The organism is Paraburkholderia sp. 32 (assembly GCF_050435345.1).
Classification (GTDB): Bacteria; Pseudomonadota; Gammaproteobacteria; order Burkholderiales; family Burkholderiaceae; genus Paraburkholderia; species Paraburkholderia tuberum.
The window spans coordinates 3890541-3947694 of record NZ_JBNDKD010000003.1; the positions used below are offsets into that span (position 1 = coordinate 3890541).

Genomic DNA, 57154 nt, shown 5'->3' on the forward strand with positions numbered 1-57154 from the left:
TAGATTCGATAGGAGACCTACCCGTACACGCCATAACCAAGGCGCACTTGATCGCCTACAAAGACACGGCGCTGTCGAGCGGTTCGACCATAAAGGCCGTCAACTATTCATTGGGGCAGATAGCAGTGCTACTGAAGTTTGCCGAAGGGCAAGATTGGATCACGTCTAACCCGGCTACCGGATTACGTATGCAAGAACGCAGGCACGCCGCGCCGGTGCGTCTCCCGTTCAGCGAGCTAGCCCTTAATGCGATCTTCAGTAGTCCGGTCTATACGCACGGGGAACGACCACGCGCCGGGGCAGGCGAGGCGGCGTACTGGCTTCCCTTGCTCGGTCTGTTCACGGGTGCGCGCATAGAGGAACTAGCCCAGCTAGTGCCGGGAGACATTAGACAGGAGACCTACCGCGAGCAAGACAGCACAGAGCGCACGGTATGGGTTATGCGGATCACTGCGGACTCTCCGGGCCAGACGCTTAAGACGGCGGCGTCTAGGCGGCGTATCCCGCTGCACCCGGCATTGCTTGACCGTGGCTTGATCGCCTATGTCGAATCACGTAACCGGGAGACATGGCTATTCCCTGTCCGCATTTCTCCGAAGGGGTCACACAGTGCGAACTTTAGTCAATGGTTCCACCGATACCTACGCGAGGTTTGCGGAGTCACGGACGACCGTATGGTTTTTCACTCGTTCCGGCACCTCTGGAAAGATACGGCCCGTGAGTGCGGGATACCGAAGGACATACGCGACCAATGGCAAGGCCACGTAGAACCCGGTGCGGGTGGTCTATACGGCGGTGAGTTCGCCCCGCTGCGTTCACTCGTAGAAGCTATGGCGCGGCTCGTCGTGCATTGCAAGCTACCGGGCTAACGGCTTAAGCGGCGCACGCACTACCGGGCTAGCGCCTTGCCGGTGAATGGGCATACTTCTACCGCTGCGGACTTGCTGACGGATGCGCCGCTGCGCGTCTGTCCTTTGGTAACTACCTTCTCTGAGACCGGTTCGCATGCCTTGCGCAATGCCAGAAAAGCCGCGTCTACCTTAGACAGCGTGCGCCGTGCTGCGGTCTCGCCTACCTGTGCGCTGAGTTCCGTTCGCAGGTCGTCAAGCTCGATACCCATGCGCCGCAGGGGCTTTGTTAGATCGACACGCGGCTCGTCGGACTTGGTAACTACCTTCTCTGCTGTGGACTCGGTAACTACCTTCTCGTAAGCCCTAGCTGCCCAGCTTGGTAGACCGCCTGTGATAACGGATACGCTGCGCCGGTATGCTGCTTTGCCGTTCTTGTTCAACCGGGAAAAGTAGTTACTTTCCTGTTCGTTGTCCTCCAAGACGTGCTTCATGTGGTTCAATCCTCCTATGAATAGGGCAAAAATAGTAAAACGGGGTGACAAAACGGGGTATCTGGCGGGTAGCTACCAACATTTTATAGAGATAAACCATATCTCATGTAAAGGATTATTCCGGGGCACCCATGCACCGACGTTCAAGCTCGTTTCGATCCATACCGATCAACGCGAGGAAGTCGGACATGACCAGCATGGACCTACCGGTACGACCGTGGTGTGCGATGCCTGCTGCGCAATCGACCTCGCATTCAAGCCCCATAGCGTTAAACCAATGAAACGTCTTACCGCTGATACGTACGAACCGCTTGCCTAACGTAATTCCGGGTATCTGCATAACTGTGAACTCCTGTGCTTTGCCCTTCCCGAGCAAGTGCGTACGCATCTGGTTAAATGAAATGTCCTTAGCCGTAATCGGCGGTACGGTTACGCCCCGGCTGTTCAGTACCGCGATAAGTTTAGCGATAGTGTGCGGGTACTTGCTCGGCTTGTTCTTAGCCGTACGTGCTTTTACGAACCACGTATAAGCCACTGCGTAACTAGGTCCATAGGTGCGTTCAAGCAGCACTAGAAAGTCGTCTATGTTCATTTCTAGGTACTCGTAGCGTAGCTGTCTGTTGACCGGATTGACGAGTAGACTCGCGTACTTCTCGCACCAGTCGAACGGGTAGCGCTTGCCAGCAGGTAACACGATATGTACGTCTCCGTCAGCGTCTACCTTGGTAGCAGCGCGACTCTTGGCCTGTGTTCTGCTGTAGTCAACTACGCGCTTGCTGGGCTTGTCAGCGTTACCGTGGTCTACCTCGTCGGGTATGTTGAGTTCGATCATAAGTTCTCCTTACTTCGCGGTGATAAGGACCACACTCTATAGAGTAGTTACCATGTTGGAAAGTAGTTACCTAGTGCCGTGGCTCTAACATTCGATACAGGGCGCTGAGCGGCGCAATAGATCAAACCTAATGGCTAGGTCAGGCGATAGCACCATACCGGGGGGTGGGTCAAAAACTAGAACTCGATCGGCTGGAATCCGACAGTTCCCAACAGATTTAACCGATTGTCCAAATATTTCCCAAAAACGCAGCGGGAACGGCCCGGTTTTTGACATTCCGCAGAAATGCGCCCATAAGTGCAAGCGCCCCGAACGTTAGCCCCTATGCTTAAGGTTCGCTTGTACCGCGCACATAACGGTACGTAAACGGGCTACATACTCGGTGCGCTTAGTACCGTCCGGGTTATCGTATTCGTAAGTATCGACCACGTACTGAGCGTTCTTAAGCTCTTGCACGGACTTGCAGAACATAGAACGCATAACGCGCTTACCGTGGTTCGCGAAGCTGACAGGGTCGCTGAATACGTGTCCGCACCCGTTGCACTTGTAGAACGGTCCGTAAGGCTTGCGCTTAAGGTTGGTTAGCGCTCGGTCCTCGTCTTGCTCCTGTCGTTCAAGCGCTTCGACTTCCTGCAATCGGGTCTTAGCTGCAACCCGGTTTGACTCCCGTTTCTTAGAATCCATCGTTCGTACTCCTATTTGAAATGTTTACAAACGAGGCGCACGGACCATGTAAATTTGGCGTTGTGCGCGCACGCGTAGAACCATAAGGGTTTGCGTCCCGGCCCTATTAAGGCGTTACCGCCCACCTAGGCCCAACTCCATAGGAGTCCTCTAGAAACCCCTCTAACGGGCGCCTAACGGGCTGCCAGGGGTCCGCCTAGGCATGGTACCGGGAAGGGGCTGCGAGCCGCTTAAACCCCCTCTCCTGAGGGACTACGCCACCCTAGCGGGGATTCCCTCGTCCTCGTCCACCTCGTCATCCGTCTGATACGGTCGAAACGTCCACATTGCGCAATCGGTCGCGGTGCAATACCTAACCTCGATTCGTTGGAAGTTGGAACATTGCAGGCATCGCGCCTTCATAGCGGCGGCCCGACTCTTATCGCTGCTGCTAATGCTTGCGCGTTCCGGGCCTGCCGCTGTAGCTCTGCAATCTTGGCCCACATAGCGAGACCAGCGCCCTTACCGCGACCGTATAGAACAAGCCCGTCTCCGGTTCATACCGCAACACTTCCCGCAGTCGGTCTGCCGTCAGTTTCTCCTTAGTCAATTCGCACTCCTGCAGAAAGAGGTAAGACTTGAAGGGAGACACGGCAAAGCCGTATCCCGCCTATTCGCCCTACCTTGGTTAAGCGGGCAGTTCTACCCGCTGCGCCCTCTGTATGAGGCTATCAAGCGGGTTGAGTATCACTGCTAGGCGCGTTAGGGAAACGCTGATTAATGAACTGTCGGATCGGCTTGCAGATCAAGACGCGTCAAATTTTCTGGATAACGAATCGAATCGACGCTCATTTCGGTGAATTTGGCTCGCAAACGAGCCCCTCTTCTCTCATTTTTCATACGCATGACGGATTGCTCCCATGAACCGATCGCAACAGATTTCGCGCAGTCACCAGATTCGCCAGAGCGAACAAGCTGAACAGTTGCGCCGTGTTCTTGGCCAAGCCCTTGTATCGGGTTTTGCGATGGTGAAACAGGTTCTTGACGATATGGAACGGATGCTCAACGCGCGAACGGATCTGCGCCTTGGTTCGTTCGACCGCGACCACCAGGTCCTTCAGCGGCCCTTCCTGCATCGCTTTGATCTTTCCGCGCTTGGCCGCGACGTGCCACTTCACCGTCTTGCCCGTAATTTTCTCGCGCTTGTCTACGCCAATGTAGCCCGCGTCGGCGAACGCCTCTTCTTCATGCCCGTGCAGCAGAGCATGCGCCTGCGACACATCCGACACGTTCGCCGCCGTGCCAACCACACTGTGGATCAGACCCGAATCGGCATCCACGCCAACGTGGGCTTTCATCCCAAAGTGCCATTCGTTGCCCTTCTTCGTTTGATGCATCTCCGGGTCACGGCTCTTCCCGGCGTTCTTGGTCGACGGTGGCGCTTCGATGATCGTCGCATCAACCAGCGTGCCTTCCTTCATCATCAGTCCACGCTCACACAGCGAGATACCGATCTCGTCGAACAGCTTCCGTGTCAGTTCGTGCTCGATCAACAGGCGCCGGAATTTCAGCAGCGTGGTCGCATCCGGAACGTTCTCGACTGCCAGATCGATGCCGGCGAAGGCGCGCAGCGCAATGCTGTCATACAGCGCGTCTTCCAGCCCTTCGTCCGACAGCCCGTACCACTGTTGCAGGAAATAGATCCGCAGCATTCGCTCCAAGCCAATCGGCGGACGGCCTCGCGTGCCCTTCGGGTAATGCGGTTCGATTGCAGACAGCAAACGCTGCCACGGCACAATCTGCCCCATCTCCGCCAGGAAGCGTTGGCGCCTCGTCACGCGCTTCTTGCCTGCAATTTCCGCTTCCGCGAAGCCGATCTGCCTCTTCATCCTCGTGAGTCCGTTCTGTGAGCTGCCTTCTATAACGTCCTCGGCTACGTGAGCGATGACCGCCGAGCTCCATTAATCAGCGTTTCCCTAGTTACAACGCGTGTAGATTTGATTGCCGATTTGCTGCGACGAACAACGTTGCGTGGTCGATTGACCAGAGCTATTGCTGTACGTTTGATTGGTGTACACCGTGTTACCGATCGTTTGCGAATTCGAGCGCATGGTCTCACCATTCGAGTAATTCGAATAGTTGCCGTAGGTCTGATTACCAAGCGTTTGTTGCGAGCCCGACCATTGCGCGTTAGCGTGCGCCGCGAACAGTGCGGTAGTGGTCAAAACGAGTGCTGCGATAAGATTGCGTTTCATGGTTGATCCTTTGGAGCCTAAAGAGTGTTAAGGGTTACTGCATACAGCCGGTGTAAAACGCCGTCGTGATTTGCTTAGGCGTGGCTTTGGTCACATAGACCATGTGCGTAAGATCGTTAAGCGTATTCAGGTTTTGCACAGTGTCCGCCGCTTTAACGTTTGCTGCCAATTGGTCGCGCTCGCTAACACCTAGGTCGCGCCCTTCACCGACCACTTGCACGAATTCAGCAATCGCACCACACGACGCAGCTTGCGACGCCTCAGCATGCGCTGCTTGCGTGGCGAATACCATTACGGTGGCTGCGATGGTTGCGATGTAGAAGCGGCTCATTGTGGGGACTCCTTAAAGGTTAGCGTTTCGCGAGCGTGCCGGCGAGCGGCACCACGGACTAGGGCTATGTTCGCTGCTGCGGTAGCGACGAAGACCACGATAAAGGCTGTGAGCATTTCAGTTCCAAATGTTAGTTGCTAGCGTGCAGCGCGTTCATACACTCTGCAAACGCTTTGCCCTTGACTACCTGTGCGGTAACACTGTCGGCGCCGTTATCGGTGGCTTGGCTTTGCTTCTCGTTCGCCACGTCCGTACACTGCGTCACGTCAGGGTCAGCCGGTGCGGCGGGCGTTGCTACGGGCGTTGCCTGCGCTGCTACGGGCGTCGCCTGCGTCTGTTGCGCCTCTTGGGCGTGTCGCTGCTGCGAGTCGAGAAGGACAGCCACGCCGACAATCGCAGTAATCCCGAAGACCGCAACTAGCGCGACCACAAGCAATTGCTTCCAGAAAACTTGGAACAATACGAGGCACACGATAAACAGGATGAAACCAACGAACACAGCAATCATTCTCAGGACTCCTTAAGGTGCGGGCAGCGCCATAGGTTAGGCGGTTTGGGTCAAGCGGCCTGCACGCAGACGACCACGATACTCGGTCATAGCGAAACCAACGCGGTCGAATAGTTCGTCGTTCTTGGCTTGGTCTGCTTCGGCGTGCCACGCAGCACGGCCTTGCTCGATTACTGCGATCAACTCTGCATTCGTCATGTGTTCGACTTGCTTGTAGGTCATTTCAGTTACTCCGGGTTGGTTCGCTGCGGTGCAGCGCATAAGTGATACTATAGCGAAACTAGTTTGGCTACGGAAAGGGTTTACGCTAGTGCCACGCCTCTAAACATCGCACGCCGCCAAGAACCGGTCTTTGTTGAACGCGCTGTTAAATTGCCTGCAAGCCCGTGCTGCTGCTTCTGCTGCTGCCGCACGTAGCCAAACCACTGCGATTGCGGTAATCATTTCAGTTCCAAAGGTTTTCGATGTAGTCGTAGGCTTGACACGCGTATGCATCGTCCATTCGTTACCACTTCCAACGCGTTATAGACAGTCCGGGCTTGCTCGATAAACACGGTTGCATCTTCGCCTTGTAGAAAAATGTCCTCTTGCTCGCCACGGTGGTCGGTAATGCAGACGGTCTCGTATGCTTCGGTTACGCTCGCTGCGTTGTCTACGTACGCAGTCCTAAGTTTCACTACGTCTAGTAATGTCATCATGTCCGGGACTCCTTAAAGGTTAGCGTAAAGGGCTTCGCGTTCGTCAGCGGTCAGCAGCGAGCGAAGCAAGCGGTCTAGATGCTGGCAACCGGCACGGCCCGCCATAGCAGGCGTAGTCCAATCGGCGCGGTTAGGGTTATCCGAGCCCGCCATGTTGAACACGCGGTACAGGAACACGCGGTACAGGTCTGCGATATTTGCAAGGGCTTGGGCTTTGGTCATTTCATCTACTCTGGTCTGTTCGCTGCGGTGCAGCGCATGAGTAGAGCTGTATTGCATAAAGTTTGGCTACGCAAGCGGGGAACTAGAGCAAACGTTCTAGTCCCTCGATCCTCTCCCTCTGTGCGTCACTTCCCGTTAGCCTCCTTAGCAATAGCCTTGCCAAGCTGCGCTAGCAAATGGCGGTGCGTTGCGATGTAATCCTTAAGCGCAGCGCGCACGACTTCGCTCGTATTGGTCCCGGTCGCAAGCTGTAGCATCTTTAATACTTCCAAGTCGTCTGCATCGACACGAACGTTAAGCGGGCGGGTATCCGTTCCTAGATATTTTCCTTGTGGCATTTGTAAGTATCCTGTATGTAAAGAGTAAAGCTGATTGATTGGCTACATGTTATCACGTAACCGCTGAGTAGTGCAATTTCTGATACACAAACCCGGCCCACCTGATACACTACCGAAACGGTGCGGCCCTTGCTGGGCTTGGGTTTGCGGGATTTGAGAGGGAATATGTTACTGCGCGAAGATTGCAAGGATGATCCGACACCGTCTCGCGCGGCTTGCGAAACCGCGCCTTGTATTCAGGCCGCGATCCGATGTTCGTAGAACGGCCGGTCCCGATCATCGAGAATCGCGTACAACGCTGCCAGATCGCGCGGATCGGGATTCAACCACGCGTCGATATGCTCAGGCTTGATCGGAATGATGCAGCGATCATGGCCGGCAGCGGCCACCTCGGGTGGCGGATCATCGGTGATGGCCGCGAAGGACAATAGATCGGGCTCGCCTTTGCCGCTCCAGCGGGACCATAAGCATGCGACCAGCATGTCGTGAGGCGGATTGGGCCGGAACTCGAGCCGGACATTTTCATCTTTCTCGCCGGGCGCCGGTTCGCGGCCTTCCATTCGCGCGCGCGAGACGTTCTCATAGAAAGAACTGGCCAGCACGAGTCCATGCGAATAGCCGAATAGCGCTTTCCAGAAACTTTCGAGACTGTCCCGACGAGCGTTGTACGTGCCGGGATAGCGGGTGTCGTACGATGCGGGCTTGCCGGCCAGGCGGCACTGATAGCGCATCGGTTTGACGACGCGCTGGCCATTCTCCGTCACCATCACCGGCGCGTAGTAGCCGGGAAAGATGCGCGAGTCGCCTGCTTTGGGAGCGGTTCGGCCCAGGTCGTCGAGTCGCTCGAGCGTGCGGTCGATCTTGTCTTTCGCGATCCGTTTGCTCTCGGTCGCCGCCTTGGTGGCTTTGGTCTGCAAATAGCGCTCGGCATCGGCGAAGCGGGTGCGCTGTTTGAACAGTTCCTGTTCGAGCTTCACGGTCTGCTGCGATCTGAAGCGCTCGATCAGCGCCCAGACTTCCCGTTGCGCGTCGGACTGCGGTTCCGAGAAGGCGTCTTCCATCGCTTTGGGAATCCTGGCCTGACCGTCCTCTGTGCGTTCGAAGAAAAGACGCGCGAATTCCTCGATGCTCATCTGCGCGCCGAACATGCGGACGTAGCGCCGGTAGTCCGCCAGAATCTGAGCCGAATAGCACATGGATGCCTCCGTTTGCTGTTCCGATGATACGCATTTGCGCGCTCGCGTCAGCAGAAGTCTCTGCTCGTCGTTTGCAACTCGCCCAACAGATGAGACATGTCGACGAGCCGCTGCGCGACGAGGTGCCGTACTTCTCCCTGACACTGCCACGTGCCGTATACGGCGAGCAGCGCGGCGCCCAACGCTTCTTTGCGCTGTTTTTCGAGCAGACTCGGCCAGATGATCACATTGACGTTGCCCGTCTCGTCTTCGAGCGTGACGAACACGACGCCCTTGGCCGTGCCGGGACGCTGACGCACCGTCACCAGTCCGCAGCCGCGCGCGAGGCGGCCGTCGCGATAGGTCCGCAGCGTCGAGGCCGGCATCAGCCGGTTCGCGAGCAACTGCGGCCGGAGCAGTTCCAGCGGATGGCGGTTGAGCGTCAGGCCGAGCGAACGGTAGTCGGCGACGATGTCGTTCGCTTCGCCCGGTGTGCCCAGTTCGGGCGTTTCGTCCTGAGTCGCCGCGGCCGCGAGCATATCCTTGTCCGGCACCGCGACGACCGATTGCCACAGCGCTTCGCGGCGGTTTCCCGCGAGCGCTGCCAACGCATTCGCATCCGCGAGCGCATGCAGGTCTTTGCGGTCGAGCTGCGCGCGGCGCGCGAGATCGTTGACGCTCGCGAACGGGCGAACCGCGCGCGCGTTCTCGATCCGTTCGGCGGCGCCGTCCTTCATGCCGCGCAGCAGCGAAAGACCGAGACGCACGGCGGGGCGCGTCGCCCCCGCACGCTGTTCGAGCGAGGAGTCCCAACCGCTGATCGTCACATCGACCGGCAACACCGTGACGCCGTGCCGCTGCGCATCCTGAACCAGTTGCGACGGCGAATAGAAGCCCATCGGCTGGCTGTTCAGCATCGCGGCGAGAAAGGCTTCGGGTTCGTGACGCTTGAGCCAGCTGCTCGCATAGACCAGCAGCGCGAAACTGGCCGCGTGACTTTCGGGGAAGCCATATTCGCCGAAGCCCTTGATCTGCTCGAAGATCGCCTCGGCGAAGGTCTGGTCGTAGCCGCGCTCCTGCATGCCGAGCACGATGCGGTCATAGTATTTTTCGAGTCCGCCCTTGCGTTTCCACGCGGCCATCGCGCGTCGCAGCTGGTCGGCTTCGCCGGCGGTGAAGCCGGCCGCGAGAATCGCCACCTGCATCACCTGCTCCTGGAAGATCGGCACGCCGAGTGTGCGGCCCAGCGCGGTCTTCAACGCGTCGCTCGGATAGGTCACGGGCTCGAAGCCCTGACGGCGCTGCAGATAGGGATGCACGGCGCCGCCCTGAATCGGACCGGGCCGCACGATCGCGACTTCGATGACGAGGTCGTAGAACTTGCGCGGCCGCATGCGCGGCAGCATGCTCATCTGCGCGCGCGATTCGATCTGGAACACGCCGACCGTATCGGCGGCCGAAATCATCGCGTAGGTCGCCTCATCCTCGGCGGGGATGTCCTGCATTTCGAAACGTTCTCCGCGCTGTTCCGAAACGAGGTCGAGCGTGCGCCGGATCGCCGACAGCATGCCGAGCGCGAGCACGTCGACCTTCAGCAAGCCCAATGATTCGAGGTCGTCCTTGTCCCACTCGATCACCGAGCGGTCGGCCATCGCCGCGTTTTCCACCGGCACGAGCCGGGTGAGCTTGCCGCGGCTGATCACGAAGCCGCCCGAATGCTGCGACAGGTGGCGCGGAAAATTCAGCAGTTGCGAGGCGAGCTTCGCCCAGGCCTGAATCAGGGGCTGGTTCGGATCGAGGCCGGATTCCGCGAAACGCGCGAGCAGATCCCGACTGGTATCGAACCAGTGATGCGACTTCGCGACCGCGTCGACGATCTGCGGATCGACGCCGAGCGCCTTGCCCGTTTCCCGCAGCGCACCACGCGGACGATAGGTCGACACCGCCGCCGCGATCGCCGCCCGGTCGCGGCCGTACTTGCGATAGATGTACTGGATCACTTCTTCGCGCCGCTGATGCTCGAAGTCGACGTCGATATCGGGCGGCTCGCCGCGCTCCTTGCTGATGAAGCGCTCGAACAGCATGTTGCCGCGCGCGGGGTCCACTTCGGTCACGCCGAGGCAGTAGCAGACCGCCGAGTTCGCGGCCGACCCGCGCCCCTGACACAGAATGTGCTGGCTGCGCGCGAAGCGGACGATGTCGTAGACGGTCAGGAAATACGGCTCGTACTGCAGGTCCGCGATCAGTTCGAGTTCGTGCTCGATCTGCTGCTGCACGTGATGCGCAATCCCCGCGGGAAAACGCCGCTGCGCGCCGACATAGGTTTCCTGACGAAGATACGAGGCCGGCGTATGGCCGGCCGGCACCAGCTCGTCGGGATACTCGTAGCGCAGCTCGTCGAGCGAAAACGTGCAGCGGCTCATGATGTCGACCGTCGCGGCCAGCGCGTCTTGCGGGTACAGGTTGGCGAGCCGCAACCTCGAGCGCAGATGCTGCTCCGCGTTCGGCGCCAGATCATAGCCGCACTGATGGACCGGTTTGCCGACCCGGATCGCGGTCATCGTGTCTTGCAGCGGCTTGCGCGAGCGCACGTGCATCACGACTTCGCCGAGCGCGACGACGGGCACGTCGCGGCTGCGCGCGACGAATTCGACCGCGCCGCGATGCAGGTCGTCCATCGCGCGTTGATGGAGCACGAGGCCGACCCATGCGCGGCCCGTGAACGTTTCGTCGAGCCATTCGACCTGCGCATCGAGCGCGTCCTCGCTGGCCGGGAAATCCGGCACGAGAATCGCGAGGCAGTCGGGCATGCCGAGCAGGTGGCGATACTCTTTCTCCGGCCGCGACAGATCCTGCGGCGTGAGCCGGTATTCGCCCTTGGGCGCGCGCATGCGCGCCAGCGTGATCAGCTCGGACAGATTGCCGTAGCCGTTGCGGTTGCGGGCGAGCAGGATCAGCCCGAACGCCGGCGAACCATCGGCGTTGACGAGCCGGAAATACGAACCGACGATGAACGGCAGCTTCGCTTCTTTCGCCGCGACATGCGCGCGCACGACTCCCGCGAGCGAGCATTCGTCGGTGATCGCGAGCGCGGAGTAGCCGAGTTGCGCGGCACGCTCGGCCAGTTCCTCAGCGTGCGACGCGCCCCGCAGAAACGTGAAGTTGGAAAAGCAGAACAGCTCGGCATACGCCGGCAGCATCGTGAAGGTGGTGTCCATGGCCGCTCATCCGCGCCTATCAGCCGAACAGGCCATGCAGGAACCAGCGTTGCTCTTCTTCCGCGTCGCGGCTGCTCACGCGCTCGCGGTAGATCCAGTAGCAGCTCTGGTCGTCCGCCTGCGCGACGAAGTAGTCGCGCGTGACGAGCTCGCCGTCGAACCAGCCGCTCTCGATGCGCTCGCCCGGCGACACCATGCGCAACGGCGAGCCATAAAACGGGCGGTGCTGGCGCATCAGCAGACGCACGGGCGTGTCGAGCATCCACGTCGGGCGGGGCAGATTCTGCGGCAGCGGGCCGGGCTTGACCGGCTGCGACACCGGCAGCCAGCGGTTCGCGATCTCCGGACGATGATCGGCGCTCGGCGCGGGTTTCAGCACGTTCTCTTCGCCGAGCCGCGCGACCAGCAGTTCGAGCAGCCGCGCGTGATCCTCCTGCGAGCCGCCCGGTTCGGGAAACAGCGTGTCGGACGCGGGCGCGGCCGACTCGACGTTCGACGCGTCGAGCCGCAACGCGATCACGGGCGCGGCGAGCTCGATACGATGCAGCCGCTCCTTCAGCAGCCGCATCAGATGTTCTTCGCGCCAGGTCGGCTCGCCGAGTGCGACGTCGATCGTGGTCGGCTCGATCGCAGCGCGTCCGCGCTCGTGTTCGAGCGACAGGCGAATGCCGGTGAGCGCGAGCTGTTTTGCGCACAGCCATCCGCACAGTTGCACGATCAGGCGCTGCGCGCCGAACACCGCGCCATCCGCGTGTTCGAGCCGGTCCGGCATCTCGATGCGCGCCGAGAACGTGGGCGGCAGTTCGAGCCAGTCGAACAGTTCGGGCGCGGTCCCGAACGCGCGGTCGAGCGAGTCGAGCAGATGTTCGCCGCAGCGGCGCTGCAAGCCGGCGCGGGGCAGGCGGCGCAGATCGGCGATGCGCTCGCAACCGAGGCCCGTGAACCAGTCGGCGAACGGGCGGACTTCGGGCACGGCGAGCATCGGCAGGGCGGACAGGCGCTGGTCGAGCGACGCGAGCTTCAGCACGCGCCGGTTGCCGAACTTCGCGAGCAGCCACGCGCCCTGGCCGGTCGGCGCGGCACTGATGCGCGCGGTGAAGCCGAGCGCGTCGAGGATGGTTTTCGTATCGCGGCACAGCGCGAGCAGGCCGCCGAAGAGCCGCAAACTCGCGCCGATCTCGACGACGACCGTCGCCTCATCGAGCAGCGCGACTTCGGGCGAGAAGCGCATCAGCGCGATACCCACCTCGCGATGGGCTGCCGTTTCACGGCCGCTATCGCGCTCATACATTTCGGTCTGCGGCGACAGCGTCAACACGCCGCCGCGCTTCATGCCCGGACGCACGCCTGCCGAGCGCGCGGCGGGGTCGGCCATGACCACCTTGTCTTTCTCCAGCACCGCGCAGCCATGCACGGGCTCAGGCGACCACTTCGGTCTGAAGACCTCGAGCGGCAACTTTGGCAGATGAACGGCGAGAAAGACGCGCATGTCGGGAAAGCAGAACGGGAGTGGGTTGAAGGGGAATCGACAGGGGCTCTGCGCGAGCGGGCCCTCGTCGTTTCACGATGTCGATGGTGAGACCTTCGGCCGATGGCCTGAGCGCGAGCCGCAGCAGCGCGGGGGATGCCTCCTGCGCGGTGGCGAGCGGCCGCACCATGATGAAAAGCGTCTCCGACGACTGCGCGGCCAGATGCAGACGGCGCAGCGAGGACGCCTGCGCGTACTGCGCCCAGAAGATCAGCGCGCCGCAACTGCCGGCGCGCAGGATCTGCTCGGCGGACCACAGCGCGTCGGCGGTTTTCGGCGCATTGATCCGCAGCACCTGCTGCAGCGACAGGCCGATGTAGTTGAGCCCGAGGCCGTCCGGCGTATGCGGCGGTTGCACGAAGACGAGCGGACGCTCGCCGACGGCGCTGAGCGCCGGCTGCAACAGCCGCAGTTCGCCGACGCCGGCCTGCTGCACGAGCAGATCGACCAGCGCGCCGAGCGGCCAGCCACCGCCGGGCAACTCCACCGACAGGGCCGGATAACCGGTATCGACGCTGCGGCCGCGGCCAGCGCCAAGCTGGGACGCCCGCCACAAGGACGGGTGAATGGCTTCCGGTGCTGGCAGGGCGGCTGTCATTTGCGAAAATACCTGTATGGATATACAGTATCCTACATGGTTTTATGAGATAGCGAACAGGCACTTTTTGGGGGGCGGGTTCATGGACATGCGAGTGCGCAAGCCAGCCGGGCATCCGATGCCGGAGATCGCGGCGTTCGTGGCCGAACTGAAAGCGGTGTTCGGCGAGCAGGACATCGATGAAGCGATTCGCCGCGGCAAGGCGGGCGAGCCGACCTTTCATGCGCGGGAAAACGGACGCTCGGCGGGGACGGCGGCGCCGGTTGCGGCGAACGTCTGGCGCGTGGATCGCGCGGTGCGCGACCGCCATTACTGCGAGGGATGCGACGGCTCGTGCATTGGCAGCGCGAAGTCGTGCCGTCCATAATGGCAGCGGCCCTCAACCCCGGAGAACCCCATGTTGCGCACGTACCTCGGAAGTTGCCATTGCCAATTCGTGAAGTTCGAGGCTCGCATCGATTTCGACGAGGGCACGTCGAAGTGCAATTGCAGCTACTGCAGCAGGCTGCGATTCTGGCACGTGCAGGTTCGCCGGGAAGATTTTCGTCTTCTTTCGGATGAAGCCGCGCTGAGCGAATATCAGGGGCACAATGCGGTCGCGCATCACCCGTTCTGCAAACGCTGCGGGGTCCACGTATTCGATCGCATCGATATGCCAAACGGCACGGGGTATCCGTATATCAACGTGAACATCATGTGCCTCGATGAACTCGATCTCGATGCGGCATTGAATGCGCCAGTCACCTATCGCGATGGGCTGCACGACGACTGGGGCAATCCGCCCGCGCAAACACGGCATCTTTGATTGCACCGCTCAGGGCGCTCTTCGCGGATGGTGGGGAATGTCAGGCTGGTGGGCATCCAGTTGATGGCGTTCGGACGTGAACTGGGCGAACTCGGGCTTGAACCGCGCAGGATCATCGAGCGTGCCGGCATAGAGGGTCACGATGTCCGGCGCATGATGCGGCGTAGCGAATAGCAGGCTGCCGCAATGAGCGCAGAAGTTGCGCGTCGTGGGCATTCCGCTGCCGCCGATCTTCGTATAAGGCCTGACGTCGCCTTTGAACGAAAAGCCGGCGGCTCTCACTACGACAACCGGCAACCCCGCGGAACCTGACGCGCGCTGACAATCGCGGCAATGGCAGATCAGTTGCGCGAGTGAATCACCGCGAGCTTCGTATTGCACCGCGCCGCACAGGCAGCGCCCCAACCAGGGTGTCGACATCGATCTTCTCCGGTTCAAATGATCTCGCGGTTTGTTCGGGAGCCTAAGAATAGGTGCGGCGGACCGTAGCTTAGCAGAGCTCGAACGTCGTTCAGCTATCGCATCGAATCAGCGAGCGAAGGGTCCAGGGGCGACGTGTCTTCGCCTGCCGTCGTGGGTGCGCCGCTTCGCGGCGCACCCACGGACCAGCGCTCAAACTCGTTGCGCATAGACGTTGCACCAGCCGTCGGCGGCAACCGATTTGCCCGGGAACATCGGGCACGGTCCTGAAGCCTCGCCCGCTGCGCCAGTGTAGAAACGACAGTTCGCGCAGGTCTGGCCCGCGTGGTACTTGGGGAACTTCGCTGCGTCGACGCTGCTCGCTTTCGCACGATAGCCGAGCGAACTGGCCGTGGCGTCGTTTTCATCGACGGCGGGCGGCGCGGCTAACGCGAGCTCGGCGCTGGCGAGCGCGGCACACAGGCCCGCGGCCTGGAGAATGAAGTGTCTGCGGTTGTGAGAGACCATGATGATGCCCTGAGAAAAGAAATGGGTCCTCCATGCCGCATTCGCTTGAAGCGGCGTGGCGTCGTAATGCGGTGCGAAGCAACGTGTTAGTGGCGCGGTCCGGCGTTCAGCGGTGTGGTCGAGGATTGCGCGGCTTGCGCGGTAAGCTTCGCGTTACCGGCGTCGTAGCCATTCGTATAGAGCAGGAAGGCCATCAGATCGGCGTACTCCTCGTCGCTCATCTTGCCGGGATGATCCGCGGGCATGTTGGTCGACATGTACTGGTAAATGCCGCCGATCGTCAGATGCGAGTTCGCCGCTGGCGCGAAGGCCGGTCCGATCAACGACGGCGCGGTGTTGCCTTCGAGCTTCTCGCCGTGGCATTTCGCACACGAATCGGCATACAGATGTTCACCGTGGGTGACCTGATCGTGATCGAACGACGGTGTCTCGGTCGTCGCCGCAACCTTGATGAAGCCGCCGGCGGCGGGCATGCCGCCCACGCGCCATAGGTCCGCACGCGGCGACGCCTGGGTCGGGCCGTCGAGATAGCGCGCGAGATTCGCGTGAGTGCTGGCCGCGGTCGCCGAACCGCTCGCGAGGGTGGTTGGCAGCGCCCAGTTGCGCGTGAGCGCTGCGAGCCGGCCATCGCTGCGCAGACGCGTGAGCGCGTCATCGATGCGCTTTTGCAGCGGCTGCGTGTCGGGCCCCGACGCGAACACCAGATTCCAGTCGGCATAAGGCGACTCGGCGACGGCAACGTCGAAGTGCTGCTGCGGGTGCGCATGCCGATACGCCACCACGGCGGGGTACCAGACGATCGCGCGCTGGGCGCGCCCTTTCGCGAGGGCGTCGACGGTCAGCTCGGAAGTGGTTTCCAGATCGAAGCGCGCGTTCTTCTGCTGGACCGCGATCAGTTGCGACGGGCTCGACCAGGTGGCGGCAATGGTGATCTTGCCGTCCGGCGCCGCGACGGAGGTGTTGGCCGCATGGCCGCCGCGCAGCGTGACGCTGACGTAACCGGAGTGCAGATAGCTGTCGGAAAAGAGCAGGTGCGAGTCGGAGCCGTCGGCCACGCTCGAACGCGGAAAGCCCGCGATCACGTCGCAGTTGCGCTGCAGCGATGTCGAGAGCTCGCGAGCGGAGATGCCGTCGTCGCCGCCGTCGTCGTCGATGCCGCGCGGCGCGAATGTCGCGGTAATGCCCGCCGCGCTCAACACCGCGCGTGCAACGGACTTGTCCAGCTCGGCCGAAGGGCTGCCGGGCATCGTGCACACACGGACGCTGGAAGACGTCCGCGCGGCCGCCTGGACGGCAACATGTGCGGCGCCGGCGACGAGCGCGCTGGCGAGAGCAAGGTGAGTGAATCGAATGTTCATGATGGTGCGTTCCTGTGATGGCGGGAACACCGCGCCCGCATGGGCTGCGCGCGGGCGCGGAAAGATGCGGCTGCGAAGGCCGGATGGGCGGAACGATGCGGGTGCGGTGGCTGCGCCTAGCTGCGATCGAGCGCGAACACGTACAGCGTGCCGCCGCGCGGAACGTCCTTCGCGACGTCGGCCATCGGGCCGCCCCAGATCGGATTCGCACCGCCGTAGCCCGCGAGCACGGCCACGTATTCCTTGCCGTCGACTTCGAACACGGAAGGTTGCGCGACGATGCCGCTCGCGAGTTGCGGGCTCTCCCACAGCACCTTGCCCGTCGTCACGTCGAACGCGTACAGATGGCCGTCGAGCGAGCCGCTGAAGGCGAGGCCGCTGGCCGTGGTGGCGACGCCACCGTTCCAGGGCATCCTGGTCCAGTGACCCCACAGCTTCTTGCCCGTATTGACATCGATGGCCTGAAGCTCGCCATAACCCTGGCTGCCCGGTTCAGGCTGGATCTCGAAGCCTTCGCCGAGGTAGGGCAGACCCTCCATGTAGCTGACCGACTTGCCGGACAGGCTCATGCACGCATGCAGCGAGGGCACCACCGCGATGTGCCGCTCGGGATCGTAGGAAGTCGACCACCAGTTCTTGCCGCCGAGAAAGCTCGGACAGGTGTTGATCGTCGTGCCGGCCTTGGGAAACCGGCTGGCGTCCTGAACTGGTTTGCCGTCGGCGGTATAGCCCGTCACCGACAGCGCCTTGACGAACGGCTCCGCGTAGATCAGCTTGCCGGTCTTGCGGTCGATCGCGTGGAAGAAGCCGTTGCGGTCGGCATGGATGATGGCGTCATACTGCTTGCCCTTGTAGCTGATGTTGGCAAGAACCGGCGTGTTGACGCCGTCGTAGTCCCACGTGTCGTTACTCGTGTACTGATAGTGCCACTTCAGGTCGCCGTTCTTCGGATCGAGCGCGAGCAGGGAATCGGAGTACAGATTGTCGCCGGGACGCAGCGCGGCGAGCCACGGTCCCGGATTGCCGACGCCCCAGTACAGCGTCCGCGTGGCGGCGTCGTAGGTGCCGGTCAGCCACGCCGCGCCGCCGCCATGTTCCTGCATGCCGTCGGGCCACGTATCGCCGCCCTTGTCGCCGGCATTCGGGATCGTATAGCGCTTCCAGATGATCGAGCCGTCGTCGGGATCGAGTGCGGCGATATAGCCGCGAATCCCATACTCGCCGCCTGATGTACCGACCACGATCGCGCCGTCGAGCGCGAGCGGCGCGAGCGAGAACGCGTAGCCGAGACCCGGTTCGAACATCTGCTTCTTCCATACGACATTGCCGCTCTGCGCGTCGATCGCGGCTACCTCGCCGCTCAGCATGGCCACGTAGACGTTCTTGCCATACAGCGCGACGCCGCGATTCACTACGTCGCAGCATGCGGTCCTGAACGATTCCGCACCGAGCTTCGGCTCGTATTTCCAGAGCTTCGTGCCGCTCTTGACATCGAATGCATAGACGTTGTCTTTCGGCGTGCTGACGAAAAGGTAGCCGCCGTTGACGATCGGGGTTGCTTCGAAGCCTTGCTTGAGTTCCGCGGGGAACTGATAGCTCCAGGCCTCCTTGAGCCCGGCGACATTCGATGCATCGATCTGCTTCAGTGGCGAATGTGACTGGCCGCTATAGCTGCGGTAGTAGGTGAGCCAGCCTGGGTCGCTCTGTGCTTGAGCGAGGCGCTCGTAGGTCACGGCGGGGTAGTCCGGGGCGGCGTGCACCGGAGCCACGTTCAGTGCCATCGCGATCGCGATGCTCGCTCCAAGGACAGCCAGCCGGCCTGCGGCGGGCGAACGGTTCTTCATGGTCGTCTCCTGAGTGTTTGTCGATGCAGTGCCGGCAGAGGCGTCGCCCCTTTGTTCCGTGTCGATCCGGTTGCGGTGCCGTTACTGCAAGTCACATGCCATTTTTGTGGGCGAGTCCGAAAGGGCGGCACGCCTGAAACGTGCGGCGGCACATATCGCGCGCAGGGCGCTCCATGTGTTGCGTCCCGGTACAACGCCGGGCGATGGAGTGTTGAGAAACAGGACAGTTGCAGCGCTGGCGCGCATCGCTCGGGTCGAGGGCGACGCCAGGATCGCGGGCGAAGCTGTCGCTGAAATGGATGGCCTGGAGCTTGCTTAAGAGGACGGAGAAAAGTCTGGCAAGGTACCAGGCTTTCCAGGAGGGAGACAATGCGCGATGACGTTCACCGGGCCGTGGCTCAGACTGCCATACGGTCCAACGACTTTCCCGTGCCGGCAATTCAGAAAGCGCACGAACGCTCCGAAACGTTTGGTCTGTGCGCGTTGGCGCGGCCGGAATACGAGGTTCTTTCGAACGCGGGTCTCGTGCTCAAACGCGAGCAGAACCGGGTGTTGTGCGCGCATGCGATGCCGGTGATGGAGTCGCTGCACGAGCAGATCGCCGACACGCAAAGCATGATCGTGCTGACCAATGCCGAAGGGCTGATCCTGCATTCGATCGGCGACGACGACTTCCTCGCGCGCGCGGAGAAAGTCGCGCTGCGGCCCGGCGCGAACTGGGCCGAGGACCGCCAGGGCACCAATGCGATCGGTACGGCGCTGGCCGAGCGCTGCGCGATGGTCGTGCACGGCGACCAGCACTACCTGGCGGCAAACCGCTTCCTGACCTGCTCGAGCGTGCCGATTCTCGATCCGTATGGCGACGCGATCGGGGTGCTCGACGTGACGGGCGACTATCGCAGCTACCATCAGCACACGATGGCGCTCGCCAAAATGTCGGTGCAGATGATCGAGAATCATCTCTTTACGACCACCTTTCACGAAACGCTGCAAGTGTCCTTCCATAGTCGTCCGGAGTTTCTGGGCACGCTGATGGAAGGCATCGTGGCGTTCACGAGCGACGGACGCTTTCTGTCGGCCAACCGGAGTGCCCAGTTCCAACTCGGCATGTCGCTCGCCGGGCTGCGCGCGCATACGCTGTCGTCGCTGTTCCAGACCACGAGCGCGCAACTGATCGATCGCGCGCGCGTGAACCTCGACCCGCACCTGATGCTCAACCTGAGCAGCGGCGCGGTCGTCTGCGCGCGCGTGCAGTTCAGGCGGGCGTCGCTGGCCGAGGGCAGCCGCCCGGTCGCCGTGCACGACGGCGCCCGCGCGGTGGCGCGCGAGGAGCCGCCGCAGGCGACCGCAGGACTCTCGCGTCTGAGCTATCTCGACACCGGTGACCCGCAGGTCGCCGCGGTCATCGCGAAGGTCAGGAGGGTGATCGGCAAGGACATTCCGATCCTGATCAATGGGGAGACCGGCACGGGCAAGGAACTGCTCGCGCAGGCTATCCACAACGATTCGCCGCGCTGCGCCGGGCCGTCCGTGGCGGTCAACTGTGCTTCGATTCCCGAGACGCTGATCGAATCCGAGCTGTTCGGCTACGAGGAGGGCGCATTCACCGGGGCGCGGCGCAAAGGCGCGATCGGCAAGCTGCTGCAGGCAAACGGCGGCACGCTGTTTCTCGACGAGATCGGCGACATGCCGTACTCGCTGCAAGTGCGGCTGCTGCGCGTGCTGCAGGAACGCGTCGTCAACCCGCTCGGCTCGACGAGGAGCATTGCGGTGGACGTCGCGATCATCTGCGCGACGCACCGGGACTTGCGCGAGATGATCGCGCAAAACCGCTTCCGCGAGGATCTCTACTACCGGCTCAATGGCCTCGTGGTGCGTCTGCCGCGGCTGCGCGACCGTGCCGACCTCGCGGTCGTGATCCAGAAGATGTTGCTGCGCGAATCGAACGCCAGCGCGAGCGGACGGCCGCTTCACGTCGCACCCGATGTCATGGCGATGTTCGAGCGCTGTCCATGGCCGGGCAACTTCAGGCAGCTTGGCAACCTGCTGCGCACCGCGGCGGCCATGGTCGACGCGGACGGCGAGATCCGGCGCGAGCATTTGCCCGATGACTTCTTCGATGATCTGCGCTGCGGCGTTTCGTCGAGCGGCGCGGCGGATACGCCGGGCTCGGGCAATGCGTTCGCTTCGGAGTGCGCGCGCCTGCAGGACGTGACCGTGTCGGTGATTGCCGCCGCGCTCGCGCGGCATGGCGGCAACGTTTCGGCGGCCGCGCGCGAGCTCGGCGTGTCGCGCAACACGATCTATCGCAAGATGCCCGCGGTCGAGCCGGATCGTGAGGTGGACGACTTCTGAGCCCCGCCGCGCCGCTTTCATCAGCACTTCTGTTTCGCCCACGTGCTGTCACACCGTTGTTGCATCCCGCGACAGTGGTGCTCCAAAAATCAACACTGCCCATCTCCCGAACGCGTCGTATGGCGACGCGTTTGTCCCGCTTACGTCAGCGAATTGACGATGTCGGTGCCCATACCCAGGCGAAGGCTTGTGCGCGAGCCAATCGAGCCTCGCGTGGCGATATCGGCATGTCCTTTGCTTTGAAGGGAACGGCCGCGCATCGAGTGCGGTTCTTCCGTCCCATCGCAAACAAGGAGACATGCCATGCAATGGATCACTCCGTCGTACGCCGAGGTGCGTTTCGGCTTTGAAGTCACGATGTATATCGCCAATCGCTGAGCGGGCTGCGGCATGCCGCCCGCAGTGCCGTAGTGGCGCCGCGGGCGGCGCTCGCCACGCCGGGCACGCCCGAGGCGCAGCAGCGCGCGCTCGATATCCTGCGGTTCAAACTCGATATTCTCTGGTCGATCCTCGATGCGGTCGAAAAGGCCTGGCCCCTATGAACACGCGTGACGCGGATAGCGGCGTGCCGCTGCGCCCCCGCCTGCGGAGCGTCTTCCGCCTGCAGTGGGAAGTGGCGCAGGACGCCTACGTGCTGCTCTATCCCGAAGGGATGGTAAAGCTCAACGCTAGCGCCGGCGCGATCCTCGCGCGTTGCGACGGAGAACACGAGCTCGACGACATCATCGGCGAACTCGAACGGCTTTTCGGCACGTCCGAACTTGCACCCGACGTCTATCGCTTTCTCGATCACGCGCGGCTGCGCGGCTGGCTAGCCTGAGATGGCCCACGACCATCCCGGTCCTTCCGTGCGTGTGTGGCGGCTCCTCGTGCCACGCCAGCGTCTCGAATAGCGGCTCGACTGCTTCCTCGTACGCGCTTCGGGCACGGTACCGGGCCCCTCAGCGAAGGTCCATCCGTGCTCGAGCATCAGCCAGTGGATCACCGACATACTGACCATCTCGTTCAAGCCCTCGAGCGCCCGCACGATCAACGCACGATGTGCCCAGGGGCAAGCCAGGCTGACGTATGGCAATTTCCACAACACATTGGCGCCGGTGAGGACACCGGCGACCATGGATCATGAAGTAAGCGGAGGAAGGCGCGTCGAATGCCGACGCGACCGTCAAAGACGGCGCGCGTGCTTCGCCGATCTGACGCTCATTGCCCGCGGATGATGTTTGCGAGCCGACTGCCGCGCGTCGGCAAACATTTTGCGAACGTTGCACAATACGGCTTGGGGAAACCAGCCGGAATTGGCCAGTCGTTGGCCGCCACGCCCGGCCGCCATCAAGCCGCCATTAAGCCGCCATTAGCCAGTCAATCATGCCAACAGCAGAGGTTGAGAGTCTGCCCAGTCAACTGCCGGGAATGCTGCCGCGATTATGGGCGTTCTCGCTGCGCCTGTGCGGCAACCAGCACGACGCCGAGGATCTCGTCCAGCGGGCCTGTGTCCGCGGACTCGAACGCGCCCATCAATTGCAGCCAGGCACTTCTCCTCTGAGCTGGATGTTTTCGATCGTTCATTCCACCTGGATCAACGAGCTGAGAGCGCGCAACGTGCGCAACCGCTCGAGCATGGAATGGGACGACGATTTTCTGCAGACCGTTGCTGATCCCGATGCGCGCACGCCGGAAGAGAACCTGCTGAATGGCGAGATCATCGCGGCCGTCAACCGTCTGCCCGAGGCACAACGGATCGTCATGCTGCTCGTGGCCGTCGAGGGCCTGAGTTACGCCGAGGCCGCCGAGGCGCTCGGCGTGCCGATCGGCACGATCATGAGTCGCCTGTCCCGCGCGCGGCAGACCATTGGGGCGCAATTCGGCAATCGTGAAGCCACGGCGGCGCGCTCATCCAGCAGCGAGCGAGAAGTGTGATGACGATCGACGACACCACCCTGTTAGCGTACGTCGACGGAGAATTGCCGCCGGACGAACGCGCACATGTCGAGAGCGCGATCGGCAAGTCGGACGACGTGGCATCGCGCCTGTCGATACTGCGGGCCTCGCAATTGCCGTACGCGGAAGCGTTCAGCCAGCAGGCTTTGCCGCCGGTGCCAGAGACATTGCGCCGCAACGTCGACGAACTGATTCGACAGCATCTGGCAGGTGCGTCGGCACAAGGCGAGGTCAATGCCGCCGACGCAATCGATACCGCGACCAGCGGTGAGTCATCGATCCCGTCCGGTGGCAATGTGCATCGGCTGAAGCCGCGCGCATCATTGCCGTGGCTGGCGGTGGCGTTCGTCGCGGGCGTGTTCTCCTGCGGCATCGCGTTCCGTCTGTTGCCGCAACTGACCGGTGGCGGCGCCATCACGACGGCATCGAATGATCCGGGCGTGTCGCCGTGGATCGCTGCGGCGGCCGGCTATCAGCAGCTTTACACACGCGACACCGTCGCCTCGTTGCAACCCGACATGCGCGCGACCGCCATCACCGCCGCCAATATTCGTCAATACGACAATCTGGCGTTGCAGATTCCCGACCTGCGCAGTCAAGGGCTCTCGTTCAAGCGCGTGCAGCGCCTGAGATTTCGTGGCAAACCACTCGTGCAGATCGTCTACCTGCCGGAGCATGGCGGCCCCGTCGCGTTATGCGTGCTGAAAGAAGCGAAGGCCGACGCGGCGCCCGCGCGCGATCGCGTCGACGGCATGGACGTGGTGGCGTGGCGGCGCGGCCAACTCGGTTATGCGCTGATCGGCGAGCACGGCGGCGTCGATCTCGAAGCACTCGGCAAACGCCTTTACGGCGGCGAGGTGTCGACCACCATCGGCCGCACGGACGCGCATGACGATGCCCGGTCGGGCTGATCACCAGCGAGGCCATGGCTTGCTGCTGCGCTGGCTCGCGGTTTTCGCGGCGCCTATGTTACTGCTGGCGCTGTTCGTCTGGTGCGCCGGATGGTTCCCGCCGCGCCTGACTTCGCAGCGGATCGTCGATGCATTCGAAGCGACGACGACGCCGCACCCGGGCTTCCGGCGCAACCACGCGAAGGGCATCTGCATCACCGGACACTTCGACAGCAACGGCAACGGCGCGTCGGTATCGCGCGCAAGCGTGTTCGAACGCGGCAGCTACGCCGTCGTCGGGCGACTGTCGAGGCCCGGCGGCAATCCGCAACAAGACGACGGCGAAGCCCTGGTGCGCAGCTTCGCGTTGCTGATCGCGCTGCCGCACGGCGAGCAATGGCGTCTCGCGATGAATTCGACGCCGATTTTCGCGGTGCGCACGCCGCAGGCGCTATTCGAACAGCTTCAGGCGGAAGCGCTGGATCCGCACACCGGTCAGGCGAACCCCGCAAAAATGCAGGCGTTTCTCGACGGCCATCCTGAGGCCCGCGCGTTTCTCGAATGGGTCCGCTTGCACCCGCCATCGTCCCGCTTCGACAACGCGGCCTATTTCGGTATCAGTTCGTTCCAGACTACGGATGCGCAGGGCGTGCAGCGTTTCGTGCGTTGGCAGGTGGTGCCGGACAGTCCTTGGCGTCCTGTCGAAGCACGCGCGCAAAGCGATCCAGATTTTCTGTCGCACGCTCTGATGACGCAACTCGCGAAGGGGCCATTGCGCTGGCATCTGGTGCTGAACGTCGCGATGCCCGGCGATCCGATCGACGACTCGACGCGGCAATGGATCGACTCACCGCAACGCGAGCGGGTCGACGTGGGCACGATCGTCATCGATCGCGGGCAGGCGCAGATCGACGGTCCCTGTCGCGACATCACGTTCGATCCGACCATCCTGCCCGATGGCATCGCGCCATCCGCCGATCCGTTGCTGGCCGCGCGGTCGTCGACGTATAGCGTATCGTTCAATCGCCGAACTCGGGAGGAGGCCGTTGCCGGATCGAATGGTCATTGAATGTCGTCTCTACCGCGAGGTTTCGGGAGCGACGCCCGAGAAAACGGTTGGCAATAGCAAGTCCTGGCCGGTGATCCACGCTTCATCCGCGCGCTGCGTACGACCTGCGAACAACGCGCAACTACGGTTATCATGGGAATTTGATGACGAACGGGCGGTGCCCGACCCGCGCGTTGCAGGCGAATGCTGATCGTGCTCAACTTCCTTTAAGCCTATCGTCCTATGAGACCCGACGACAGTAAATTGATCGCGTATGTCGATGGCGAACTTGACCCGTCCGAGGCGGCATCGATCGAAAAGGAACTCGCCCTTTCGCCTGAGTTGCAGGAGAGCGTCGATTTGCTGCGCGCGTCGCAGCTCCCTTATCGCGAGGCGTTTTCAACGCAGAAGCTACCGTCTTTACCGGGCGAATTGCAGCGCCGTATCGAAGCAATGGCGAGCGCCGCACGGCGCGACGAATCGAATCACGCATCCCATCAGCCGATACCCGCAAGAAAGCCGCAGGCGCGGCTGTGGCTTGCCGCGGCATTTGTCGCCGGCGCGTTTTGCGCGGGCCTCGCGATGCGGCTCGGACCTGCATGGCTGGGCGTGCCCGGCAGTGGCGGCGCGATTGTCGCGTCGAACGACGCGACGTCGTGGATCCATGCAGCGGTGGGCTATCAACGGCTCTATACACGCGATACCGTTGCCGACATCACGCCCGACCTCGGCGCGTCGGCGAAGACCGTCACGGCGATCCGGTACGTCGACGGCATTGCATTGCGTGTGCCGGATTTGCGGGAGGCGGGGCTGTCGTTCAAGGCAGTCGCGCGCCTGCGCTTCAACGACAAGCCGCTGGTCCAGATCGTCTATCTGCCCGACCACGGCGCGCCGGTTGCGCTGTGTGTGATGAAGGACGCGCGACCGGACCAGGCGATCGCGCAACAGCAGTTGAACGGCATGACCGTCGTATCGTGGCGGCAGAACGATCTTGCCTATGCGCTGATCGGCAAACCGGACTCAACCGATCTCCAGTCGATCGCACAGCGGATCTCGAACAGGAGCGTGGACGCGTTGTTCGCGCTTAACGATGCGCCCGATGCGAAGCCGAGGGATGCGAGTACATGAGCGCGGCGCGATCTGATCGCAGTGCGGGCCATTCCGCGTGACGGCGTCCGGAGTCAAGTTCTGCCGGTTTTTTGCGTGACGGGGTATGACAGGAGAGTCGTAGTGAAACGAAACGATGACCTCGCTGGTCGTTGTTTCGTTCTATTCAGTAAACGGCGACCCGTGAGCCGCGATTCGTAATCGAGGTCATAGCCACAAACGATTGGTCGCAACAGTGGTTTTTGGATAAAGATGCCCTGCGCACGCGTTCGGTCAAAATCGAAATGGAGCGGCGCTGCCTCTGGCAATTCTGCAAGCATCCGCGTTTAAGCCGTTGACGAACTCCATGCAACGGTCCCAGATAAAGAGGTGGCGTCAGATCCGCCAAACCTCTGCTCGGCGAAGAGACCAATCAACCGGTCCAGAGAAATTCTGTCTGGCCTTGTTCCTGATGTGATCGATGTTAGGGCCTGGTTCGACGTGACCCTCAAGCGGCACGTCGAGCCGTCGTTCAAGGGCTCTACTCGAAATTGGCCACTCAACCATGTCCACCACTGTCGTTGAGAGTTTGCCGGACCTTTTACCCGGAATGCTGCCCAGATTGTGGGCTTTCTCGTTGCGCCTGTCCGGCAATCAGCACGACGCCGAAGACCTGCTGCAACGTTCGTGCGTACGCGGACTCGAACGGGCGCATCAACTGCAGCCCGGCACGGCGCCGCTCAGCTGGATGTTCTCGATCATCCATTCCACGTGGCTCAACGAATTGCGGGCACGCAGCGTACGAGGCCGGGCGAGTGTCGAGTGGAATGACGCATTGCTAGCCGTCTCCGATCCTGCCGCGCGTTCTCCCGAAGATGTGCTGCTGAGCCGTGAGATCATCGCCGCCGTCGGGCGCTTGCCCGAGGCTCAGCGCGTGGTGATGCTGCTCGTCGCGTTCGAAGGATTGAGTTACGCCGAAGCCGCGCAGGTGCTCGATGTTCCGATCGGCACGATCATGAGCCGCCTGTCGCGCGCGCGGCAAAGCATTGGCGCGCGCTTCGACAGCGGCGCGGGACCGGCCGCACGTTCGGCTCCGCCTCGGGTCGAAGTCGGGCGATGACGATCGACGACGCCGACCTGCTTGCTTATGTCGATCGTACGTTGGCTCACGCGCGCGTGGCCGACATAGAGCGAGCGATGCACGAGTCCGTCGATATTGCGAATCGCGTGATATGGCTGATGGCATCGAAGTTTCCATACACTGAGATCGTCGGCCGGCAAAGCTTGCCCGCATTGCCCGTAGCGCTGCGGTTACGGATCGATCGCCTGATCGCGGCCGCCTGACGATCGATCGGCGGCGCGAGCCGGGAGATTCAGGGTGGCGGGTCGTCGAAGGCACGCAAAAAAGCCTCGCGATCCACCGACGCCGGCAGCGCGTCGGCCAGTCGCGCACGGAAGGTCGCTGCGTCCGCGCCACGCGCGGCCCGCTCGGCGATCACGTGTGCGAACGGTCCGACGTGCGATGCGAGCCGCCGCGCAGCGGCCTCGACGTGCTCGGCATCGAGCGGCATGCACGCCGCGGATGTCGATTCGATGGGCAGCGTGCTGCGCTTCGAGTCATCGCCCGAAGCGACCACGTGCTGCTTGAGCAGCGTATCGAACTCACGACGAGCCGAGTCGTTGGACAAATGGCGCGCAAGCTGAGCCGCCAGTGTTTGCGAGTCGGTCGCATGCGATGCGGCGCGCCGCACGAGCAGCGAGGCAATGGGGCCGACGTGGCTGGCGAGCCGTTGCTCCAGCTGGGCCAGAAACTCGGGTGGCCAGTCTGGTCTGGCAGCCTCCGCCGGTGCCGCAAGCGTCTGACGGAACGGCTGCGCGCGCACGACGGTATGGTCGGGATCGAGCCGCGCCATGAATGAGTCGTGCAGCGTAAACAAGGCGTTGCGCCAGCTTTGCGCGGACGCATAGCGGTCGTCTGGCCGTTTGGCGAGCGCCTTCAGCACCATGCCATCGAGTTCGGCGGGCAGGCTTGTGACATGCGTCGATGGGGGCGGCGGCGTCTCGTTCATCACCTGATGCATCACGGCGGCTGGCGCGCCGCTAAACGGGCATTGCCCGCTCAGCATCTCGTACAGAACGACGCCGGCGGAAAACAGGTCGCTGCGTGCGTCGATCTCCGCGCCTGCATACTGCTCCGGCGACATGTAGCTTGGCGTGCCGATCATCATGCCGGCCTGCGTCAGGCGTCCTGTATCGAGCTGTGCGATGCCGAAGTCGGTCACCTTGCATTCGCCGCGCGGCGCGATCAGCAGGTTGGCGGGTTTGATGTCGCGATGGATCACGCCGAGTTCGTGCGCATAAGCGAGTGCGTCGAGCAGTTGCGCGAACCACGTGAGCGCATCGAGCAACGGCATCATGCTGCCATCGCGGGCGTGCTGCGCGAGCCGTTGCGCGAGGTTCTCGCCGCGTACGTATTCAAGCGCGATGAACGCGACGCCTTGCGCCTCGCCATAGTCGAACACGCCGACGATGTGCGGATGCACGAGACGGCCGGCAGCGCGCGCTTCGTTGAGAAAGCGTGCGGTCAGCTCCGCACCGGATGGCTCCGCCGTGCCTTGTCCGTCGTTCAGTGACGGGGTGCGAATCGTTTTCAGTGCTACCTCGCGCTGGATATGCGGATCGGTCGCGAGATAGACCGTGCCCATCGCGCCGCGACCGAGCACCCGTTCGATCCGATAGCGGCCGATCTGTCGCGCAGTCGCGCTGGTTTGGGAAGTCATGGAGTCGTCCACGATGTGTGCGGCACGCTTACTCGTGGCGCTCTTCGATCATTTCGAACGCTGCGACGAGGCTCGTGCGCATCCGTCCGAACGACACGGCGAGCGACGCTATTTCATCGCTGCCGCCGGCCGGCAGTTCGACGTCGCCGAGTTTGCCAAGACTCACTTCGTCCGCGGCGCGCGACAACATCTGCAAACGCCGCGTGACGAGGAAGTGCACCATCGCGTTCAGCACGACGAGCACCACCGCGAATACAGCGGTCAGTGAGACCATCAGGCTGCGCCATACCGCACGGCCGCGCGCGATCGACTCCGACATCGGCACCGACACGAACTCTGCGCCGATCACGTCGTTCATGGTCCAGCCGAAACCATTGGCCGGCCCGTACTTGTCGATCATCGTGCGCGGCGCCGCGGACGGCGTGCTGTGACATTGCATGCACGCGGCGTCGGTAATGCGGCTCGGATGGGCGAGAAACAGCAACTGCTCGCCGCCCGGCGTATGACGCTGTCCGGTGGCCTGTTTCAATTCCGGATGGTCGTGCAGATGGGCGATCACTTCGCTTTCCCAGTCGCTTGGCCGGTCGCGCGGATTGGTCGGATTGAGCATCGCCGACTTGTACGAGAAGTTCGGAAACGCGCTCTGCAACGAGTTCAGCATTTCGATCGCCGAGTACGCCGGCACCGACTCGGGCACGAACGAATATTTGATCTGCGTCGCGAGCAGCGGCGTGATGTGTTGCGCCGTGTAGTTCTGCATCGCGCTGGCGGCGTTCAGAAGCACGTCCGCATCGTGACGGGTTTCGTCGAGCGCCTGCTGTTGCAACACACGATCCGCGACGAATCCGATGGCGGTCAGTCCGATCGCGAAGATCGCGATGAACACGAGATTGAACTTGATGGCGAGTGACAGCTTCATGGGCGAACCGGAGCGGATGGGTAAGCGGAACGGTAAGCGGAACCGTAGACGGAACCGGTCTGGATTGCGGGGCTCCGTATCACGGCACGCGCTGGCGGCGGAAAGACCAGCGCACGCCAGTCCGGCAAATCGCGAATGCGCTGCACGACTGCGCGGCGAAACGCGGGATCGGTCAGGCGCGCCCGAAAGCGCGAAGTGAAGCGCGTCGATGGATCCCTGCGCGCCGCGAGTTCGCTGTCGAGCCAGTCCGATACGTCGTCGTAAGCGACCGGTCGGATGCTGCCCGGCGGCTCGTTGCGTGGATGGGCCGGCATCGGCAGCACACGCAACGCGTCGCGGAATGTAACGGGCATCGCGGCGACGAAAGCGGGATCAGGGCCTGCTGTCACGGCAATCGTGTCGCTCGCGGCGGGATGCGTGGCGAAGCGAGGCGCATCGAGCTTGAGCGGCGCAACATTGGCGTGCGAAGCGCCGATGCCGAGAATGCTGGCCGCGCCGCTCTCACAGAACACTGCGTCGGTGTCCTGGACGTTGGCGTTCCGCTCATTGCCACTCCGATAATTCGTTGCCGTTGCCGCGATCACCAGCACGGCATTGTCCGCGGGCGTGAATCGCGTGCGGGCGGTTTCGATCACAGGGGCGGCGCAATTCGCCGTGTTTGCGTCGCACGCGTGCAGCACCTTCAGCCAGCCGCCGAGCAACGCGATATGCGCGTCGCGCATCAGCATCACGCGAGTGCCATGACCCAGCGCGACGCTATTGCCCGCGTCGTCCTGGATCTGCACGCCTGCGCTCGTCGGCGTTTCGACCATATCGTCAGCCGCAAAGCGCTGCCCGACATCTGCCTGATAACGCCCCGTCTCATGAATGACGGTGGCGGCCGCATCGGCCTGCACGAGCGTCCACGCCGCATTGGCATAGGGTGCGAGCAGCAGCAAGGCGAACGGTACAGACCGCTTGAAAAGTCCGAAGATCATCCAGATGAGTTGGGTTGAGCGTTTCATTTGACGAAGCGCAGTGAATGCGGCGCGTTATATCGCGCGAGTATCAATAAAACAGCCGGCTCGCGCGTTTATTCCAGGGTTTCGATGATCACAAACTCGCCTCCGTGTGTCCCAGATAGTGACCTGGTCTCCGCGTGACGCACGCACGAAAAGATCCAGTCCACGACACAACGGAATATCCGCCCGGCTGGGCTGTTCTGATTTGCGCAGACGGCGGCGAGTGTGATCTGGAACATGAACGCAACAGCTTCGACAGACGTGGAATAGATCGCGATGCTGCGCTGTTCTGGGTGCATGGACGACGCGTCTGCAACGCTGCAAGTCGAGTGCAGGCTCGTGAGACGCATCGCCGGATTCACGAAACCCTACGGATACCAGAGGAAATCAGCGCATGGCAACGAGACAGAGCAGTCAGAAATTCATCGCGCGCAATCGCGCGCCACGCGTACAGATCGAGTACGACGTGGAGCTGTACGGCGCGCAGAAAAAAGTGCAGATCCCGTTCGTGATGGGTGTGATGTCGGATCTGTCAGGCGCCAATGCCGGCGATCTTCCGCCGCTCGAAGCGCGCAAGGCGGTGGAAGTGGACGTCGATAACTTCGACAGCCGCATGCAGTCGATGAGGCCGCGGGTGAACTTCAGCGTGCCCAACACGCTGACGGGCGAAGGCAATCTGGCGGTCGATATCACCTTCGAAGGCATGGACGATTTTTCGCCCGCCGAAGTGGCGCGCAAGGTCGACTCGCTCGCGAAGCTGCTCGAGGCGCGCACGCAGCTCGCCAACCTCGGCACTTATCTCGATGGCAAGTCGGGCGCGGAGAAGCTGATCGCGCAGGCGATCAAGGATCCCGCCTTGCTGCAATCGCTGGGCGCGGCGCCGAAAGCCGCCGACACCGAACCCGCACAGGAGTGAGCGCGATCATGGAAAGCCAGAATCAGATCGAGCAAGGCGTCGAGGACTCATTGAGCGGCACCGATGATTTCGCCGCGCTGCTCAACAGGGAGTTCAAGCCGAAGAACGAGCGCGCGAAGCAGGAAGTCGAATCGGCCGTGCGTACGCTCGCTGTGCAGGTGCTGCAGGATTCGCACATCGTTTCGGATGACGTGACGCAAACCATCAACGCGTATGTCGCCGAGATCGACCGCAAGCTCAGCGAGCAGTTGAACCAGATCATGCACCACGCGGACTTTCAGAAGCTGGAAGGCGCGTGGCGAGGGCTGCACCATCTCGTTACCAACACCGAAACGGATCCGATGCTGAAGATCCGGGTGCTGAACATATCGAAGAAGGAACTCGCAAAAAATCTCAAGCGCTTCAAGGGCGTTGCGTGGGACCAGAGCCCTGTGTTCAAGCGCATCTATGAAGAAGAATATGGTCAGCTGGGCGGCGAACCGTATGGCTGCCTCATCGGCGATTACTACTTCGATCACGGTCCGCAGGACGTCGAACTGCTACGCGGCATTTCGCAGGTCGCCGCCGCCGCGCATGCGCCGTTCATCTCGGCGGCGGATTCGACGTTGCTTGGCATGGAAGGCTGGAACGAGCTGGCCAATCCGCGCGATCTGTCGATGATCTTCACGACGCCGGACTACGCGGGCTGGCGTTCGCTTCGCGAAATGGACGACGCGCGCTATCTCGCGCTGACGATGCCGCGCACGCTTGCACGCCTGCCGTACGGCGCGAAGACCGACCCAGTCGACGGGTTCGACTTCGAAGAAGACACCGAAGGCGCGGATTCATCGAAGTACACATGGCAGAACGCTGCGTATGCGATGGCGGTGAACATCAACCGTTCGTTCAAGTACTACGGATGGTGCACGCGGATTCGCGGCGTCGAGTCGGGAGGAGCGGTCGACAGTCTGCCGGTGCATACCTTCCCGAGCGACGACGGTGGCGTCGACATGAAGTGCCCGACCGAGATCGCGATCACCGATCGGCGCTCGGCCGAACTCGACAAGATGGGGTTGATGCCGCTCGTGCATCGCAAGAATTCGGACATCGCGGCATTCATCGGCGCGCAATCGGTCGCGAAGCCGGAAGAGTACGACGATCCGGCCGCCACGGCGAATTCGAATCTGTCGGCACGTTTGCCATACATGTTCGCGTGCTGCCGTTTCGCGCACTACCTCAAATGCATCGTGCGCGACAAGATCGGCTCATTCAGCACGCGCGAGCAGATGGAGAGCTGGCTGTCGAACTGGGTCATGAATTATGTCGATGGCGATCCGGTGAATTCCAGCGAGGAAACCAAGGCCCGCAAGCCGCTCGCTGCCGCGCAAGTCGTCGTCGAGGACGTCGAAGGCAATCCCGGCTACTACACGTCGAAGTTCTTCCTGAAGCCGCACTACCAGCTCGAAGGACTCACCGTATCGCTGCGGCTCGTATCGCGACTGCCTTCCGCGCAGGCGGCTTGAGGCTTTCTGCTGCATCTCACCTTGCAGGTAATCGTCCGGAGCGGCAGCGTTCCGGTCCTGATCGTTCGTCGCTACGGCGAGCGCACTCTTTGGCTCACAAATAGAGGTCACTATGGCATTCGACATGCACCTGAAATTCGGCTCCGGAGCGGTCACGATCCAGGGCGCTTCCAATCACTCGAAGCACAAGAACCAGGTTCCGATCATCGCGTGGTCGTGGGGCGCCAGCAATACCGGCAATCTGCACACGGGTGCGGGCTATGCATCGGGCGGCAAGGCCAACATTCAGGACATCACCGTCACGAAGTACATCGACAGTTGCTCGAACGCGTTGCTAAACGCTTGCTGCACGGGCGCGCGCGTCGACAACGCCTATCTGTACGTCACCAACGCAACGGGTCAGCAGACCGACTTCCTGACCATCGAGCTGAGCGAAGGGGTGCTGGTCACGTCGGTATCCACGGGCGGCAGCGGTGGCGACGAACGACTCACCGAGAACATCACGTTGCATTTCGGGAAGTTCAAGTACTCGTTCCAGCCGCAGGACGATGAAGGCAAGGCAAACGGCGGCACCAAGGATTTCACATTCGATATCCAGCAGGTCACCAAGCAGTAAGCAGGCGGCGATACCGGTCTTTTCGCCCGCTTTCTTTCATTGAATGGAGCACATCCAGTGACACTTTCTTCAGTCGATGTCAAACCTGAAAAGCTGCTCGCGGACGGTCACTTGAACGACGCGTTGCAAGCGTTGGCCGCGAACGTGAAAAACTCGCCGGCGGACGCGACGCTGCGCGTGTTTCTGTTTCAGTTGCTTGCGTTGCGGGGTGACTGGGAGCGTGCCGGAACCCAGTTGACCGTGGCGGGCGAACTGGAGCGACAAAACGCGTTGATGGTCGCAGCCTACCGCGCGGCACTGGTCGGCGAACGCGAACGCGAAGCCGTGCTGGCCGCCCTGCGTAACCCGGCAACGGTCGGCGAGCGGTCGGAATGGGAGCGCTTGCTGTTGCAGTCGCTGCAACAACTGTGCGGCGGACGGATCGCCGAAGCGCTCGCATTGCGCGCGCGAGCCTTCGACGAAGCGGAAACGGTGCGCGGCAGCATCGACGGCGTGCCGTTCAAATGGATCGCCGACGCAGACCCGCGTTTCGGGCCGTGCCTCGAAGTGATCCTGAAGGATAGCTATGCGTGGGTGCCGTTCTCGCGCGTCGCTGCGCTGTCTTTCGATGCGCCCACTGATCTGCGCGACAAGATCTGGGCGCCGGTGCGAATCACCTGGAAGAGCGGTGATGAGGCGATCGGCTTCGTGCCTTGCCGCTATTGCGGCAGCGAGCGAGGTGAAGACGTCGCGCTCGCGCTGGCAAAGCGTACGGCGTGGACCGATCTGGGCGACGGCTGTTTCATCGGCGTTGGTCAGCGCATGCTGATCACCGACGTCGACGAATATCCTTTGCTCGACGTGCGCTCGATCACGTTCGAAACAGCTTGAGGGGGCGCACGTCATGGCAGAACTGATGCCCCAGGAGCGTCTGCAGCCGTCGCTGCTCGATCGTCTCACCGATTTCGATCCTGCGCAGCGCGAGGAGAGCCGGGAGCAGCGCGTCATTACGGCCGCGCGTTTGCGCGAATACGTGACACGCGATATCGCGTGGCTGCTCAACTGCACGCGGCACTGGAGCAGCGACGAGCTGACCGGATTCGCGCAGGTGGGTAATTCCGTACTGAATTTCGGTATCCCCGATCTTGCGGGTGCGGCGTTGTCGGGTATCGATGCCGAGCTGTTGCAGGACCGGATCCGTTCGGCGCTGCTCGACTTCGAACCACGTCTGATCGCCAGCACTGTTCAGGTGAGCGTCGAGGTCGACGAAGCGCGCATGGGCAGCCGTTCGCTGCGTTTCCTGATCGAAGCCGACATGTGGGCGAACCCGATGCCGCTTTCTCTCTATCTTCGCACCGACGTCGATCTCGAGACCGGCGAGTTTCACGTGTCGCAACGCTTCGGCTGATCGTCATGGACCCACGACACTTGCGCTACTACAACCGTGAGCTGCAACACGTCCGCGAGATGGGAGCGGAGTTTGCGAGCGAGTATCCGAAGATTGCCGGCCGTCTCGGGATGGAAGGTCTCGATTGCGCCGACCCGTACGTCGAACGGTTGCTCGAAGGCTTCGCGTTTCTGGCGGCGCGCGTGCAAATGAAGCTTGATGCGCAGTATCCGGTGTTCACGCAGCATCTTCTGGAGATGATCTACCCGCATTACCTGACGCCGATTCCATCGATGGCGGTCGTGCAGTTGTATCCGGATCAAGCCGAAGACCTTCCTGCCACCGGACACCCGGTCGCGCGGCACACGGTGTTGCGCAGTCTCACCGGCTTCGGCGAGCGCACGGCGTGCGAATACCGCACCGCGCACGACGTGACGCTGTGGCCGCTCGCGATCACCGAGGCGAGATACCTGGACACACCCGCGGCGCTTGCCGCCGCTGACCTCGTGCCGCCGCCGTCGAAAGCCGGGCAGGTCCGCGCGGGTTTGCGCCTGAAGTTCGCAACCCTTTCCGGCGTGGCGGCGAACACGCTCGCGCTCGACAGCCTGCCGGTTTATCTCGCCGGCGCCGACGATCTGCCGCGATGGCTCTACGAGCAGCTGATGGCCAACCGCATCGGCTATACGGTGCGCGCAACCGCGCCGGATGGGCAAATCATCGAGACACAGCATGACGCGTCGGCGCTGCGCGCCAAAGGCTTCGACGAAGAGGACGCGATACTGCCCTACGGTGGCCGTTCGTTCAGCGGTTACCGGCTGTTGCAGGAGTATTTCGCGTGTCCGGAGCGTTTCCTGTTTGCCGAGTTCACGGAGCTGCGCCCGCTGCTCGCCCGTTCGCGGGGCAACGAGTTCGAGATCGTGGTGTGGCTCGAGCGCAGCGTGACGCGCCTGCACAACGCGATCGATGCAGGCAACTTCCGCCTGTTCTGCGCGCCGGCAATCAATCTGTTCGAGCGCCGCGCGGACCGTATTCATCTGCAGCAGGGCGACACCGAGTATCACGTGCTCGGCGACCACACCCGGCCGATGGATTTCGAAGTGCACAGCGTGCTGGAAGTGCAGGGCTACGGCGATCGCCAGGAGCCGGAGCAAAGCTTCCTGCCGTTCTACGACAGCACCGCTCGCACATGGCACGGCGGGCAGGCGGCCTTCTACACGCTGCGCCGCGAGCCGCGGCTGATCTCGAGCCGCCAGAAGCAACGCGGCGCACGCTCGAGCTACGTCGGCAGCGAAACGTTTATCGCGCTCGTGGATGCCAACGACGCGCCCTATGCGACCACGCTGCGCCAGTTAGGACTGCGGCTGCTGTGCACGAATCGCGATTTGCCGCTGCATATGCCGGTGGGCAAGTCGTACACCGATTTCACGCTCGATACCGACGCGCCCGTGGCGTCGATCCGCTGTGTGGCTGGACCGACCCGGCCACGCGCGCCGACCGCGACCGGCGAATCCGCGTGGCGGCTCATCAGCCACCTGCAGTTGAACTATCTGTCACTGCTCGACGAGGAAGGCGAAACGGGCGCGGCGGCGCTGCGCGAAATGCTCGGCCTGTATCACGACGAGTTCGACGCCGCGACGCGACGGCAGATCGAAGGCATCAAGCATGTCGCGGCGAAGCCCATCACGCGTCGCGTGCCGGTGCCCGGGCCGATCACGTATGGCCGCGGGCTCGAGATCACGCTGAGCTGCGACGATGCCGCTTTTGAAGGCAGCGGCGCATTTCTGCTCGCGTCGGTATTGCAACATTTCTTTGCGCGCTATGTCTCGCTGAATTCGTTCGCCGAGACGGTGTTGCGCACGCTCGAACGAAACGAGGTGGCCCGATGGCCCGCGAATCCCGGCAAGCGCCCGATCCTGTAGTGCTCGAAGCCGCGTTGCGCGCGAGCCCGGAAGATTTCGAGTTCTTCGAGGCCATGCGCCGTCTCGAATGCGGGTATCCGGAACGGCCGCGGTTCGGTCATTCGACCAGGCCGGCCGAAGATCCTGTGCGTCTCGCCCATGCCGCGGCACTGGAATTTCCGTCGCGCAGCATCGCGCGCTTCGAGGCGGGAAAGGCCGGCCGGCCGGCGCGGCTGGTTGGGCTGTTTCTCGGTCTGTTCGGACCGAACGGGCCGCTGCCGTTGCACCTCACCGAATACGCCGTCGATCGGGAGCGGAACGCGAAAGACCCGACGTTCGTCGCGTTTGCCGACGTGTTTCATCACCGGATGCTGAGCCTCTTCTATCGCGCGTGGGCCGATGCGCAGCCCACCGTGCAGCTGGACCGTCCGGAACAGGATCGGTTTCGCACCTATGTCGGCGCGCTGATCGGCATCGCCACGCCGCACCTCGACGGACGCGACGCGCTGCCCGATCAGTACAAGCGCTTTTTCGCCGGGCGTCTGGTGCCGCAAGCGCGCAATGCCGAAGGACTCAGGCGTTTTCTCGAGCACTTCTTCGGTGTGCCGGTGCGCGTGCTCGAGTTCGTCGCCGGGTGGATGCAATTGCCTCGGGACGCGCGTTTGCATATCGGCAAGAGCATGGCCTCGATGGGCCGCGACGCTTTGCTCGGCACGCATGTGCGCGGCGCGCAGCAGCGCTTCCGGCTGCGCGTCGGGCCGCTGACCCGCAAGGAGTTCAACCGTTTTTTGCCGGGCGGCGACACGCTCCCGCAACTGGTGGCGGCGGTCAAGTTGTATGTGGGCGAAGAGAAGGGCTGGGACGTGCAGCTCGTGCTGAAGAAAGAACAAGTGCCGCTGACGCATCTGGGTCAGGCGGCCCGCATGGGCTTCAACACGTGGATGGGCCGCTATCCGCAGCACAACGATGCCGACCAGGTCGTGTTGAGCCCGGCCGAGTGAAGTCCGGCGTACGCATGTCCGGGCATCTTTCAACTGAACTGGCGACTGCTTCGCGGCCGCCTCTGGTCATACAGGATTGGAATCATGGCTGAAATAAGTCGTGGCGCCTTGTTCGGCAAGCTCAACGCGCTGGCCTATCGGGGTATCGAAAGCGCTACCGTGTTCTGCAGGCTACGCGGCAACCCGTACGTCGAACTGGCGCACTGGATTCATCAGATCCTGCAGCTGCAGGATTCGGATCTGCATCGCATCGTCAGGCATTTCGGCCTGGATCCGTCGCACCTTGCACGCGACGTCACGGTCGCACTCGAACGTTTGCCGCGCGGCAGTACGAGCATCTCCGATCTGTCGGCCGAGGTGGAAGAAGCGGTCGAGCGCGGCTGGGTATTCGCTACGCTGCTGTTCGGCGAAGCCCAGGTGCGCACCGGCTATCTGATCGTCGGCCTGTTGCGTACGCGACACTTGCGCCACGCATTGCTCGATGTCTCGGGGGAATTCGACAAGCTACGCGCCGAGACGTTGGCCGACGACTTCGCCGGCATCGTCGAAGGCTCGCCGGAAGACGGCCAGCTTGCCACCGACGGGTTTCGTGCCGGCGCGGTTGCGTCCGGCGCGGTTGCGCCGGGCGAGAGCAGCGGTGCGATGGCGCCCGCGCAGATGGGCAGGCAACAGGCGTTGCAGCAGTTCACGGTCGATCTGACCGCGCAGGCGCGCGACGGCAAGATCGACCCGGTGGTCGGCCGCGACGCCGAGATTCGCCAATTGGTCGACGTACTGATGCGCCGGCGCCAGAACAACCCCATGCTGGTCGGCGAAGCGGGTGTCGGCAAGACGGCTGTGGTGGAGGGGTTCGCACTGCGCATTGCGCGTGCCGACGTGCCGCCGCCATTGCGCAACGTGCAGGTACGTGCGCTCGATATCGGCCTGTTGCAGGCCGGCGCGAGCATGAAGGGCGAGTTCGAAAACCGCCTGCGTCAGGTGATCGACGAAGTGCAGTCTTCGCGCAAGCCGATCGTCCTGTTCATCGACGAAGCGCATACGCTGGTGGGCGCGGGCGGTACGGCGGGCACCGGCGACGCGGCGAACCTGCTCAAGCCCGCGCTCGCGCGCGGCAATCTGCGCACGATCGGTGCGACCACCTGGGCCGAATACCGCAAGCACATCGAGAAGGATCCGGCGCTGACGCGACGTTTCCAGCCCGTGCAGGTGGACGAACCGAGCGAAGAGAAGGCCATCCTGATGATGCGCGGTACCGCGAGCGTGATGGAGCAGCATCATCGTGTGCAGATTCTCGACGAAGCGCTCGAAGCAGCCGTCAAGTTGTCGCATCGCTATATTCCCGCGCGTCAGTTGCCGGACAAGGCCGTGAGCCTGCTCGATACCGCGTGCGCGCGTGTCGCGATCAGCCAGCACGCGGTGCCGGCGAAAATCGACGACACACTCAAGCGGATCGAGGCGCTGGAAACCGAGCAGACGATCATCGCGCGCGAGAAAAGCGTCGGCATGGAGGTGGACGATCGCGAGTCGCTGGCTGCAGCGACGCTCGAAGCGGAACGGCTGCGTTTGCAGCAGTTCGAAGCCGCGTGGGACAACGAGAAATCGCTGGTCCAGCAGATTCTGGCGTTGCGCGCGCGGCTAGGAGGCGAGGCCGCGCCGGGCGAGAGCGCCGGCAGTGCGCGGGAACCGACTGCGCACGGCGACGCGAAGTCCGACGCATCGACCAACTCGTTCGCGCCGCCGGCGCTCGACGATGACACGAGGGCAGAGGTGCTTGCCGAGTTGAAACAACTGCAGGCGCAGCTCGCCGAGCGGCAGGGCGAAAACCCGCTGATCCTGGCGAATGTCGACTACCAGGCGGTCGCGTCGGTCGTCGCTGACTGGACCGGCATTCCGGTCGGGCGCATGGTCCGTAGCGAACTGCGGACCGTGATGAATCTCGCCGACCTGATGTGCGAGCGCGTCGTCGGTCAGGACCACGCGATGGAGATGATCGCCAGGCGCATCCAGACATCGCGCGCCGGTCTCGACAACCCCAACCGTCCGATCGGCGTGTTCATGCTCGCCGGCACGTCGGGCGTCGGCAAGACCGAGACCGCGCTGGCGCTCGCCGAGGCGCTGTACGGTGGCGAGCACAACCTGATCACGATCAACATGAGCGAGTTTCAGGAAGCGCACACGGTTTCGACGCTGAAGGGCGCGCCGCCAGGCTATGTCGGTTATGGCGAAGGCGGAGTGCTGACCGAGGCCGTGCGGCGTAAGCCGTATTCGGTGGTGCTGCTCGACGAAGTGGAGAAAGCGCATCCCGATGTCCACGAGATCTTCTTTCAGGTGTTCGACAAGGGCGTGATGGATGACGGTGAAGGCCGCTCGATCAATTTCAGGAACACCTTGATCCTGCTGACCACGAACGTCGGCACGGATCTGATCGCCGGCCTGTGCCAGGACCCGGAGCTGATGCCGGATGCGCAGGGCCTCGCCAAAGCGCTGCGCGAACCGTTGCTCGAGGTGTTTCCCCCCGCGCTGCTAGGCCGGCTCGTGCCGATTCCTTACTTCCCGCTCAGTGGCGCGATGCTCGCGAAGATCGTCAGACTGCAACTGGATCGCATCAAGCGGCGTATCGAGGATCGCTATCGCGTGCCGCTCGACTATGACGACGCCGTGGCGCAACTGGTCGTGAGTCGCTGCACGGAGAGCGAATCGGGTGGCCGGATGATCGATGCGATTCTGACCAACACGATGTTGCCTGCGATCAGCCGCGAGTTTCTCGCACGCATGATCGACGGCGTCGCGATCGAGCGGGTTGGCGTGAGCGTCGAGGACGGCGATTTTGCGTATCGCTTCGACGAGTGTGCGCCGCTCATCGCCGCTATTCCCGGCATTCCTGATTAGTGTGACCGGGGCGCCACATGCTGAGGCGGTCGAAAGAAATTGACCTTTACGAGGAGTTCAAAACGTGAAAGCTATTCCAAAGATAATTCATATTATCTGGATTGGCGGCGATATCCCGCAACGAAACCGCGATTGCATCATAACGTTTCCAAGGTTGAACCCCGATTGGGAGGTGAATCTCTGGATTGACGCCAATCAGTTACTGACAGGCGAACGTCGCCGCCAGATCAGCGTACAACACAATGCCAGCACTACTCCGAACCAATGGGATGAGGTAGCTCAACGTTTGGGTCAGGACGGGGGCGATTCGGCAACGATGAGATATCTGAATCAGTATCTGAACATGCGCGGCGAGGATTTGCGTGGAATGCGGGGCCGCCAGGTCAACTCGATCATAAACTTCTGCGAGCAGAACAGGCTCAAGCTGCGCGAGGTGCAGCATGATTTGAAGATGGGTAAGAACTCGACGATTTACCGACGCGAATTGGTCAATCGCGGAGCCAACTTCGGTTCGGCCAGCGATATTCTGCGAATCGAGATTCTTCTTCAGCATGGCGGTCTCTATGTCGATACCGACGTCAGCTGCGTCAGTCCCTTGGGGGAAATCATCTGCCACCAGTCTTACCCGCGATTCTCCGCCGTGCATCCCGCCTGGTATTACGGAATAAGCGAGAGCGACTGGGTGAATCCAAACTGGTGGGAACAGTACGTCAGAGGCGACCAGACGCCATCGATCAGCAACTCGATCATTGCGAGTCACGCTGGCAGCGGTGGCTTGAAGTCCTACAAATCGCTCATACACAGCAACTTCAGATCGATCAAGACCAGCAATGATCTGCGAACAGAATATATGAATGACGTCCGGACGAGCACGATCAGAATGACGGGACCAACGGCAGCAGCGCAGAGTTCAGGCTTCAAAAAGGTCCGGGACAAAATGTTCGAGGAGCAAGTCCGCTCTCAGACCTCGGGTCAGAAACTGCAGAACAATCTATTCATGCGAGATAACTGGTACTTCCCCATGCACAAGGTCAGGGACGGTTACTTTCACGATTGGCTTGGCGTATGAGTTCTTCGAACGAATCCGGGATCACGTCAATATCGGGTTGATCCATAACACGCAGGACGACCTATATCAAATTCATTTGCGCCATGGCGAAGGAATAGATCGCGTGGGCCGGGTGTTCTGTTTGCCAAAGGGCGTACTAATCGCGCCGGGAGATGGAGCGGTGCCAGCAGGCAAAAACCGTCAACCTGGAGGCGTCCGGTTCGCAACAGCGGCGCCGATACCGGTTCGATCACCGCGCTGCGGCTTTCCGTCCAGTACGACTTACCCGCAACGTAAAGAAGGTTCGCAGATCACGTCATGGCCCACGCAATCACACTCACTTCCAGTCTCGGCAGCAGTCTCCTGTTCGCAAACATGACCGCGACCGAGTCGCTCGGTCGGCTGTTTTCATATCGGCTCGAAGCGATCAGCAAGAACGCGGAAGTCGATCTGCGTTCGCTGCTGGGCACGCCGATGACGGTGAAGCTTGTCACGCCGCAAGGCTATACGCGCTACTTCAACGCGATTGTCCGCGAAGGCGAGCAAGGCGGCTTCGTCAACATCGACAACGTGCGCTATGCGGTCTACACGTTCACGCTCGTGCCGAAACCGTGGTTAGCGACGCGCAGACGCGACTGCCGCATCTATCGAAGCATGAGTGTGCCGCAGATCGTCCAGTCGGTACTTGGCGACATCGGCTATAGCGATCTGAAGGTGAGCCTCAGCGGTAGCTATCCGCCGCGCGACTATTGCGTGCAGTACCGCGAAAGCGACTTCGACTTCGTCAGCCGGCTGATGGAGCAGGAAGGCATCTACTACTTCTTCACGCATACGCAGAGCACGCACACGATGGTGCTCGCCGATGCGCTCGGCGCGCACTCGAGCGTGGCTGGCTTCGAGCAGATTCCCTATGCGCCGCCGATCGGGCGGGGCAAGCGCATGAAGGCGTCGATCAGCGACTGGGCGACCTCTCGCGCGGTCAACGCGACGAAGGTGCAGCTCGACGACTACGACTATCTGAAGCCGAAAGCATCGCTGCTTGCCACCGAAGAGCTGACCGACATGGAGGACGCGCACAACGTGAGCGGCCTCGACATCTACGACTATGCGTACGACTACGTTGGCTACGACGAGCGTCTGTCGGACGGCCAGCGCTACGCGCAGGTGCGCGCGGATGCGTTGAATGTGCCGCTCGCGATGAGCGCCGGCCACACCGACGCCTGTGGTCTCGCCACGGGTGCGCTGTTCAGGCTCAAGGACTTTCCGCTTGCCGACGCGAATCACGAATACCTCGTGATCGACGCGGTGACGCGCCTCGTCGAGCCGGACTACTCGGCGGGCGGCGGTGGAGACGATGGCGAGGCGCCGTTCAGGTGCGGCTTCAAGGCGATCCGCAGCCGCCAGCTGTTTCGCACGATGCCGACGACGCCGCGTCCGGTGATCGCCGGCCTGCAGACGGCGGTGGTGTACGGCGATACGCCCGAAGACATCGCCGTCGACAAATACGGCCGCGTGCAGGTCACGTTCTTCTGGAATCGTCAGGGCAAACCGAACGCGCGGAACTCGTGCCCGGTGCGGGTCGCGCAGATGTGGGCCGGCAAGCGCTGGGGCGCGCAGTTCATCCCGCGCGTCGGACAGGAAGTGGTGGTCAGCTTTCTCGACGGCAATCCGGACCGGCCGCTGATCATCGGCAGTGTCTACAACGCCGACAACATGCCGCCGTACAACCTGCCGGACAACAAGACCCAAAGCGGTGTGAAAAGCCGCAGCCACGAAGGTGGCGGTAGTGACGACTACAACGAGATCCGCTTCGAAGACCGGGTGGGCAGCGAGCAGGTGCTGATTCACGCGCAAAGGGATCTGCGCGAAGAGTCGGAGCACGACCACTATGTACAGGTCGCGCGCAACTACACGCTGACGGCGGGCAACCAGATCAGGCTGGTCACCGGACTTGCCAGCATCACGATGAACAGCACCGGCGAGATCGCGATTCAAGGCACCAGCATCTCGCTTAACGGAGAGATGAACGTGACGATGGCATCGGGCCTTGCGATGGAGATCAACTCGAAAGCGAATCTGAACATGAGTTCGATCGCGGCGATGGAAATCCTGTCCGAGGCCGATTGCCTCGTGCAGTCCACCAACCTGCAGTTGATCGGGACCGCGACGGCGGTACTGGGCGGCGCGGCTCCGATGATCTTATGAGCACGCCGTCGATTTTCGAAGCAGCGCGCCAGATGCGGCTTTCCACGCGCGCGCAAGCGTGCCTGCGGCCGTCGATGGCGGCGCGTTCGGCGGTGCAGACATTGCTCGACGCCGGACATTCAGCCGATGCGTTGAGCCTGCTTGGTCGTCTTCTGCCGCGCCGTTATGCGGTGGCGTGGGCGTGCCAGTGCTGCCGCCGTCAGACGCTCGACGAACACGACCGCGCAGGTCTCGAACTCGCGGAAGCGTGGGTGCGCGATCCCATGGAAGCGCAACGCGCCGCGGCGCTCGCGTTCGCGAAGACGCATCGCTACCGGACGATCGGCGCATGGACGGCTGCCGCCGCAGGTTGGTCGGGCGGCAACCTGAATCCGCAGCACGAGCGGCCGACGCCGCCGCCGGAGCATCTGACGGCGATCGCGGCGACGGCCGCGGTGAGCTACATGGCCGCGCTGGTGCCCGCGCGGTTCGATGCACGCCGTGCCGCGTTCGTGCGCGATGCGCTGGGCCTGCTGAGTGTTCCTGAAGGTAGCGATGGAGGTATGCAATGAGCGCCGCGCAGAGGCTGATTCTCTCGATAGAAGGCGAGGGGACCGGCGGCTTCGACGCAAGCCGCGAGCAGGTGTTCGACTGCCGCGATGGGAGCATCGGCCGTTCCGACGAGTGCGACTGGGTGCTGGGCACGGAAGGCGTGTCGCGTCTGCACGCGCTGGTGCGCTACCTGAACGGCATGTATTTCATCGAGGACCGCAGCACGAACGGCATGTCGCTGAACGGCGCGCCACTGCGAAAAGGCGATCCGGCCGCCCTGAAGCAAGGAGACCGCTTGCAGATCGACACGTTCGATGTCAGCGTGCGCTTGAGCGGCAACGGTGCGACCGAACCGAACCCGCGGGCCGGTTCTGTCGATCCGGGGCGCACCGCGTCTTTCGTTGCTGCCGCGCCGGCCCCTGCCTGCGCACCGGCGCCTGCGCCTGCGCAAAACAGGGGTCCGCTGGACCTGAGCCTGCTGCTCGCGCCACGGCGCGCCACCCCGGCGCAGGAGCATGCGGGCGAGGCCGAAGGCCTGATTCCGGGCGTCGCCGATGGATCGGCGCCGGGCGCGAGCCTCGATCCACTCGCGTTGTTCGATGTGCCATCGTCCTACGCCGACGAACCGCTGCCTCGCGTATCGTCCGCGCCCGGTTGGAACCACACGCCTGCGGCGGCCGACCGCTTCCGGCCGCCGCAGGCCGAGGCGGCACGGCTTGGCGGGCCCGTGCTCCCGGAAGACTGGGACGCGAGCGCGAGCCTGGTCGCCGCGCGTTCCGGGCAGGGGCGGCTCGAACCTTCTGAAGATGTGTCCATGACGACTGGCGGGATCCCGGCGCTTGTGCCCGCACCGTCGCCGCGACAGCAACGCTGGTCGGGAGATCTGACCGGACCATTCGCGGTTGCGCCAACGCACGCATCGACGCCGACGCAGGTGCCGCCGCAAAATCAAACGCAGTCGGAAACGCCGATGCATTCGCACGCGTCGCCGGACACAACACCCGTCGTGATCGCTGCGGCAGTTGCATCGCCGGCAGTGCGTGCGGTTCCGACCGCTCCGCTCGCCTCTGCCGCCCCGTCGCCCGCCGGCGAAGACGCTCCCGAATTGATGGAAATGTTCCACCTTGCCGTCGACGCGATGATGGACGTGCTACGCGCGCGCGCCGAACTGAAGAACAGCTTCCGGCTGCCCGCGACGTTGATCCAGCGTTCCGAAAACAACCCGTTGAAGTTCGCGCCGACCGCGCAGGAAGCCGTCATGAGGCTGCTCGCGCCGCCCGATGGCGGCTTCCTCCGCGGCAACGCCGCGCTGAACGATGCCGCCGACGACATCCGCAATCACCAGATGGCGATGCTTGCTGGCGTGCGTTCCGCGTTCCAGTCGCTGCTCGCGTATTTCGATCCGGCGAGGATCGAACGGGAAGCCGAAGGCAGCGTGCGCCGTTTGCCGCTCGGTGGCCGGCCGCGTCACTGGGAGCGCTACAAGGAACAGTTCGAAGAAGTCACGAGCAATCCCGATGAATGCTTCAGGCGGCTTTTCGGCGATGAATTCGCGCGCGCCTACGAAGAACAGCTCGGACGCCTGAAAAGGCGGCGCAACGAGCCAACGTAACCAGCCAACGCGACCCGCCGGCGTAACGCGGTGCGGCGAGGCCCGAGGCCGTCGCGACCCGCACTCGTCGCGCGACGTGTGACAACCCCTATCCGGTTCACCGACATGACCCAGAGCAACAAGGTGGTATGGAGCGAAGGCCTGTTCCTCAGGCCGCAGCACATGCAGCAGCAGGAACGCTATTTCGAGCGTTACGTGGAGCTGCGCGCGGGCAATCTGCGTCCGCACGCATGGGGCTTTCACGAACTCGAACTGGAAAGCGATCTGCTCGCAATCGGCAAGCTCGGCATCAAGCGCGCACGCGGCGTGTTTCCCGACGGCACGCCGTTCGCAATGCCCGGCGATGATCCACTGCCGCCGCCGCTCGATATCGATGCGAACTGGCGCGACCAGATCGTTCATCTGACCTTGCCGCTGCGTTCGCCCACGCAGCCGGACAGCGCATGGCCCGGCGCCGGCAGCGATCAACTGTTCCGCTATCGCGTGCGCGAAACCGAAGTGCGCGATGCGTCGGGCAGCATGGAAGGCGTCACCGCGCTCGAAGTTGCGGGCATGAGCACACGTCTTTTACCCGAATTGCAGCCGATGGAAGGCCTGATGCGGATTCCGTTGGCACGGGTCGTCGAATGCCGCGCCGATCGGCGGGTGATCCTCGACGATGGCTTCATGCCGACCGCGCAGAGCACCGAAGCGGCCGGGCGGCTTGTCACGTTCCTGTCCGAGCTGCTCGGCTTGCTTCATCAGCGCGGCGAGGCGCTCGCAGGACGTGTGAGCGAGACCGATCGCGGCGGTGCCGCGGAAATCGCGGACTTTCTGCTGCTGCAGGTGATCAACCGCTATCAGCCGCTCGTCGCGCATCTTGCCGAGGCGCCGCTGCTGCACCCCGAAGCGCTTTACCGGCTGCTGCTCGAACTGGCCGGCGAGCTGGCTACATTCACGACGCCGGGCAAGCGCGCGCAGGCTTTTCCGCCGTATCGGCACGAACTGCTGCGCGAAAGCTTCGAGCCGGTGATCGCGGCGCTGCGCATCGCGTTGAGCGCGGTGCTCGAACAGAGTGCTGTCGCGATTCCGCTGCAGCAGCGCAAGTATGGCGTGTGGGTCGGCATGGTGCCCGATCTCACGCTGCTCGATACGGCGAGCTTCGTGCTCGCCGCGAAGGCCGACCTGAAGTCCGAAGACATGCGCCGGCAACTGCCGACTCAATCGAAGATCGGTCCTGTCGAAAAGATCCGCGATCTGGTGAACCTGCAACTGCCGGGCATCGGCGTATCGCCGATGGCGGTCGCGCCGCGCCAGTTGCCCTACATGTCGGGCTTCCTCTATTTCGAGTGCGACAGAAACTCGCCGATGTGGCGCATGTTGAAGACGTCCGGCGGCATCGCGATGCACTTCGGTAGCGGCTTCGCCGGTCTCGACCTGCAACTGTGGGCGGTACGCGCATGAATACCACCAACGACCGTTCCGCCGACGCAACCCGGCGCGGCGATGCGACGATGGTGCGCCCGCAGCGCGCCGTCAACGGCGATCCCAACGCCGATCCCAACACCGACGCCGGCGAGCTCACGCGCATCGTGCGGCCGGCATCGCCCACTTCGCGCGTGATGCCGGCAAACCGGCCGTCGCAGCCGCCTGGCCCGCCGCCGCTGCGCGCCGAGCTGGGCGACTTCCTGAGCGGTGTCGCCAATCCGCTCGTCCGTGCGGCCAATCCGCTGCTGCTGCTGACGGTGCAATTGCGGCACAGCGTTGCGCCGCCCACCGACGTCGGCCGTCTGCGCGAACAGGCGGTCGCACAGGTGCGCAGCTTCGAGCGCTACGCACAGGGCGCGGGCATCGACACGCAAACCATCGTGGCAGCGCGCTACGTGCTATGCACGATGCTCGACGAGTCGGTGAACAATGCGCCGTGGGGCGACCTGAGCGGCTGGGCGCAAAAGACGCTGCTCGTGACATTCCACGGCGAGGCCTACGGTGGCGCGAAGTTCTTCCAGATCCTCGATCGCCTGAGCGTCGACTTCTCGCGCCATCTCGATCTGATCGAGCTGATGTACATCTGTCTCGCGCTGGGCTTCGGCGGACGCTATCTCGTGGAACCAGGCGGCCTCGCGCGCCTGGCCGACATTCAGGACGATCTCTATCGGCGCATTCGCGGGCTGCGCGAAGCGCCCGCCGCGGAACTGGCGCCGCATTGGCGCGGCGTCGAAGACCGCCGCAATCCGGTGATGCGGCATGTGCCGATGTGGGTCGCCGCGTCGGCTGCGGCCGTCGTGCTGCTGGGTGCATTCCTGGTGTTTTTCACGAAGCTCAACGCGCTCGCTGCGCCAGTCGGCGCACAGCTTGCCGCGATCGGTCTCGAGAACACGCCGCCGCCGCAAACCGTCGCGACGCCCGCGCCCACGGCCGCGCGCGTGACGCTCAAGCAACTGCTCGCGCCACAGGAACAGGCCGGCCAGTTGAGCGTCGACGAACAACCCGATGGCCGCGACACGGTGCGTCTCGCCGCCGCCGAACTGTTCCCGTCGGGCGGCGCCGACATCGCGCCCGACGTGGTGTCGCTCCTGCACCGGATCACGTCGGCGCTGAATCAGGTGAAGGGCAGGGTGATCGTCGTCGGCCACACCGACGACCAGCCCGTGCGTTCGCTGACCTTCAAGGACAACTTCGCGCTGTCGACGGCGCGCGCGCAGAACACGCAGCAGATTCTCGCGCAGGGGCTCGACGATCCGCATCGTCTCGAAGCGAGCGGCGCTGGCTCGTCGCAGCCGATCGCGACGCCGGCCGATCTGCCGGCGAACCGCACGCGCAACCGTCGCGTGGAAATCCTGTATATCCCGGAGCACTGAACCCATGAACACGCTGAAAACCTGGGTGACGTCCCGGTGGTTCACCGTCGCGATCGGATTGCTATTGATCGCTGCGCTGATCTGGCTGGGCGGCCCCTATCTCGGGATCGGAGAACGGCAACCGCTCGCGAGCGCCGCGGCCCGGCTGGCTCTGATTTTCGCGATCGTGCTCGGCTGGCTGCTGGTCGAACAGGTCATGCAATGGCGCGCGCGGCTCAAGACGTCGCAACTGTCCGGCGAGCTGGCTGGACAGGACGCGCAGCTTCCGCTCGACGATCCCGGCAGCGCCGAACGCGAGCAGTTGCAGCGTCGCTTTCGCGAAGCAATCGATATGTTGCGCAAGACCCGCAGGAATGGCAGCAATCTCTACGCGCTGCCGTGGTATGTGGTGATCGGTCCGCCGGGCTCGGGCAAGAGCACCCTGGTGCAGAATTCCGGGCTCGAGTTTCCGCTCTCGGAGCGCTTCGGCAAGGAGGCGCTGCGCGGCATCGGCGGCACGCGCAACTGCGACTGGTGGTTCACCGACGAAGCGGTGTTTCTCGACACCGCGGGCCGCTACACGACGCAGGACTCCGATGCGGCCGCCGACGCGTCCGCGTGGCAGGCGTTTCTGTCGCTGCTGCGCCGCTATCGGCGGCGCCGTCCGCTGAACGGCGTGATCGTGACCATGAGCGTGTCCGATCTGCTGACGTTCGACGAAGACACGCGTCAACAGCACATCCGCACCGTGCGCCGGCGCCTCGACGAACTCGCGCAGCACCTGAAGGTGGCGGTGCCCGTGTATCTCGTGTTCACCAAGTGCGATCTCGTGGCGGGCTTCACCGAGTTCTTCGACGATCTCGGGCCCGATCTGCGCAATCAGGTCTGGGGCATGACGTTTCCCGTCGACGCGAGTATCGACGGCAGCGCCTGCGCGCGCTTCGCGGGCGAGTTCGACCTGTTGCTGGAGCGTCTGAATACGCGCGTGATCGAGCGTCTGCATGGGGAGCGCGATCGCAGCCGACGCGCCGCCGTGCTCAGCTTTCCGCAGCAGTTCGGCGCGTTTCGCGAAATTGCGCGGCAGTTCGTCGAAGGCGCGTTCGGGCGTCATCAGTACGGCGCAGCGCCGCTGTTGCGCGGCGCCTATCTGACCTCCGGCACCCAGCAGGGCGCGCCGATCGACCGCATGCTGAGCGCCGTCGCGCGCACCTTCGGCGTCGACGCGGCACGCGTGCAGGGCGGCGGCACGCAACGCCGGACGTTTTTCGTCGAACGGCTGCTGAAGGAAGTGCTGTTCCGCGAGTCGGGCCTCGCCGGCACCAATCCGCGGCTGGAACGGCAGAAGCTGCTGATGCAGGCCGGGATGTATATCGGCATCGCGCTCGTCACGGCGCTGCTGATCACCGGCTTCGCCACCAGTTACACGCGCAACCGTCTCTACGTCGCGCAGGTGCAGGACACCCTGGAAGACCTGCCGCCAGCCAGCAGCCTCGCCGGCGCGCCGGATCTCAAGACGTATTTCGCGCGTGCGCTCGCGCGCCTCGAAGTCATCTCGGGCGCGCAGGGCGTCGCGGGCCAGTATCAGGGCCACGTGCCCTGGCTGATGCGCTTCGGCCTGTTCCAGGGACACGCGTTGTTCGGGCAGGTGCATGCCGCGTATCTGCGCGAACTCGACGGCACCTTGCTGCCCGGCGTCGGCGTGCGCTTTCGGGAAGGACTCAACGCCAGTGCCAACGCTCCGCAGGCACTCTACGACTACCTGAAGGGCTATCTGATGCTCGGCCAGCCGCAGCATCTCGATCCCGGCGAGCTGGCCGCGCTCGCGCGCATCGAATGGCAACGCATGTTCCCGCAGGACCCGGCGATCCAGAACGCGCTCGACAAACACTTTTCCGCGCTGGTCGACGATCCGGCGAGGCCGCGCGCGCTGACGCTCGACAACGCGCTGATCGATCAGGCGCGCGCGACGCTGAAGACCGCTGATCTCGCGACGCTGATCTACGGCAGCGTCCAGCTCGACGCCGGGCGTTCGGGGGCGCCGCCGGTGCGACTCGACCAGTCGCTCGGACTGCTTGGCAGCGTGTTTCGCCGCAAGAGTGGCGCGCCGCTTTCGCAACCGTTCCCCGCGCTGTTCACGAGGCCGGTTTTCGCCGCCGAGGTGAACGGCGGAATCGATCGATCGGTGGACGGCTTCGTGAAGGACTACTGGGTCTTCAACGCCAGCCGCATCGATCCGCTCGCGCGCTCGCGCTACGAACAGCAGGTGCTGGCGCTGTATGAGCAGGACTACATCAAGGCGTGGGACGCATTGCTCGCCGATCTGCAACTTCAGCCGGTGTCCGACATTCAGGGCGCGAGTGCGCTGGCCGCGAAACTGTCGGGTCCGAGTTCGCCGCTGAAAGCGCTGCTGCATCTCGTGCGTGACAACACCAGCGACATGTTGCGCGGCGCCACGGCTGACGGTGCAACTTCGGCTTCATCGGTTTTGTCGGCTTCGGCGGTGGGCGCGCAGGCGGCATCTGTAGGCGAGAGCCTGGTCGCGAGACGCGCTGCCAACACGCGCCTTGCCGGCGAATTGCGCGATGCGGGCGCAACGTTGCCGGACGGCACCACGACCAACGGCACCGCAAGCACCAAACCGGGTTCGGGCGAAGCGCCGGCCAGCCAGCCGGGCGCCGCCATCGAGGCGCATTTCGCGCAGTTGAACCAGATGAGCGTCGGCACGCCGGGTTCGACGCCGCTCGATCAGATGTCGACCGTGCTCGACCAGCTCGGCAAGAACCTGTTGACGATGACTGACCTGAGCGCACCCGGCGCGCAGAACAATCCGGCCGTGCTCGCGGCGCGCCAGGAGAGCGACCAGTTGCCGCCGCAGGTGGCTTCGCTGATTTCCGGCCTCACCGGCAGGAGCGCGGATCTGGTCGCGAGCGGAAGCAGCGCCGCGCTCGCCAGCCAGTTTCGCGAGGCAGCGGGCAACGATTGCGCGAGCTTCGTCGATGGCCGCTATCCGTTTGCGTCGAACCGTGCATCGGACATCCCCGTGCAGAACTTCGCCGAGCTGTTCGGCAATGGCGGACGGTTCGACAGTTTCTTCAAGTCGACGCTCGCGAAATCAGTCGACACGAGTGGCCGCAACTGGCGCTGGAAGCCCGGCGCGCCGGCCGGCCCCGACGCCGTGCTGAGCGAAGCGCAGAGTGCCGACGCGATCCGCCAGATCTATTTCCGCAACGGCGCGCAACTGCAGGTCGGCTTTACGCTGCTCGCGCCGCAGCTCGATCCGGCAATCGCGAAGCTGACCGTCGAAATCGACGGGCAGAAGTACGACTACGCGGCGAACGGCCCCGCGAGCATGACGATGATGTGGCCTGGACCGCAGCCCGGACACGTGGTCGTCAGTGCGTTCGATACGTCCGGCCAGCCGGTCGGCACGCCGCTGAAATTCAATGGCGACTGGGCGTTCTTCCACGCGCTCGATGCGGCCCGTCTGCAAAAGCAAAGCGATCTGCGCTATCTCGCGACCTTCGACTTCGGCGGCCATGCAGTGAAGCTGCCGATCGCGCCCGCGAGTCTGAAGAACCCGTTCCTCAACGACGAAGTCCGTCGTTTCAGGTGTCCGCGATGAACGGTGGAGTCGGCTTCTTCGGGAAGTTGCCCAGCGCGGGCGATTTTGTTCAGCGACGGCTGCCGTCCGTGTTCGTCGAAGGCTGGGACCGTGACTTCCAGCGCGCGGTCGAAACCGGGCGCCGCGAACTCGGAGCGCACTGGGACGCCGCATGGCGACAGGGCGCGGCGTGGCGCTTCGTGCTGCCGGCACCGGTGTGCGGCAACGTCGCGTGGTGCGGTCTGATCGGACCGGCCGTCGATCGGCTCGGCCGCGCCTTTCCGATGGTGCTGGCTGCGCCCTGTGGCGGCGATGTCGCGACCGTGCTCGGCAATCACGCGTGGTTCGACGCGCTCGAGCGCGTCTATCGCAGTGCGCAGCACGAGGTCGTGAGCGTCGACACGTTCGATGTGCGCGTGGCGGCGTTGCCCGGTCCGCTGACGCACGTGCGACCCGCGACCGACATGGCTGCGTTCTGGCGCGCGCTGCCGTGCGACGGCGGTCAATGGCGACTGGCGATGCCCGAAGGCGCGGCCGTTGGGATGGTGCTGGCCGAGGCATGGTCGCAACTCGGCAAGCGGCCGGGGCCGTGGTGCCTCTGGTGGACCGAACGTGCTGCGTGCCTGCTGGCGACGCGTGGTTTGCCGTTGAGCTACGCAGCGCTACTGGAGCCGGTGGTGTCGAGGGTGGGCGACGTGGGCGACATGGGTGACATGGGTGACATGGGCGATGCGCTGCGCGAGTTCGGCTCGGCATCCGCTCGTCAGTGGGAGTCTGTTGCGTTGCCGGGCGATGAAGAGATCGCTGCCGGGCAATCCGGTCTGCACGCGGAGGATGGTCACGATGATCGAGTGTTGCCCGTCGGTTCATCGGCAGCCGGTCACGCTGCAGATGCCAGCGATGCGCTGCTGCTACTCGACGACGGCCGCACGCTGGTGCTGAGTGCCGATGACGGCCCGTCTCACTCGCATCAACGTGCAGCGCGCGCCATCCGCGAGACGGCGCAGCGCAGTGCGGCGGATCTGCCCAGTCTGCGGACCGGCCTGCTGGCGCTGCACGCGCAACTGCGCGGCGCCCGGCACGATGCGCACGATGCGCACGATGCGCACGATGCGCGTTACGCAGCGGCAGCAAACGGCGCTGCCCTCGTCGCGCGCTTTGACGCAGCGCAGGTGCGACTGCTGCGGATCGGCGCCGCAGCAGCCTGGCACTGGCGGCGCGGCCAGTTGCAACCACTGTTCGTCGAGCGGGCGGCAGGCGCGGGCGGCGAATTTGACGATCTGCTGTTCGGCGATGCATGGCTCGCGATGCCCGGCATCGGCGCCTCCGAAGAGCCGGATTGCGACGAAGCGTGCATCACGCTCGAGGATGACGATCGCCTGCTGTTGCTCGTCAGCCGCGCGCTCATCCAGCTTCCGCACGCGTGTCTGCTCGAGGCGCTGGCATTGACCACGAACGATGACGCCCGCCTGCATCTTGCGATGTGCGCGGGCCTCGGCACGCAGCCCGCGCAATGGCCGCTGGCCGTGATTGAAGCCGGCTCATGACGACGCATTGTTGCTCCGCCGGCCACACCGAGACAGGCAAGGTGCGCCGCCGCAATGAAGATGCGATTCTGGTTCGCGAGGACCTCGGACTGTGGGCTGTGGCCGACGGTCTGGGCGGCCATTCGGCCGGCGACTACGCGAGCACGCTGATCATCGAACGCCTTGGTGCGCTGACGCGCGAAGGCAGCGTCTTCGACTTCATTGCTGCGATCGAAGACAGCCTGCAGCAGGTGAACACCGAACTGCGCGAGGCCGCCGTCGCGCGACAAACCGACGTGATCGGTTCGACCGTCGCGCTGCTGGTGCATGACCAGCAGTTCGTGCTGTGCGGCTGGGTCGGCGATAGCCGCGTGTACGTTCAGGAAAACGGCGCACTGACGCAACTCACTCGCGACCACGTGCATGGTCAAGCGGTCGACATCACGCATTTCGGACTGCGCGCGCCGGCAGGCGTGGGCACTGGCGTGCTGACCCGGGCGGTCGGCGTCGACGAGACGCTCTACGTCGACTGGGCCATGGCCGGCAGCCGTCCCGGCATGCAGTTCCTGCTGTGCTCGGATGGCGTCAACAAGGAGCTGAGTGATGGCGAATTGACCGCGGCCTGTCGCGAGCAGCACAGTCCACGCCGGCAGATCGAGCGCCTGTTCGAGCTCGCCCTTGCGCGTCGCGCGCGCGACAACATTTCCGCCGTCATCGTGCGGCTCGAAGCATCGTGAAATTTCCGCCATGAACCATCCGGACCCCATCCCTTCCGCTTATCACGGGCGCACGCCGAAGCTGGCCGCGCTATCCGACGCTTTCAGGACACGTTGTGAGCGTCAGATCGACGTTCTTCGCAGCGGGTCGGCACCCGCGAGAACTGGCGCGCGTTCCACCACTTCATCGTCCGCACAGATGGCCGGTGCGTTATCGGCATCCGTGCGCCGCAACCACGGCATGACTATCGTGCCGCCTTCGCTGTCGGTCCGCAGCGATCCGAACGGGCAGGATGTCGTGCAGTGCGAGTGGCTGCGACCGAGGAGGCAGCAGGCATGAGTGTGGACGAGCAGCAGGTCAACGACGCATTGCGCACGCTCGACGAAGCCCATCGACTACAGCGGATTCAGCGCAACGAATACCGGTACCGCCGACGCATGTTGTTCGAATCGCTGGGGCGGGACACTGCGGGTACAGGCGACACCGTGCGGCGGGTCGTGCTGTCGGGCGTCATGCAACAGCCGGACGTGTCGGCGGAAGGTCACGATGCCGGAAGTGCGGCAAGTGCTGAAGGGGGGGCAGTGCGCACGGACCTCGGCGCGCGACCGCTCGCCGCGTGGGCCGCCGTGCTGCTCGGCGTGGCCGCGGTGGGCGTCATGCTGTTTTGCTGGTTTGTCTTCGCCTATTGAGCCGCGTTTTCGAAGCAGCCAGTCCGAGCGCAACAGCCGCTCAATGTTGCGCCGATCTGCAGGGATTATTCTTCGTCCGGCCCGGATAGCGTCTGCAGTTCTGCGAGGCCGCCGGGCGCGATGTTTTTAAGGACCTCCGCGAAGCGCTTGCCGACCAGACGTCTGGCTCGCTTGAGCAGGATCGGCAGCGGACTGGACGGTTCGTGACGTTCGTAGTAGTCGCAGATTTCGTCGATGCACAGGACGACGTCATCGGGTCCCTGGATTCGTCCGTTATCGCGCCGAGGGGCAGGGTTCGTGGGCGCGTCTTCGCCGGTCGACACCAATCCGGCGGCAAGCGCTTCGCCGCGCTCTGGAAAGCGCCGCGCCAACTGTGCATCGACGAACTTCTTCAACTCTTCGATATCGTCGGTCAGGTGGCCCAGATCGGGTCCAGCGGTACCCAGCTTTTCGCTCGCAATTGCATCAATGGCGCGCGCGTGCTCTAGCGCTATCGCGAGTGCTGCGGCCGCATCGGGCAACTGGTGTTCGGGGCAATCCATGCAGCACGCTTCGAGATCGATCAGCGTGGGCGCAGGCATGCCCTCCGCAGAGGGTGGCCGGGTGATTGCGCCCGTCGCGACACGCAGATCGCGCAACGAAAAGCGGCCGAGTCGCGGTGAGCTCACGAAGGGCGCGTTGCGGAAATAGGCGAGTACGCTCCGGGGATCGCCGAGCGGCATGATCGCGTTGGTGCGCGCGGTAGCGTCGTTGTCGTCGGCGGCGTCCAATTGCGGGTGCGCCGCTTCCCAGTAACGTTCCAGCAGACCGCGAACCAGCCCCAGACCGGCGCTCCAGCCTGCAATGCCATGAATGCGGGTCGAGGCGGCGGTCAGATGGATGGCCACACGCAGGTCGTTGGTACGGTTGAACAAAGCCTCGGCGGCGGTTGCCACCTTATCCCAGTCCGGTTCTACGGCGGCCTTCAGGCTGTCGCCCATCGCCCGCTCGGATGTCGGTGTGGCGAGCCGTTCCAGCGCGATGAATTCCGGATCGTATTCGAGGTTCTCGCCTGTCGGCGTGCTGTCATCGATGGGGCGGAGCAGGTGATCTGGATCGAATGGCGTCATGATTGGCTGGCGAAAAAGGAAGGGCGCTGAGACTACAACGACAGGGCGCGTCCAACGAGCGCGCGGCATCAAACGGACAACAGCTAGTGCCCCGTAGTTATTCCGTCTCAACTGATCGTCAGCCTGGTACGCAGATCGAACGCTTTGCTACCGAGCGCCAGGCGCTTGCTCCCTTGCAAGACGTAGGACCTGGGTTCGAAAATCGCTGGCGCGCGTTTATTTGAGACTTCCATATCGCGGCAGTGAGCATGAGCGTGCCGCCGTTGTGGTGTCGGTGGGTTGGGCGAACCTCGCGCCGGTCATTCTTAATCTTGAGGTTGCATTCGCAGCTCGGACCGTCGTGCAACGTGGTGAAAGGAATTGCATTGCATGCATGATCGGGTTCGCTTTGTCCTCGGCTGAGCTGTGTGAAGCTCGGCGTGGGCGCAGACCGCAGTGTGAATTAAAGCA

The 57154-nt window shown here is 63.3% G+C and carries 51 protein-coding genes and 2 pseudogenes (1 of these 53 running past the window's edge); 31 read left to right on the forward strand and 22 right to left on the reverse strand.

Features of this window, described 5'->3' with window-relative positions; all coding sequences use genetic code 11:
* Window positions 1-869, forward strand: the 3' portion of a protein-coding gene (locus tag OKW26_RS40725; protein WP_429357183.1) for a DUF6538 domain-containing protein. The gene continues 541 nt to the left of window position 1, outside the view; the window shows 869 of its 1410 coding nt (coding positions 542-1410); its start codon lies beyond the left edge, outside the window; the stop codon is at window positions 867-869.
* Window positions 870-889: 20 nt separating this feature from the next.
* Here the strand turns inward: OKW26_RS40725 and OKW26_RS40730 are convergent, their stop codons facing one another.
* The 13 genes from OKW26_RS40730 to imuA form a co-directional block, all read right to left on the reverse strand.
* Entirely contained in the window at window positions 890-1342 is a 453-nt protein-coding gene (locus tag OKW26_RS40730) for a hypothetical protein (protein WP_429357063.1), read from the reverse strand.
* 115 nt (window positions 1343-1457) lie between these two features.
* A complete protein-coding gene (locus tag OKW26_RS40735) occupies window positions 1458-2174 on the reverse strand; it encodes a hypothetical protein (protein WP_429357064.1) in 717 nt (238 codons plus the stop codon).
* 1559 nt (window positions 2175-3733) lie between these two features.
* The gene (locus tag OKW26_RS40740; protein ID WP_429354839.1) at window positions 3734-4726 is read right to left on the reverse strand and encodes an IS5 family transposase; all 993 of its coding nucleotides are present in this window, start codon (window positions 4724-4726) and stop codon (window positions 3734-3736) included.
* Between the two features lie 87 nt (window positions 4727-4813).
* A complete protein-coding gene (locus OKW26_RS40745) occupies window positions 4814-5092 on the reverse strand; it encodes a hypothetical protein (RefSeq protein ID WP_429357065.1) in 279 nt (92 codons plus the stop codon).
* A gap of 34 nt (window positions 5093-5126) precedes the next feature.
* Complete coding sequence (locus OKW26_RS40750; RefSeq protein WP_429357066.1) at window positions 5127-5423, reverse strand: hypothetical protein; 297 nt, start codon at window positions 5421-5423, stop codon at window positions 5127-5129.
* Between the two features lie 130 nt (window positions 5424-5553).
* Window positions 5554-5931 (reverse strand): hypothetical protein, encoded by a 378-nt coding sequence (locus tag OKW26_RS40755; RefSeq protein ID WP_429357067.1) that lies wholly within the window; start codon window positions 5929-5931, stop codon window positions 5554-5556.
* Window positions 5932-5967: 36 nt separating this feature from the next.
* On the reverse strand, window positions 5968-6153 hold the full coding sequence (locus OKW26_RS40760) for a hypothetical protein (protein ID WP_429357068.1): 186 nt from the start codon (window positions 6151-6153) through the stop codon (window positions 5968-5970).
* Window positions 6154-6641: 488 nt separating this feature from the next.
* The gene (locus tag OKW26_RS40765; protein WP_429357069.1) at window positions 6642-6908 is read right to left on the reverse strand and encodes a hypothetical protein; all 267 of its coding nucleotides are present in this window, start codon (window positions 6906-6908) and stop codon (window positions 6642-6644) included.
* A 68-nt stretch (window positions 6909-6976) separates the two neighbouring features.
* Window positions 6977-7189, reverse strand: a complete 213-nt coding sequence (locus OKW26_RS40770; protein WP_429357070.1) for a ribbon-helix-helix domain-containing protein — start codon at window positions 7187-7189, stop codon at window positions 6977-6979.
* A gap of 236 nt (window positions 7190-7425) precedes the next feature.
* A complete protein-coding gene (locus tag OKW26_RS40775) occupies window positions 7426-8385 on the reverse strand; it encodes an SOS response-associated peptidase family protein (protein WP_429357071.1) in 960 nt (319 codons plus the stop codon).
* 47 nt (window positions 8386-8432) lie between these two features.
* Window positions 8433-11582, reverse strand: coding sequence for an error-prone DNA polymerase (locus OKW26_RS40780; RefSeq protein WP_429357072.1), 3150 nt, complete (start codon window positions 11580-11582; stop codon window positions 8433-8435).
* Window positions 11583-11601: 19 nt separating this feature from the next.
* Window positions 11602-13071 (reverse strand): Y-family DNA polymerase, encoded by a 1470-nt coding sequence (locus OKW26_RS40785; protein ID WP_429357073.1) that lies wholly within the window; start codon window positions 13069-13071, stop codon window positions 11602-11604.
* Window positions 13001-13708 carry a translesion DNA synthesis-associated protein ImuA gene (gene imuA / locus OKW26_RS40790; protein WP_429357074.1) on the reverse strand — a complete coding sequence of 236 codons (708 nt, stop codon included), beginning with the start codon at window positions 13706-13708 and terminating at the stop codon, window positions 13001-13003. The genes OKW26_RS40785 and imuA overlap by 71 nt, the downstream gene beginning before the upstream one ends.
* Before the next feature lie 82 nt (window positions 13709-13790).
* On the opposite strand from imuA, the gene OKW26_RS40795 reads away from it, so the two are divergent.
* Both OKW26_RS40795 and OKW26_RS40800 read left to right on the forward strand, forming a co-directional pair.
* Window positions 13791-14075, forward strand: a complete 285-nt coding sequence (locus OKW26_RS40795; protein ID WP_429346717.1) for a hypothetical protein — start codon at window positions 13791-13793, stop codon at window positions 14073-14075.
* 30 nt (window positions 14076-14105) lie between these two features.
* Window positions 14106-14513 (forward strand): GFA family protein, encoded by a 408-nt coding sequence (locus OKW26_RS40800; RefSeq protein WP_429336273.1) that lies wholly within the window; start codon window positions 14106-14108, stop codon window positions 14511-14513.
* A 9-nt stretch (window positions 14514-14522) separates the two neighbouring features.
* Here OKW26_RS40800 and OKW26_RS40805 read toward each other — a convergent pair whose 3' ends face one another.
* The 4 genes from OKW26_RS40805 to OKW26_RS40820 form a co-directional block, all read right to left on the reverse strand.
* Window positions 14523-14933, reverse strand: coding sequence for a GFA family protein (locus OKW26_RS40805; RefSeq protein ID WP_184066908.1), 411 nt, complete (start codon window positions 14931-14933; stop codon window positions 14523-14525).
* Window positions 14934-15125: 192 nt separating this feature from the next.
* On the reverse strand, window positions 15126-15440 hold the full coding sequence (locus OKW26_RS40810; RefSeq protein ID WP_429357075.1) for a high-potential iron-sulfur protein: 315 nt from the start codon (window positions 15438-15440) through the stop codon (window positions 15126-15128).
* A gap of 86 nt (window positions 15441-15526) precedes the next feature.
* The gene (locus tag OKW26_RS40815; protein WP_429357076.1) at window positions 15527-16798 is read right to left on the reverse strand and encodes a c-type cytochrome; all 1272 of its coding nucleotides are present in this window, start codon (window positions 16796-16798) and stop codon (window positions 15527-15529) included.
* A 116-nt stretch (window positions 16799-16914) separates the two neighbouring features.
* Window positions 16915-18642 carry a methanol/ethanol family PQQ-dependent dehydrogenase gene (locus OKW26_RS40820; protein WP_429357077.1) on the reverse strand — a complete coding sequence of 576 codons (1728 nt, stop codon included), beginning with the start codon at window positions 18640-18642 and terminating at the stop codon, window positions 16915-16917.
* 369 nt (window positions 18643-19011) lie between these two features.
* Here OKW26_RS40820 and OKW26_RS40825 point away from each other — a divergent pair, with 369 nt between their 5' ends.
* The 4 genes and pseudogenes from OKW26_RS40825 to pqqD all read left to right on the forward strand — a co-directional run bounded on the left by OKW26_RS40825 (window position 19012) and on the right by pqqD (window position 21817).
* The gene (locus tag OKW26_RS40825) at window positions 19012-20997 is read left to right on the forward strand and encodes a sigma-54-dependent Fis family transcriptional regulator (protein ID WP_429357078.1); all 1986 of its coding nucleotides are present in this window, start codon (window positions 19012-19014) and stop codon (window positions 20995-20997) included.
* A 303-nt stretch (window positions 20998-21300) separates the two neighbouring features.
* The gene (pqqA, locus tag OKW26_RS40830; protein ID WP_090805708.1) at window positions 21301-21375 is read left to right on the forward strand and encodes a pyrroloquinoline quinone precursor peptide PqqA; all 75 of its coding nucleotides are present in this window, start codon (window positions 21301-21303) and stop codon (window positions 21373-21375) included.
* A 65-nt stretch (window positions 21376-21440) separates the two neighbouring features.
* Window positions 21441-21539 (forward strand): annotated as a pseudogene (locus tag OKW26_RS40835) (pyrroloquinoline-quinone synthase PqqC); the annotation flags it as partial.
* Window positions 21536-21817: a pyrroloquinoline quinone biosynthesis peptide chaperone PqqD gene (gene pqqD / locus OKW26_RS40840; RefSeq protein WP_429357079.1), complete on the forward strand. Its 282-nt coding sequence runs from the start codon at window positions 21536-21538 to the stop codon at window positions 21815-21817. The pseudogene OKW26_RS40835 and the gene pqqD, both read left to right, overlap by 4 nt.
* Before the next feature lie 99 nt (window positions 21818-21916).
* Here pqqD and OKW26_RS40845 read toward each other — a convergent pair.
* A pseudogene (locus tag OKW26_RS40845) lies at window positions 21917-22066 on the reverse strand (glutathione S-transferase family protein); the annotation flags it as partial.
* Window positions 22067-22362: 296 nt separating this feature from the next.
* Here OKW26_RS40845 and OKW26_RS40850 point away from each other — a divergent pair.
* The 6 genes from OKW26_RS40850 to OKW26_RS40875 all read left to right on the forward strand — a co-directional run bounded on the left by OKW26_RS40850 (window position 22363) and on the right by OKW26_RS40875 (window position 27303).
* A complete protein-coding gene (locus tag OKW26_RS40850) occupies window positions 22363-22914 on the forward strand; it encodes an RNA polymerase sigma factor (protein ID WP_090804226.1) in 552 nt (183 codons plus the stop codon).
* Window positions 22914-23846, forward strand: a complete 933-nt coding sequence (locus OKW26_RS40855; RefSeq protein WP_429357080.1) for an anti-sigma factor family protein — start codon at window positions 22914-22916, stop codon at window positions 23844-23846. Before OKW26_RS40850 ends, OKW26_RS40855 begins: the two co-directional genes overlap by 1 nt.
* Window positions 23830-24894: a catalase family peroxidase gene (locus OKW26_RS40860; protein ID WP_429357184.1), complete on the forward strand. Its 1065-nt coding sequence runs from the start codon at window positions 23830-23832 to the stop codon at window positions 24892-24894. The genes OKW26_RS40855 and OKW26_RS40860 overlap by 17 nt, the downstream gene beginning before the upstream one ends.
* 222 nt (window positions 24895-25116) lie before the next feature.
* Complete coding sequence (locus OKW26_RS40865) at window positions 25117-26001, forward strand: anti-sigma factor family protein (RefSeq protein ID WP_429357081.1); 885 nt, start codon at window positions 25117-25119, stop codon at window positions 25999-26001.
* Between the two features lie 523 nt (window positions 26002-26524).
* Window positions 26525-27079 (forward strand): RNA polymerase sigma factor, encoded by a 555-nt coding sequence (locus OKW26_RS40870; RefSeq protein WP_429357082.1) that lies wholly within the window; start codon window positions 26525-26527, stop codon window positions 27077-27079.
* Window positions 27076-27303: a hypothetical protein gene (locus tag OKW26_RS40875; protein ID WP_090804235.1), complete on the forward strand. Its 228-nt coding sequence runs from the start codon at window positions 27076-27078 to the stop codon at window positions 27301-27303. Before OKW26_RS40870 ends, OKW26_RS40875 begins: the two co-directional genes overlap by 4 nt.
* Before the next feature lie 29 nt (window positions 27304-27332).
* Here OKW26_RS40875 and OKW26_RS40880 read toward each other — a convergent pair whose 3' ends face one another.
* From OKW26_RS40880 to OKW26_RS40890, 3 genes are read right to left on the reverse strand one after another with little or no spacing between them, the layout of a single operon-like run.
* On the reverse strand, window positions 27333-28739 hold the full coding sequence (locus OKW26_RS40880; RefSeq protein ID WP_429357083.1) for a serine/threonine-protein kinase: 1407 nt from the start codon (window positions 28737-28739) through the stop codon (window positions 27333-27335).
* 28 nt (window positions 28740-28767) lie between these two features.
* On the reverse strand, window positions 28768-29658 hold the full coding sequence (locus OKW26_RS40885; protein WP_429357084.1) for a c-type heme family protein: 891 nt from the start codon (window positions 29656-29658) through the stop codon (window positions 28768-28770).
* A complete protein-coding gene (locus OKW26_RS40890; protein ID WP_429357085.1) occupies window positions 29655-30662 on the reverse strand; it encodes a hypothetical protein in 1008 nt (335 codons plus the stop codon). The genes OKW26_RS40885 and OKW26_RS40890 overlap by 4 nt, the downstream gene beginning before the upstream one ends.
* A 391-nt stretch (window positions 30663-31053) precedes the next feature.
* Here OKW26_RS40890 and tssB point away from each other — a divergent pair, with 391 nt between their 5' ends.
* From tssB to OKW26_RS40980, 18 genes are all read left to right on the forward strand, one after another.
* Complete coding sequence (gene tssB, locus OKW26_RS40895) at window positions 31054-31575, forward strand: type VI secretion system contractile sheath small subunit (protein ID WP_090804246.1); 522 nt, start codon at window positions 31054-31056, stop codon at window positions 31573-31575.
* A gap of 8 nt (window positions 31576-31583) precedes the next feature.
* The gene (gene tssC / locus OKW26_RS40900; protein WP_429357086.1) at window positions 31584-33077 is read left to right on the forward strand and encodes a type VI secretion system contractile sheath large subunit; all 1494 of its coding nucleotides are present in this window, start codon (window positions 31584-31586) and stop codon (window positions 33075-33077) included.
* 112 nt (window positions 33078-33189) lie between these two features.
* The gene (locus OKW26_RS40905) at window positions 33190-33693 is read left to right on the forward strand and encodes an Hcp family type VI secretion system effector (protein ID WP_090804249.1); all 504 of its coding nucleotides are present in this window, start codon (window positions 33190-33192) and stop codon (window positions 33691-33693) included.
* A 57-nt stretch (window positions 33694-33750) separates the two neighbouring features.
* Entirely contained in the window at window positions 33751-34563 is an 813-nt protein-coding gene (locus tag OKW26_RS40910) for a type VI secretion system accessory protein TagJ (protein WP_429357087.1), read from the forward strand.
* A 13-nt stretch (window positions 34564-34576) separates the two neighbouring features.
* The gene (gene tssE, locus OKW26_RS40915; RefSeq protein WP_429357088.1) at window positions 34577-35080 is read left to right on the forward strand and encodes a type VI secretion system baseplate subunit TssE; all 504 of its coding nucleotides are present in this window, start codon (window positions 34577-34579) and stop codon (window positions 35078-35080) included.
* A gap of 5 nt (window positions 35081-35085) precedes the next feature.
* A complete protein-coding gene (tssF, locus tag OKW26_RS40920; protein WP_429357089.1) occupies window positions 35086-36978 on the forward strand; it encodes a type VI secretion system baseplate subunit TssF in 1893 nt (630 codons plus the stop codon).
* Window positions 36942-37958, forward strand: a complete 1017-nt coding sequence (tssG, locus tag OKW26_RS40925; RefSeq protein ID WP_429357090.1) for a type VI secretion system baseplate subunit TssG — start codon at window positions 36942-36944, stop codon at window positions 37956-37958. Before tssF ends, tssG begins: the two co-directional genes overlap by 37 nt.
* A gap of 84 nt (window positions 37959-38042) precedes the next feature.
* On the forward strand, window positions 38043-40847 hold the full coding sequence (tssH, locus tag OKW26_RS40930) for a type VI secretion system ATPase TssH (RefSeq protein WP_429357091.1): 2805 nt from the start codon (window positions 38043-38045) through the stop codon (window positions 40845-40847).
* A 64-nt stretch (window positions 40848-40911) separates the two neighbouring features.
* Window positions 40912-41916, forward strand: coding sequence for a TcdA/TcdB catalytic glycosyltransferase domain-containing protein (locus OKW26_RS40935; RefSeq protein ID WP_429357092.1), 1005 nt, complete (start codon window positions 40912-40914; stop codon window positions 41914-41916).
* Window positions 41917-42213: 297 nt separating this feature from the next.
* Window positions 42214-44100, forward strand: a complete 1887-nt coding sequence (gene tssI / locus OKW26_RS40940; RefSeq protein ID WP_429357093.1) for a type VI secretion system tip protein TssI/VgrG — start codon at window positions 42214-42216, stop codon at window positions 44098-44100.
* Window positions 44097-44651 carry a DUF6931 family protein gene (locus tag OKW26_RS40945; RefSeq protein ID WP_429357094.1) on the forward strand — a complete coding sequence of 185 codons (555 nt, stop codon included), beginning with the start codon at window positions 44097-44099 and terminating at the stop codon, window positions 44649-44651. Before tssI ends, OKW26_RS40945 begins: the two co-directional genes overlap by 4 nt.
* The gene (gene tagH, locus OKW26_RS40950) at window positions 44648-46243 is read left to right on the forward strand and encodes a type VI secretion system-associated FHA domain protein TagH (protein WP_429357095.1); all 1596 of its coding nucleotides are present in this window, start codon (window positions 44648-44650) and stop codon (window positions 46241-46243) included. The genes OKW26_RS40945 and tagH overlap by 4 nt, the downstream gene beginning before the upstream one ends.
* A 105-nt stretch (window positions 46244-46348) precedes the next feature.
* On the forward strand, window positions 46349-47686 hold the full coding sequence (tssK, locus tag OKW26_RS40955; protein WP_429357096.1) for a type VI secretion system baseplate subunit TssK: 1338 nt from the start codon (window positions 46349-46351) through the stop codon (window positions 47684-47686).
* Window positions 47683-49083: a type IVB secretion system protein IcmH/DotU gene (gene icmH / locus OKW26_RS40960; protein WP_429357097.1), complete on the forward strand. Its 1401-nt coding sequence runs from the start codon at window positions 47683-47685 to the stop codon at window positions 49081-49083. The genes tssK and icmH overlap by 4 nt, the downstream gene beginning before the upstream one ends.
* Window positions 49084-49087: 4 nt before the next feature.
* Window positions 49088-52684, forward strand: coding sequence for a type VI secretion system membrane subunit TssM (gene tssM / locus OKW26_RS40965; protein ID WP_429357098.1), 3597 nt, complete (start codon window positions 49088-49090; stop codon window positions 52682-52684).
* Window positions 52681-54210: a type VI secretion system-associated protein TagF gene (gene tagF / locus OKW26_RS40970; RefSeq protein WP_429357099.1), complete on the forward strand. Its 1530-nt coding sequence runs from the start codon at window positions 52681-52683 to the stop codon at window positions 54208-54210. The genes tssM and tagF overlap by 4 nt, the downstream gene beginning before the upstream one ends.
* Window positions 54207-54926: a PP2C family protein-serine/threonine phosphatase gene (locus OKW26_RS40975; RefSeq protein ID WP_429357100.1), complete on the forward strand. Its 720-nt coding sequence runs from the start codon at window positions 54207-54209 to the stop codon at window positions 54924-54926. The genes tagF and OKW26_RS40975 overlap by 4 nt, the downstream gene beginning before the upstream one ends.
* 315 nt (window positions 54927-55241) lie before the next feature.
* Window positions 55242-55595 carry a hypothetical protein gene (locus tag OKW26_RS40980; protein ID WP_429357101.1) on the forward strand — a complete coding sequence of 118 codons (354 nt, stop codon included), beginning with the start codon at window positions 55242-55244 and terminating at the stop codon, window positions 55593-55595.
* A 65-nt stretch (window positions 55596-55660) separates the two neighbouring features.
* Here the strand turns inward: OKW26_RS40980 and tssA are convergent, their stop codons facing one another.
* On the reverse strand, window positions 55661-56704 hold the full coding sequence (tssA, locus tag OKW26_RS40985; protein ID WP_429357102.1) for a type VI secretion system protein TssA: 1044 nt from the start codon (window positions 56702-56704) through the stop codon (window positions 55661-55663).
* Window positions 56705-57154: the final 450 nt, after the last annotated feature.

Excerpts from the sequence above, each read along its gene's own strand:
- OKW26_RS40795 (WP_429346717.1), top strand. The coding sequence starts at position 13,791 with ATGGACATGCGAGTGCGCAAGCCAGCCGGGCATCCGATGCCGGAGATC.
- OKW26_RS40825 (WP_429357078.1), top strand. The coding sequence starts at position 19,012 with ATGCGCGATGACGTTCACCGGGCCGTGGCTCAGACTGCCATACGGTCC.
- tssA (WP_429357102.1), bottom strand. The coding sequence starts at position 56,704 with ATGACGCCATTCGATCCAGATCACCTGCTCCGCCCCATCGATGACAGC.
- tagF (WP_429357099.1), top strand. The coding sequence starts at position 52,681 with ATGAACGGTGGAGTCGGCTTCTTCGGGAAGTTGCCCAGCGCGGGCGAT.
- OKW26_RS40975 (WP_429357100.1), top strand. The coding sequence starts at position 54,207 with ATGACGACGCATTGTTGCTCCGCCGGCCACACCGAGACAGGCAAGGTG.
- OKW26_RS40880 (WP_429357083.1), bottom strand. The coding sequence starts at position 28,739 with ATGACTTCCCAAACCAGCGCGACTGCGCGACAGATCGGCCGCTATCGG.
- OKW26_RS40755 (WP_429357067.1), bottom strand. The coding sequence starts at position 5,931 with ATGATTGCTGTGTTCGTTGGTTTCATCCTGTTTATCGTGTGCCTCGTA.
- OKW26_RS40750 (WP_429357066.1), bottom strand. The coding sequence starts at position 5,423 with ATGAGCCGCTTCTACATCGCAACCATCGCAGCCACCGTAATGGTATTC.
- OKW26_RS40745 (WP_429357065.1), bottom strand. The coding sequence starts at position 5,092 with ATGAAACGCAATCTTATCGCAGCACTCGTTTTGACCACTACCGCACTG.
- icmH (WP_429357097.1), top strand. The coding sequence starts at position 47,683 with ATGAATACCACCAACGACCGTTCCGCCGACGCAACCCGGCGCGGCGAT.
- OKW26_RS40870 (WP_429357082.1), top strand. The coding sequence starts at position 26,525 with ATGTCCACCACTGTCGTTGAGAGTTTGCCGGACCTTTTACCCGGAATG.
- tssB (WP_090804246.1), top strand. The coding sequence starts at position 31,054 with ATGGCAACGAGACAGAGCAGTCAGAAATTCATCGCGCGCAATCGCGCG.
- tssK (WP_429357096.1), top strand. The coding sequence starts at position 46,349 with ATGACCCAGAGCAACAAGGTGGTATGGAGCGAAGGCCTGTTCCTCAGG.
- OKW26_RS40800 (WP_429336273.1), top strand. The coding sequence starts at position 14,106 with ATGTTGCGCACGTACCTCGGAAGTTGCCATTGCCAATTCGTGAAGTTC.
- OKW26_RS40860 (WP_429357184.1), top strand. The coding sequence starts at position 23,830 with ATGCCCGGTCGGGCTGATCACCAGCGAGGCCATGGCTTGCTGCTGCGC.
- OKW26_RS40865 (WP_429357081.1), top strand. The coding sequence starts at position 25,117 with ATGAGACCCGACGACAGTAAATTGATCGCGTATGTCGATGGCGAACTT.
- OKW26_RS40765 (WP_429357069.1), bottom strand. The coding sequence starts at position 6,908 with ATGCAATACAGCTCTACTCATGCGCTGCACCGCAGCGAACAGACCAGA.
- OKW26_RS40760 (WP_429357068.1), bottom strand. The coding sequence starts at position 6,153 with ATGACCTACAAGCAAGTCGAACACATGACGAATGCAGAGTTGATCGCA.
- tssE (WP_429357088.1), top strand. The coding sequence starts at position 34,577 with ATGGCAGAACTGATGCCCCAGGAGCGTCTGCAGCCGTCGCTGCTCGAT.
- OKW26_RS40740 (WP_429354839.1), bottom strand. The coding sequence starts at position 4,726 with ATGAAGAGGCAGATCGGCTTCGCGGAAGCGGAAATTGCAGGCAAGAAG.
- OKW26_RS40785 (WP_429357073.1), bottom strand. The coding sequence starts at position 13,071 with ATGCGCGTCTTTCTCGCCGTTCATCTGCCAAAGTTGCCGCTCGAGGTC.
- tssG (WP_429357090.1), top strand. The coding sequence starts at position 36,942 with ATGGCCCGCGAATCCCGGCAAGCGCCCGATCCTGTAGTGCTCGAAGCC.
- pqqD (WP_429357079.1), top strand. The coding sequence starts at position 21,536 with ATGAACACGCGTGACGCGGATAGCGGCGTGCCGCTGCGCCCCCGCCTG.
- tssC (WP_429357086.1), top strand. The coding sequence starts at position 31,584 with ATGGAAAGCCAGAATCAGATCGAGCAAGGCGTCGAGGACTCATTGAGC.
- OKW26_RS40855 (WP_429357080.1), top strand. The coding sequence starts at position 22,914 with ATGACGATCGACGACACCACCCTGTTAGCGTACGTCGACGGAGAATTG.
- OKW26_RS40805 (WP_184066908.1), bottom strand. The coding sequence starts at position 14,933 with ATGTCGACACCCTGGTTGGGGCGCTGCCTGTGCGGCGCGGTGCAATAC.
- OKW26_RS40945 (WP_429357094.1), top strand. The coding sequence starts at position 44,097 with ATGAGCACGCCGTCGATTTTCGAAGCAGCGCGCCAGATGCGGCTTTCC.
- tssH (WP_429357091.1), top strand. The coding sequence starts at position 38,043 with ATGGCTGAAATAAGTCGTGGCGCCTTGTTCGGCAAGCTCAACGCGCTG.
- OKW26_RS40820 (WP_429357077.1), bottom strand. The coding sequence starts at position 18,642 with ATGAAGAACCGTTCGCCCGCCGCAGGCCGGCTGGCTGTCCTTGGAGCG.
- OKW26_RS40980 (WP_429357101.1), top strand. The coding sequence starts at position 55,242 with ATGAGTGTGGACGAGCAGCAGGTCAACGACGCATTGCGCACGCTCGAC.
- OKW26_RS40885 (WP_429357084.1), bottom strand. The coding sequence starts at position 29,658 with ATGAAGCTGTCACTCGCCATCAAGTTCAATCTCGTGTTCATCGCGATC.
- OKW26_RS40735 (WP_429357064.1), bottom strand. The coding sequence starts at position 2,174 with ATGATCGAACTCAACATACCCGACGAGGTAGACCACGGTAACGCTGAC.
- tssM (WP_429357098.1), top strand. The coding sequence starts at position 49,088 with ATGAACACGCTGAAAACCTGGGTGACGTCCCGGTGGTTCACCGTCGCG.
- tagH (WP_429357095.1), top strand. The coding sequence starts at position 44,648 with ATGAGCGCCGCGCAGAGGCTGATTCTCTCGATAGAAGGCGAGGGGACC.
- OKW26_RS40730 (WP_429357063.1), bottom strand. The coding sequence starts at position 1,342 with ATGAAGCACGTCTTGGAGGACAACGAACAGGAAAGTAACTACTTTTCC.
- OKW26_RS40810 (WP_429357075.1), bottom strand. The coding sequence starts at position 15,440 with ATGGTCTCTCACAACCGCAGACACTTCATTCTCCAGGCCGCGGGCCTG.
- OKW26_RS40850 (WP_090804226.1), top strand. The coding sequence starts at position 22,363 with ATGCCAACAGCAGAGGTTGAGAGTCTGCCCAGTCAACTGCCGGGAATG.
- tssI (WP_429357093.1), top strand. The coding sequence starts at position 42,214 with ATGGCCCACGCAATCACACTCACTTCCAGTCTCGGCAGCAGTCTCCTG.
- OKW26_RS40890 (WP_429357085.1), bottom strand. The coding sequence starts at position 30,662 with ATGAAACGCTCAACCCAACTCATCTGGATGATCTTCGGACTTTTCAAG.
- imuA (WP_429357074.1), bottom strand. The coding sequence starts at position 13,708 with ATGACAGCCGCCCTGCCAGCACCGGAAGCCATTCACCCGTCCTTGTGG.
- OKW26_RS40770 (WP_429357070.1), bottom strand. The coding sequence starts at position 7,189 with ATGCCACAAGGAAAATATCTAGGAACGGATACCCGCCCGCTTAACGTT.
- OKW26_RS40875 (WP_090804235.1), top strand. The coding sequence starts at position 27,076 with ATGACGATCGACGACGCCGACCTGCTTGCTTATGTCGATCGTACGTTG.
- OKW26_RS40815 (WP_429357076.1), bottom strand. The coding sequence starts at position 16,798 with ATGAACATTCGATTCACTCACCTTGCTCTCGCCAGCGCGCTCGTCGCC.
- OKW26_RS40775 (WP_429357071.1), bottom strand. The coding sequence starts at position 8,385 with ATGTGCTATTCGGCTCAGATTCTGGCGGACTACCGGCGCTACGTCCGC.
- OKW26_RS40780 (WP_429357072.1), bottom strand. The coding sequence starts at position 11,582 with ATGGACACCACCTTCACGATGCTGCCGGCGTATGCCGAGCTGTTCTGC.
- tssF (WP_429357089.1), top strand. The coding sequence starts at position 35,086 with ATGGACCCACGACACTTGCGCTACTACAACCGTGAGCTGCAACACGTC.
- OKW26_RS40905 (WP_090804249.1), top strand. The coding sequence starts at position 33,190 with ATGGCATTCGACATGCACCTGAAATTCGGCTCCGGAGCGGTCACGATC.